This is a genomic window from Ensifer sp. NM-2, from assembly GCF_003024455.1.
Classification (GTDB): Bacteria; Pseudomonadota; Alphaproteobacteria; order Rhizobiales; family Rhizobiaceae; genus Ensifer; species Ensifer canadensis.
The window spans coordinates 230687-274976 of the sequence record NZ_PVZR01000009.1; the positions used below are offsets into that span (position 1 = coordinate 230687).

Below are 44290 nucleotides of genomic sequence, written 5' to 3' on the forward strand. Positions count from 1 at the left end.
TCGGCAAGGCCGAGAGCGAAAAGCGCGCGCGCGGCTGGATCGACCGGGTCGGTCTCCAGGGCTTTGAGAACCACTACCCCAACCAGCTTTCCGGCGGCATGCAGCAACGCGTCGGCCTCGCCCGGGCGCTCACCAACGATGCCGACATCCTGCTGATGGACGAAGCCTATTCGGCACTCGATCCGCTGATCCGCGTCGATATGCAGAGCGTGCTTCTCGACCTACAGAAAGAGCTGAAGAAGACCGTCGTCTTCATCACCCACGATCTCGACGAGGCGCTCAGGCTCGGCGACAAGATCGCCATCCTGCGGGATGGCCGCGTGGTGCAGCAGGGAACGGGCCAGGAAATCGTGCTGTCGCCCGCCGACGACTACATCAGCGCCTTCGTCAAGGAAGTGAACCGCGGACGCGTCATCAATGTCGAGACGATCATGCGGCCGCTTTCCGGCAACCCGGAAGGCATGCCGCTGACGATGGGCACGGTGCTGGAATCGGCGGCCCGCGCCATGACCGGCGCTCATCTCAACGTGGCCCATGTCGTCGACGAAAACGGCCGCCCGATCGGCGCGCTCGATCTGCCGACGATCATCTCGGCCATGGTGACGCCCACCAGTCACGAGGACAAGAGAGCCGCATAGACAGGCCAATCGGCAGCAAGGGCGCTCGGCACCTCCCATCGCGGGAACAGGCCGCAGCGCCCTTCGCATGTCAGGCGGGTCGTATCGTCTGCGGGGTGCAACTCGGAAGACGCACGCTGTCGGCGCTCATGCAGCAATTCAAAGTGCTACAGCGACCTTTGCGCGTCTAATAAGACGCGCGGCGCTGTAGGCCGATGTCAGCCTCGCATTCGCACCAAGTGCTCTACGGCGCTGTTCAGTTGGTCTTCGTCGTTTCGGCTGCAGCCGGCTCGACGGTGCTTGCGGACGAAAGCGTATCGCTGGTCGCCGGGAAATACTTGTCGAGCAGGCCCATCATCTGGGTGTCGCGCTTTTCGGCGGTCTCGCCGCCCATGACGACGCCGACGAGGCGCTTGCCGTCGCGCGTCGCCGACGTCACCACGTTATAGCCAGACGCCGTGGTGTAGCCGGTCTTGATGCCGTCAGCGCCTGCATAGCGGTTCATCACGCCGTTGTGGCCGCGAAGCTTCATGCCCCTGAATTCGATCTTGCGGTTCGAAAACAGCGCAAACTCTTCTGGGAAATCGCGCATCAGCGCAATGCCGAGCGTCGCCATGTCACGCGCCGTCGTCACCTGCTCCGGATCCGGCAGGCCGTTGGCGTTCTTGAACACGGTGCTGGCCATGCCGAGCTGGTGCGCCTTCTCGGTCATCACCTTGGCAAACCCGGTTTCAGTGCCGGCCAGCTGTTCGCCGATGGCAACGGAAGCATCATTGGCCGACAGCACGATCATGCCCATCACGGCTTCGCGGACGGAGACGGTGCGCCCGACGCCGACGGCCAGCTTGAAGGGCTCCTTGCCATTGGCATTTTCCGACATCGTCAGTCGCTGGTCCCACGTCAGCTTGCCGTCGCGAAGCGCTTCGAACGCAAGATAGATCGTCATCATCTTGGTCAAGGACGCGGGATAGTTCAGCTCGTCGGCATTCTCGGCTTCGAGAACGGTGCCGGTCTGCGCGTCCAGAACCAGATGGGCTTTTCCGGCGAACGCGTAGGACGCACCGCCGAGCAACAGACCGAGTGAAACCGCCGCCGACGCGAGTGTCCGGATAGTGAAATGCATGATGTTCTTCTCGTTTGAGGCTATCGATCAGCGCGCGATACCCGCGGGCAAGCTAGCAACTACATAAGTGCCGCCTTTTACAGCGATCACAAGCGAGCCGCAATCGCCTATCGGCTGCGGCTTTTCGTCGTGAGCAATCGCCCCGCTTCCGCCACAATGGCGTCAACGGACAACCTGGCTTCGGCGCCAGATCGAACCTGCCTAACCCTCACGCGCCGCGACAGCCCTCGCCCCAAAAGGCCAGCCTGACAGAAAGGGTTTTTCGATGAAACGGAAGGTCAGAGTAGAGACAACCAGCACCCCACCTATCGCAGCGAGCGTCACCAGCGTCGCGAAGCCCTGGTCGAGCGTCAGAACCGTGTCCCCATCGGGAGCGACGTGGGTCGGAACCTTCAGGCCGAAGCGCAGAATCTGGGTGACCGCCCAGCCGACAATGGAATGGGTCAGGTAGACGCTGTAGCTGACGGTGCCCAACCAGACGAAGGACGGCCACTCGAGAAAGCGGCGAAGACTCGTGTCCTCCTGCAGGTTCGCCACGGCCACAACCGTGACCGCAAAAAGAGGCGGCAGAAGGATTTCCGCGCGGCCGCCGCCGAGGCCCCAGATTGCCAAAACGACGAGCGTCAGCGCCGCTGCAGCCATCGGCGCCGCCGCCTTTCGGGGCAATCGGACGTGGAGCGAAGCGGCCCACGCCCCCAGGAAAAAAGAGAATACGCAGCGGATGATCGCAAAGATCGGATCGGTTTCGAGCCGTCCGCCCTCCAGAGCGAGCAGGATGATGGCCGCTCCACCCGCCAGAACAAGGCACCAGCGCACCGGTAACCGCAGGAGACCCACCGTCAAAGCGAAGATCAGATAGGTCCAGAACTCGACCGAAATGGACCAGCTCGGAATATTGAACCCGAGTTCGCTCAGAACCACGCCCTGCAGCAGAAAAAGATTGGCAAGGAACGCCTTTGCGTCGGACACCACAAAGGCGGGGTTATTGGAGATGATGCCGGTCTTCTGTTCAAAGATGTATTTGAGACACTCTATGCCGAGGAAGATCAGCAGCGTGAACAGATGAAGCGGATAGAGGCGCCAGAACCGCCGGCGCTGGAAGCTTGCGAGCTCTGCGGGGCTCGACAATCTGTTGGCATAGTTGAGAGCAATCACGAAGCCGCTGAGCACGAAGAAGAAGTCGACCATGAGGTAGCCGTGCCGGATGAAGGCATTCTCACTCAGCAGGCTGCCGTAACGGAAATGGTGCAGGACAACCGCAAGGGCCGCGAAACCCCGCAAGGATTCGAGCGCCAGGAGTTTGGGTTTCTTCACCATTGCGGAGAATGCTCCATCGCTGGCGGCAAGCGCCGCCATTTCGTCACGTTGCGCCCGTCGTTTAGACGGTCTGCTTCGAGAAGACAGGTCCCGCAAGGACGATTGGAAGCTACCTTCGCCCGGGAAGCCTTAAAATCCGGTAATGGGCATTCTGCGTTGAGCCAAAGACATTTGGCTTCTGTTGTCGGGGCAAGGCAAAACTGCCCGCTTTGGCAAAAGATGCCCGATTGAACCGAGCCGCCGTTTCATTCGACCTTAACCCGATTGCGCCATGCTTGATGGCAGGTCCCGGCCCTCTGGGGGCAACTGCAGACGGGAACCGCAAACCCGGAGGTGGCGCCGTGTCGGCGACGCCCCAGCAATCTCGGCGCCCTGATGCAAGTACCCCCCGCCACGGCAGACTTACCCACACGTCGGCATCCAGTGCCGGCGCGGGTAGGCTACGACGTTGGGCTCGCACAGCTGACGCGCCATTTGGCTTCGCTGCTATCCGGCCTCGGGCTCTTCCTCATGGTCTTCACGCTGATGCCCTTTCAGGGCGCCATGGAGACGGACCCGAATGCCGCCAACGATGGCAACATCATCAACCAGGTCGGCTACATCGTGCTTGGTGCGGTCTATCTGTTTGCGATGCTGCTCGTGGTCGACAAGCGGGTGCTGGCGCGGCTGGCCTCGCCGGCCTGGGTGGCGATCTTCGCCATCGCCTACTTCTCCTGCCTGCAGTCCTACGATCCGGCCGCCTCCGCCCGTGGTCTGACGCTCAGCCTTGTGGCGATGATCATGGTGGCCGGCGTGCTGGTGCTGCCGCGCAGCGAGGAGGATTTCGTTCATGCCGGGGCAAATGCCATACTGCTCCTCATCCTGATCGACTATGCCGCGCTCATCGTGGCGCCGGACCTGGCCATTCACTCGGCCGCCGGCGGCGAGCCCTGGCATGCCGGCTTCTGGCGCGGCCATCTCCTACACAAGAACGTCTCGGCGCCGGTGTTTTCGATCCTGTGCATGTTCGGGATCTATTGCCTGCGCTCCGGCGCCACGCTTCGCGGCTGGGCCATCACCCTGCTCTCGGTCAACTTCGTGCTGCACACCGGCTCGAAGACCACCATCGGCTTCCTGCCAATCGCCATAACGCTGGTGCTTGCCGGTCGCGCCGTTCGCAGCCCCGGCCTGATGATCGTCGCGCATCTGGTCATGTCGGTCGTCGTCTTCGGCCTGACGCTCGGCACGATCTATTCAGACACCCTGCTTTCGTTCACCAGGGCGATCATCGACGATGCCACCTTCACCGGACGCGACGACATCTGGAAGTTCGCCAGCGCCAGCATCGCCGAGCACCCATGGCTAGGTCAGGGTTACTCCAGCTTCTGGCTCTCGCCCGTCATCATGGGCCTTGAGGCCAACTTCGAGGCGAACTGGGACGTGCGTGGCATCGTTGCCGGCCACAACAGCTATCTCGACGCGGCGCTGACATTTGGCCTGCCCGGCGGTATCCTCATAAGCCTGCTGCTCTTCGTCAAACCGCTCCTCGACTACATCCGCGCCTCGCGCCGGCCGGAGGGTCGGGCCTTTGCCGACTTCTGCGTCATGGTCGTCATTTTCATGACTTACAACGCCATGCTCGAAAGCTTCTTCCTCAACCGCGCCGACCCGATGTGGCTGCTGACGGCGCTGGCCATCTTCGGGCTCGGCCTTGCCGGGCGCTTGGGCCTGCGCCACCAACAATAGTCCCGGCCACCCACGCCGACGCTTGCAAAGACATAAAGATATCTTTATATCTTATTGCATTCATTCTAGCCGGGAAAAGCCGATGACCGCTGCAGCCAACGTTCTCTCCGACCTTATCGCCGAAAAAGGCGTTCTTCTTGCCGATGGCGCCACCGGAACCTCGCTGTTCGCGATGGGCCTCGAAGCCGGCGAAGCGCCGGAAATCTGGAACGAGACCAGGCCCGAGAACATCGCCAAGCTGCACCAGGACTTCGTCGACGCCGGCGCCGACATCATCCTGACCAACTCCTTCGGCGGCACCCGCCACCGCCTGAAGCTGCACCACGCCCAGGATCGCGTGCACGAACTCAACAGGCGCGCGGCCGAAATCGCCCGCGCCGTCGCCGACCAGGCACCGCGCAAGGTCATCACCGCCGGTTCTGTCGGCCCGACCGGCGAACTGCTGATCCCGCTTGGCGCGCTGTCCTATGAGGACGCGGTCTCGGCCTTCGTCGAACAGATCGAAGGCCTGAAGGCCGGCGGCGCCGAAGTCGCCTGGATCGAGACCATGTCGTCGCCGGACGAGATCCGCGCGGCCGCCGAGGCCGCCGCCAAGGTCGGCATGCCCTATGTCTATACCGGCTCCTTCGACACCGCCGGCAAGACCATGATGGGCCTGCACCCCAAGGATATTCACGATGTCGCCAAGGATCTGGGCAATGGCCCGGTCGCCGTCGGGGCCAATTGCGGCGTCGGCGCGTCCGACATCCTGTCCTCGCTGCTCGACATGACCGCGGCAAAGCCCGAGGCGACCGTGATCGTCAAGGGCAATTGCGGCATTCCGGAATTCCGCGGCTCGGAAATCCATTACTCCGGCACGCCGCCGCTGATGGCGGAATATGCTCGGCTCGCGGCCGACGCCGGCGCCAAGATCATCGGCGGCTGCTGCGGCACCACCTGCGGGCACCTCGCCGCCATGCGCGTGGCCCTCGACGAGCATTCGCCGCGCGAACGCCCGACGCTCGATGTGATCATCGAAAGGATCGGCCCGCTGCGCAACAAGTCGGCCAATGAAGCTCCATCGGCCCCGGCCCGGGAACGGCGCAGCCGCCGCGGCTAAAAGCACTTCCAGGGGAAGTGCGAAAAGCACGCAAGATCGACAAAATAACGAAACGCTCCGGCATCATCTGATCCCGGAGCGTTTTCATTTGTAGCGTTCGCTATGGCTCTCGCAACGAGCGGGAATGCCCCCGAAAATCAGGCGCTGCGCTTGATCGCACTGTCCGCCCGAAGATGCTGCCGCCAGGCCTCAAGCCCGATCTCGATGTTCTTGCGACCGAAGCCGACACGGAAGCGATCCTCAGCGACCGGCAGCAGGTCGGACACGAACAGGCTGGATGGCAGCAGCAGCACGCCCGCCTCTTCCACCAGGCGGCGGCAATGGGTCTCGACCCCATCGGCTCCGAGATAGCGGGCAAAACCGACGCAGCCGCCATCCGGCTCCCGCCATTCATAGAGGGCGGGGAATTCGGCAAAGAAGGCTCCGAGCTTTTCGAGGTTCGAGGCGCAAAGCGCCCGATTGCGTGTCAGCAGTTGCTCGCGCGCCTTGAGTGCGATCGTTGCCAGAACCTCGGACGGACGCGAATTGCAGATCGACAGATAGTGCTTCATCTTCTCCATGCGCTCGATCAGCGCATGATCGCGGCAGGCGATCCAGCCGATGCGCAAGCCCGGCAGGCCATAGGCCTTGGACATGACGTTGAGCGAGATGCCGCGCTCGAACAACTCGGCCGCCTGCGACAGCCTCAGCGCCGGGTCGCGCTCGAGCCCACGATAGACCTCGTCGCTGAAGAGATGGATGCCGCGTTCGGCGCAGAGCTCGGCCAGCGCCTTGAAGGTCTGCTGATCGGCGATCGAGCCGGTAGGGTTGTTGGGGAAGTTGACTGCAATCAGCCTGGTGTTCGGCTTCAGCGCCGCACGCACGTCGGCAATATCGAGGCGCCAGTTGTTTTCCGGGCGCAGCGGCACGCCGGTGACCGAAGCGGCGATCGTGACCGGCAGCGTTTCCATCGACTGATAGTTTGGCACGGTGACGATGGCGTGGTCCTGAGGGCCGAGCAGCGCCAGCATGGCGCAGTAAAGCCCCTCCTCCGCCCCGGCAAAGCAGAGAATGTCTTCAGCCGAGAGCCCCTGATAGGTCGACGCAATGGCCGCGCGCAAGGCCGGTGCGCCATAGGTTTCGGTGTAGCCGAGCGTCAGCTTGTCCCAGGCTTCCCGGTCCGCGTCGTCGGCCAGCGCCAGCAGTTCGCCCATGCCGATGGTTTCGCTGTCGCTGGCGGTCATGTGGTGGCGCGCCTTGAACTCCCAGCGGGAGAAATGCGTTTCGAGGCGGAAGTCTGGCAAGGTGGTCATATCGGGTCCTCCAATCGCTGCGTCCGGCGGACGGGCGAAACCATTGTCTTCGTCGTGATCAGGAAGCGTCGCCGCGGGCGGCAGTGAGATAGTTGTAGATCGAGGCGCGCGAGGTGCCGATCAGGCTGGCAAGATGGTCGACGGCGTTGCGGGTCTTGAACAGGCCGCGCTCCTCCAGCGCCGCCACCAGCGCCACCCGGTCCGCCCGTTTCAGCGCTGAAAGCGCGAGCCCCCGCTCCTTCAGCCAGTCATGCAGCGACGCGTTGATCTCTTCGCGCCAGTCACGCGAAAACAGCACCTGCGGCCGCGGCTGCGCAGCACCGGCAAAGGCGGAAAGCAGCTTCACGGCATTGTCGATCATCGAGACATCGAGATTGATGCAGAGCAGGCCTGCCGCGTCGCCCTTGGCGTCGCGCAACACCGCCGAGATGGACTTGATGCGCCGACCGTCGACTCCAGTCTTCTCGTATGGCCCGAGCACGTTTTCCGCGCCCGAAACCACGCCGAACTCTTCCTCGATCAGCGAATCCTCGCCGACCGCCCGGCCGGAGGAGGCATTCCAGATGGCAACGACGGTGCCGCGCTTAAGGTCATGCAGCACCACCTCCGCATGCGGATAGAGCAAGGCGCTGATGGCCGCAGCCGTTGGCGCGTGCATGGCAATGTCGAAGGCAATGGCGGGCTTTATGTTCATGTCACTGGAATGACCGATTCTGGACTTTTTGTCAATTCTAGACGTTTCGTTTAAGTGCATCATTCACCGATGCTTGCGCGCCCTGCCGGCCTGTCCTATCCCGAAGAAAACGAGATTCGCCTGGAGACACTGACATGAATGCCGGACCCGCTTCCTTCCCCGACAGGGACACCGTTGCCGACAAGCTTTCGGCTTTTGGCGAAGCGGATCAGGCCTTTATCCGCCTGCTGGCGGAAAACCCCGAGCAGGACGAGCAACTGATGGAAGGCCTCCATCGCTGCCTCGACATCGCCTCCGAAGCCCGCTTCCTCAACACGTTGAAGCTCGAAAAGCTTGGCCATTGGCTCGGCAGCGAGGCCCCGGCGCGGCTGCAGATGCGCCTGATGGAAGCCGCCCGCTCCAGCCAGCACCCGGCCTACCAGGCGTTCAGAACGGGTTTGACGAAATCAGGCGGCCTGGAGCGCGCGTTTCCGAAGGGTTGAGGTTAGGCGTTTAAAGAGCGCCATGGGGCTCGGCGCGATCACAATGAATCTTTGACCTAGCTGGTTGGTCCGCTGCACCTTGCTGCCCGAGTGGGATTTCTCGCCCTCATTCCTGTGCTTGTCACAGGAATCCAGCAGCGCCGTGTCTACGGCGCGGAAGAGCTTGAGGAAGAAGGGCCACTGGAAGGATCCTTAACTGCGCAGACGCGCCGTTACTGGATTCCTGTGACAAGCACAGGAATGAGGGAAGTGGTACCGTCCGAGGACAAGGAGACGGCACCTTTAGTCAGGACGATGGTTGCCGGGCATCGGACTATCCCTTTCGGCAACGGGGTCCTTGAACTCCCCGACGCCTACCAAACGGACCACGCGCAGAACAGGTTACGTCAGACGAAGGCAGCGCCGTATATCCCTTCTCCCCGCAAGCGGGGAGAAGGTGGCGGCAGCCGGATGATGGGCCACGCCGCGGTAACGGCGCAGCCTCATCCTCCCGCCCGACCCTCAATTGGCCGAGCCGCCGCCCGAAAGCCCCTTGGCGAGCCGCACCAGATTGACGAATTCGCCGCGATAACCGAACGGGTCCGCCCCCTTGGCCGCTGCCGCCAGATCGACGACGGCATCATAGGAATAGTCCGACAGCGCCGTCACACCCGAAAGCTTCTGCCCGAAGGCGGCCACGGCGACCGAGAAGCGCACGTCATTGGGCGCCTCTGCGAGCGATGGCACGGCGTTCGCCTCGGTAACCGGCGTTGTGATCAGTTCGCTTTGGTCGCCATCCGGTTTCTTGTAGCGGATTTTGAGGAAAGCGAGTTCGCCGGTTTTCGTCGTCGCATCGGCTGCCGGCTTCTCCGCCGCCGCGTAGCGCAGGTCGTCGTTCAGCACCGCCGGACTGCCCTTCGGCGTCACCTCGTAGATCGCCGTGACGCTGTGGCCGGAGCCGATGTCGCCGGCATCGACCTTGTCGTTGTTGAAGTCCTCGCGCTTCAGGGCCCGGGTCTCGTAGCCGATCAGGCGGTATTCGGCGATTGCATCCGGGTTGAATTCCACCTGCAGCTTGACGTCCTTGGCGATCGGGAACAGCGATGAGCCCGCCTCTTCCACCAGCGTCTTCTGCGCCTCGGCCAGCGTATCGATATAGGCGGCCGTACCGTTGCCGTTCTGGGCAATCGTCTGCATCAGCGCATCGTTGTAGTTGCCGCGGCCGAAGCCGAGCACCGACAGGAAGATGCCGCTCCTGCGCTTGGCCTCGATCATCTGCTTGAGCTCGTCGTCGCTGGCGGGACCGACATTGAAGTCACCGTCGGTCGCCAGCATGATGCGGTTGACGCCACCCTTGACGAAGGCCTTCTCCGCCAGCCGGTAGGCAGCGTCGATGCCCTCGGCACCGGCGGTCGAGCCGCCGGGCTGCAACGTGTCGATCGCCGACAGGATCTTCGCCTTGTCCTTGACCGCGGTCGGTTCCAGCACCGTGCCGGCATTGCCGGCATAGGTGACGATCGAAACCGTATCCTCGGGCTTCAGTTTCTCGACCAGCAGCCGGAAGGCGCCTTTCAAGAGCGGCAGCTTGTCCGGCTCGTCCATGGAGCCGGAAACGTCGATCAGGAACACCAGGTTCGCCTTCGGTGCCTGCGCCGGCACGACGTCATAGCCCTTGATCGCCACGTGCATCAGCCGTGTGCCGCCATTCCACGGCGTCGGCGTCACCGTCACCGTCGCCTTGAACGGCTCAGTGGCGCTCGCCGGGCGCGGCCAATCATAAGGAAAATAGTTGACCATCTCCTCGACCCGCACCGCATCGCGCTCCGGCATCTGACCCTCCATTAGCGAGCGGCGCACGAAGGCGTAGGAAGCCGTATCGACATCGACCGAGAAGGTGGAGACCGGGTCGGTGGCGACGCTCTTGACCGGATTGCTGTCGGCCTTGTTGAAGCGCTCGCGGTTTTCCTGAGGAGCCGGAGCCATCTCCTCGGCAACAACGGGCGCCGGCATAAAGGTCATCCGTGTCTCAGCGCCCGGAGCTGCAGAAAGCGGTGCTGCGCTATCGCTCATCATCTGGTTGCCCAAAGCATCCGCCTCGGCCTCGGCAGTGGGCGCCGGGTTCTCGGCTCGCGCCGCAGATTGAACCTCGACGGTCTTCTGTTCGCGGGCGCGGGCAAGCGCCTCGGCGGCTGGCTTATCGGCCGGTGGCCGACCCTCAGCATCAACGGCAACCGACCCGCCGACTGCAAAGCCGGAGGTCTCCTGCCTCTTCGCAGCAGCTAGGTTTTCGTCCACCGCCGACGCAGTCGGAGCTGACTTCGGCCGTGGCGCTGCCTTCTGTTTCGGCTCTCCCTTCACCGCGATCTCTGCCCCGGTGTCGCCGGGCAGCACGGAGTTGCGCGTCAGTTCCAGCGTCAGGAACGTGGCGGCGGGGATGACCAGCAGCGTGGCGAGTGCCGATCCGGCAAGCAGTTTCCTGTTCATGATGGGGCTCCATATCCGGTTGAAGATGGAGCTTTGACGAACCGGCAGCATTGATCCTTGGGTGATGGTCGAATTTTCTTCTGCCATGTCGAAAGCCTGCATGGCGGCCGCGAGCGCACGCGCGCGTGCCTCGTTCGAAGCCTTTGGCGGGTTCAGCCCGGAGAGCTTGTCGAAATCGTCGGTCATGATCACACGGCCTCCTTGCCAAGCAATGTCTTCAGCCGCTTGCGCGCCTCGTGCACGTGCCAGGACACGGTCGCCTCGGAACATCCAAGCACATCGGCGGCCGCGGCATGGCTCATCCCCTCGGCATAGACGAGCAGCACTGCGTCGCATTGTTTTTCCGGCAGCGCCCTGACGGCCGTCCAGAGCGCCTCCTGGCGATCGTCTTCGGCCGTCTCGCCGCCGCCAAGAACGGCCTGCTCGTTGGCATAGGCCTGTATCCTGCTGGTGTCGCGCATCTGTCGGCGCTTGTGGTCGCGCGCCGCGTTGAGCGTTAGGGTGTAGAGCCAGGTGCGAAACCGGCTGGTGCCGCGAAAGCCGCGAACGGCGGTACCCAGCCGTACGCAGACGTCCTGGGCGATGTCTTCCGCATCCGCGGCATTGCCCGACCAGCGCCAGGCGACGGCATGGACAAAATCATAGTGCCGCTCGACCAATTGGCCGAACGCCCGTCTGTCTCCAGACACCGCTTTCTCGACGAGTTCAGCGTCCAATGGCGTGCCCGCTCCTAGCTGTTTTGAACCTTAGACGTTGCACGACGACAATTCCTTGGGGCCGCGACGAAAAAAATCGCATCGGCCCCAAAGAAAAAACTAGCGCGGGAATTTTCCGACGACGGCGATCATCGGCCCCATCGGGAACAGCCGGTCGTGCCGGTTGATATCAGGCGCATAGAGGCTGGAGATCGTGCCGTCGAGGAAAAGCGCGTTGGGGCAATCGAGCTCGTCGCGGAAAAGCGTCGCGAAGTCGTGAAACCGCACCGGCCTTTTCGAGACGACGAACACCACCTCGCCCGCAGCCGTCACGCCGACGCCGTTGCGGGTCTTGAGGCTGGTGCTGTCGGGCAGGAAGCGCGGATGCAGCTCGCCATCGATCACCAGCATCGGGCCGGACTGCGTGGCAAACCGGGGCCGGATATTGGCGGCGCGATAGGCGTCCGCCGACATCACCCCCGCCTTGCCGCCATCGACATAGAAGACGCCGTTAGGAAGAAGGTGGAAATTGCCCCAGCCGGTATTGGTGTTGAGCGGCGCCTGCTCGCGCCCCTCCTCGATATGCAGGCCGACCGGCGACAGGTCGTCGTGATACATGCCGCCGTTCATGGCAAAGAGCATGTATTCGTCGCGATGGCGCAGTTCCAGCGACAGCGCCCGGAACGAGCGGAAGGGAACGCCGGCCTGATCTTTGTTGTAAAGACGGATGTCGTTATCGGCGGGGTCGACGGTGCAGGCGATATAGTCCTGCCCGAGATGGCTGACGTCACGGCAGGCGCCGAGCGCCGGGCCGGCAAGGCCGGCCGAGAGAACGGCACCGACGAGAAATGGTTTTGGAAAAAGCGGCATGAAAAACATCCAATGGAATCAGTCGCCCAGCATCATCGAGATTGCGGCGGTTCTGGCGCAGGAGCGAGGAAAATGCTGATGGCAGGCCCGGCCTCGCCGTAGACGGACAGGCCAACCGTGCTCTCCCCCTCACCCCTGTGCTCGTCACAGGGGTCCAGCCACAGCGCGTCTGCGCCGTGAAGGAACCAAAACCTCGCTGTCTGCTGCATGACGCGGTCTTTGCGCGCCGCCGACGCGGGCGGCTGGATCTCTGTGACAAGCACAGAGATGAGGGAGAGGAGAAATCGGCATCCGTAGCCGCAGCCAAACATGGCATCGTCGCGGTGTAGGTAGGTCGCCGTCGCAATTCTGTGCGCACAGGGATGAGGTAAGGAAAGTACAGGGCCTTACGGCCGCGACAGTTCCGCTCAGCCGCCAGCCATAATCCCGGCAATGCCGGCCAGCACAAAACAGCCGGCCGCCGCCGCAAGGCCGAAGATCGCCGCCAGACAGGCAAGGCCGGCAACGCCGCTGCGCAGGTAAGAGTTGGGATTACCGGTGAGGATCTCGCTCGACAGCCTGGTCAGCAATCGCTTTTCCTGCAGCGTGAAGCGCAGGTTGCTGGCGTGCTGGCGCGCCACCCGCTGCACCTCGCCGTAATTGTTGGCGATGGCAAAGAAAGTGAGCAGCAGGCCAATGCAGCCGACGACCAGGGCGGCCTTGCGTAGAAAATCGATCGCCTCCGGCAGCAAGCTCGCGCCCAATATGGAGCTGTCGAACAGACCGTCGAAGCCGGCGATGCAGGCCGCAACCACCGCGGCATGGGCGGCGGCAATCGCCAGCAGGCGCTTGTACGCCTCGTCGAGAAGCTGCGAATTGGCGGCATGAATACTGTCCAGACGCGATACCTGCGCGTCGACTTCCTCCCGCGACAAGCGCGGGGGAAAGTTGCTCACGGATACCACTGGGCTGCGCGTCATGAGATGGTCTCCAATGCCACACCGTCCAAATCGGTATAAATTCGGAAATTTTACGTTTCCAGAACACCTGCAATTTTAGTCATTTTGGAGATTTACACCATCTTTGCGTGCCGGAGCGGAACAGCGAAACAGGCGCTCGGTTTTCCATGCGCACCCAGCTGCGGGGACAGCACCAGTCAATCAGCGCCGGAAGGTGACGGCGCAGGTCGTGTGGATGCCTGTGCCGGCGGTGCCTTGGGATTGTGCGTTACGCACGTCACTTCCTGCTGTGTATGCGGCTGTGGAAAGTATGCCCGAGCGGCCATCGGTGGATGGGCAGGCTGGACCTTGCCGTGTCATTCACGGCCCCGGCCGACGCTTTACCGTCCTCTATTTCATTGGAGGCTTCGGCGCAGGTGAAAACGCCAGCGTCAGCCACACATTCCAGCCTTCCGGGCGGTTTTTGGCCCCGAACTCGTAGTATCCCTTGAGGTTCACATAGCCCGCCGTTTCATCGCCGGCGTCGAACTTGCAACCGAGCTGGGGACCGACCCCGAACACGCGGGACTTGAAATCACCAAGGGTCGCGCCTTCGCCGCTGTCCCCCGTAAGCTGCTGATAGGCGTATCCAACGACGCCGACATGGACATGCTCGTTCAGGAATTGCGATGCGGCCCAGTCGACGTGCCCATCAATGCCGTTCCGATAGTCCGTATCGGGGTTTTTGAAGTTGTAGGTCAGGCCGCCGACAATCGAAAACTCGCGACCCGTGTCCGGATTGAGATAGGTGTATCCGACCCCGCCATCCATGGCACCGTGGCCGAGCCCCAGGTTCGCCAGGCGATCAGGATCGTAGGAACCAACGGGAATGCCGCCGGTCATATAGACGAGATAGTTGTCGACGTCGTCGTTCCATTTAAGTGCCGCATGGGGAAGGACATCGCCAAACGCGGTTAGAGAATCGCATCTTTCGCCGGAGACCGAACCGCCGAGCGGCCCAGTCAAGGTGGCGTCTACGCAGGCGTGGCTTCGTCCCGCAACGCCCAACAGGCTGAGGGCGAGCTGCCCACCCCATACGGGCTGATCGAAGGTGTAGGTCGGTCCGAAGGCAACCAGGTCGCCGCGCCCGCTCATGCCGACATCGACTTGCCCGGCCCCGCCGCGTGGAAAAGCCTCGCTCGCACCCGCGCTGATGGAGGAGTGGTAGTAGATCGAAGCGAAGGACCAGCCGGGTTTACCCGGCACCGCAGCAAAACTGCCGTATAGGCCAGGCAGCCAGAAACTGACGCCAAATTCATCCGCGCTGGCCTGTGACGCGGCAAACGCAACCACGAACACCAGCGAACCGGCGCACATCTTTCGAATCATGCGACCCCCTGCATTAGCCTACACACACTAGGTTACAATCGGGGCAATTCAACCGCATGTTTCCCGCAACGGCGGCATGTGACGGAGGCTTCAAATGCGCAGGTTCGCCATGGCGATTCTGAGCCTGTTGATCGCGGCGGCCCCGGCCAGCGCCGACGACAAGCTGGTCAAAGACCTTGACGCAAGGACAATCGAGAGCCGAGCGATCGAGGCCGTCAACTGGGGCATGCCTGTCGTCAACTTCGACCTGATGCTGCAGGCGATGATCACGGGCGCCAAAGGCAAGCCCAATCAGAACGTCTACTGGTCTCGCCTGCCGGACTGAAAGAACCAGACACTCACCCCCAATCCGGACGTCATGCATGGCAGTTCCCCCTGGAGGATGTCGGCCCGGCCGGGGTCGACAAGGGCAAGGGCGGAAAATACCTCATCCTGCCACCTGACCACTCCGGCGCGATCCCGGACGGATACATCGTGCTGCCGTCATCGACCTATCAGGGTTACGCCCTGCTGCGCTCCATTCTGAACAGCGGCAGCGAAGCCGACGTTGCCAAGGCGTCGATTACGCCAAACGGATCAGGCTCTATCCATTGTCGCAGGCCGTAAATCCGCCGACGACTTTTGTCGATGCCATCGACGTTGTCTACGATTCGACCATTCCCTACGATCTGCGCTTCTTCCAGTCTTTGAACCGCGTGGTCCAGGCTGAGCCCTGGCTCCGCCCATCAGGCCATAGTTTCGGCAGCGGCGACAGATCAAAGGTCCAGTGCGGACATGTGGAAGCGAAGCTGCGCCGGCGGATAGCGATAGTCCTGCCCGACGGGACAGGCGTCGCGGGCCAGGCATCCGTGCTCGAGACAGCCACTCCTGCCCGCCTCCGTCCTCAGATAGCTGCGACAACGGCCGACATCGAATTGCAGGCGCTCGAGCGCGCCGGCCGGACAGGCGGAAATGCATGGTTTATCCACGCAAGTGTCGCAGGGATGGCTGGCCAACCGCTCGCTATCGGCAGCCAAGGGTTCGTCGAAGGCGAGCGCGCCACGATAGCCGTGCCAGAGCCCGTAGCGCGGATGAATGAGAATGCCGAGCGGCGAAGTCTTCAGCCCCTCCGCCCGCATCGCCCATTGCTGGAATGGCTGCCAGGGTGGATCCGACGGGAAGTAGGCCGTCGCCCCACTGCCTCGAGCGATTTCCCCAATCACCGACTTCGACCACGTATCGAGCGGATCGTTGCCGCCATGGTCCGGCGCACTTTCGCGCCAGCGCACGAAGGGCTGCCACAGCGAGCCGCCGACATTGCCGATCAGCGCGACGCTTGCAGCCGGCCGACCATCCGAAAGCAACGGCGCGGCATCGCCGGAAGCAAAGTTCAGCGTGCCGCGCAAAAAAAGTCCGTGCGGCTCAAGAGCCGCACGGACGGTTTCAAGTCGAGTTTCCGCAGATGCGGAAGGCGCCGTCATTTCGGTTTCGGCCCCTGTAGATCGTAATGCGGGCGCCAGACTTCCTTCTGGATCATGTCAGCCACCTGCGCCGCGCCGCCTTGCTCCCTGGCTCGCTCGGGACCCTTTCAGGTGAAAGCGTCGGGCATCGAGTCCTTGCGCTCGGCGATAAAGGCCTTGAGCGCCTCGTCAATATCAGGATCGAGGTAAGGCGCCTCGTAGTGCTCCAGCCAGCTGCGGGCCAGCGCATTGGCGCGCTGCTCGATGCGCTTTTCGCCTTCCACTTCCCACTGTTCGTAGGAATTGTTGTCGGCGAGCGGCGAACGGTAGAAGGCGGTCTGGAAATTGGCCTGGGTGTGGGCGCAGCCGAGGTAGTGACTGCCCGGACCGACTTCGCGGATGGCGTCGAGCGCCTGCGCGTCTTCCGAGAGGTCGATGCCTTCGGCCATCTTCTGCATCATGCCGAGCTGGTCCTGGTCGATCATGAACTTCTCGTAGGACGAGACGAGACCCCCCTCGAGCCAGCCGGCCGCATGCAGCACGAAGTTGGTGCCGGCAAGCAGCGTCATGTTCAGCGTATTGGCCGATTCATGCGCGGCTTGAGCGTCCGGAACCTTCGAGCCGCAGAGTGAACCGCCGGTGCGGAACGGCAGCTTCAAGCGGCGGGCAAGCTGTGCCGCGCCATAGGAAACCAGCGACGGCTCCGGCGTGCCGAAGGTCGGCGCGCCCGACTGCATCGAGATCGAGGCGGCAAAGGTGCCGAACAGCACCGGCGCGCCCTTGCGGATCAGCTGGGTGAACGAGGCACCGGCCAGCACTTCGGCGAGAATCTGCGTCAGCGTGCCGGCAACAGTGACCGGGCTCATGGCGCCCGACAGGATGAACGGCGAAAGCACACAGGCCTGGTTGTGGCGGGCATAAACCTTGAGTGCGCCCACCATGGTCTCGTCGAAGACCATCGGCGAGTTGGCGTTGATCAGGTTGAGCGTGACGCAATTGTTCTCGACGAACTCGTCGCCGAAAACGAGTTTCGCCATGGCGATCGTGTCTTCGGCGCGCTCGGGTGCCGTGACCGAGCCCATGAACGGCTTGTCGGAATATTTGATGTGGCTGTAGACCATGTCGAGGTGACGCTTGTTCACCGGAATGTCCACCGGCTCGCAGACCGTGCCGCCGGACGAATGCATCGACGGCGCCATATAGGCGAGCTTCACGAAGTTGCGGAAATCCTCGATGGTCGCGTAACGGCGGTTACCCTCGAGATCGCGCACGAAGGGCGGGCCATAGACCGGTGCGAAGATCGTCGCCTTGCCGCCGACCTGGGCGCTGCGCGCGGGATTGCGGGCGTGCCAGGTAAATTCGGACGGCGCCGTTTTCAGAAGCTCGCGGCAAAGACCCTTGGGAAAGTGAACGCGCTGGCCGCGCACGTCGGCACCAGCCTGTTTCCACAGTTCGAGTGCTTCGGCGTCGTCGCGGAATTCGATGCCGATTTCCTCGAGGATCGTATCGGCATTGCGCTCGATGAGCTCAAGACCCTCCTCGTCGAGAACCTCGTATTCGCGAATCTTGCGCTGGATATAGGGCAGAGACGGCCCCGGGCCGCCGCCGGTGCGCGAGGCACGCCGCGCCGCTGCTCCCCGTCCCTCGCCACGCGAGCGGCGACCGCCACCCTCAACCGCGTCCTGTTCTGTCACGTCGCTCATTTACTCATTCCTCTCCCGCGCATTTCGTGCGCCTTCAAGCACCATTTGGCCCTAATGCTACCAAGCCGCAGGGACTGTACGGGTCTCAATGCGCCAACAAGTGGCGCAACTCGAACACTGCGACCTGCGTCATCGCCGGCCAAAAACCGCATGGCGCGAATATATTGTTTTTGTTAAGAATATACAGGCCTCGAAAGAAGGTGCCCTGCCGTCGCTTTTTGTCATATGCGACGTCGCTTTCGAAAACAGATTTTTACGCGTCGACCGCTATTGATTGTTGAACGTGTCCGGATTTTAGCCCGGCCGTGCCAGGAACCGAGGAACCCTACTATGGCAGACGATGAAATCATTCTCGAGGACCTTTCCGACGAGGAACTTGTGCAGCAGATGCATGACGACCTCTATGACGGCCTCAAGGAGGAGATCGAGGACGGAACCAACATCCTGCTCAAGCGTGGCTGGACGCCCTACGACGTCCTGACCCAGGCACTGGTCGAAGGCATGCGGATCGTCGGCGTCGATTTCCGCGACGGCATCCTGTTCGTGCCGGAAGTTCTGCTGTCGGCCAATGCGATGAAGGCAGGCATGTTCATCCTGCGGCCGCTGCTCGTCGAAACCGGCGCGCCGAAGCTCGGCAAGATGGTGATCGGCACCGTCAAGGGCGACATTCACGACATCGGCAAGAACCTCGTCGGCATGATGATGGAAGGCGCCGGCTTCGATGTCGTCGACCTCGGCATCAACAACCCGGTCGAAAACTACCTGGAAGCGATCGAGCGCGAGCAGCCCGACATCCTCGGCATGTCGGCGCTTTTGACCACCACCATGCCCTACATGAAGGTCGTCATCGACACGCTGAAGGAAAAGGGACTGCGTGACGACTATGTCGTGCTCGTCGGCGGCGCGCCGCTCAACGAGGAATTCGGCAAGGCCGTCGGCGCCGACGCCTATTGCCGCGACGCGGCAGTCGCGGTCGAAACCGCCAAGGACTTCATGAAGCGCAAGCACAACCTGCTCGCTGCCGGCTGAGCCCGCTTCACGAACACGAAAGCCGGCCGCAGCAATGACGCTTGCGGCCGGCTTTTCATTTGCTGGCATGAAAACGGAGGGCTGCGCAACCGCGGCGTCTGCTGATGTTCCACGTCGCGACCGCCGCGGAACACCAGGCTGGACACCAGGGGATCAAAGCGTCTCTGGCACAGCCGAATTCGACGCGCGGCGCTTCAGGTCACGGCTCAGTTGGCGGCGTTGGCCACCTTCTTGCCGGCCGACTGTGTCGCGTTGACGGTGTTTGCGGTATCCTGACCGATGCCGCGGATTGTGTTGCCGCAGGCGCTCAACGTCATAAGCGCGATGAGCACGGCTCCGACGGTCGCAACAGTTTGTGTTTTCATGGCCAGCTTCCTTCACGTTGATCACTGGGTGGAATCGAGATGGAAAACGTATCGCGCACAATAGAACGCGCACAACCGGAAAAAGTTCACGTCATCGGTTGCGGCGCAATCGCGCGCGAAATTCTGGCCATCTGCCAGGCCAACAGGCTCGACCATGTCGACCTCTCCTGTCTGCCCGCCATCTGGCACAACACGCCGGAAAAGATCACGCCGGGGGTCAAGGAGGCGATTGCCAAGGCACGTGCAGCCGGCTTCGAGCGCATCTTCGTCGCCTATGCCGATTGCGGCACCGGGGGCCACCTCGACCGGCTCTGCGAAGAAGAATGCGTCGAGCGCATTCCCGGCCCGCACTGCTATTCCTTCTTCGCCGGCAACGATGCCTTTGCCAGCCGCTGGGACGACGATCTGACCGCCTTTTTCCTCACCGACTTCCTCGCCCGCCAGTTCGAGGCCTTCGTCATCGAGCCGCTCGGCCTCAAGCGCCATCCGGAACTCCGGGATATGTATTTTGGCCATTACCGCAAGCTCGTCTACCTCTCGCAGCAGGAAGACGAAGCGCTGCAGGCAAAGGCCAAAGAAGCCGCCGATTACCTCGGCCTCGAATACGAATACCGCTTCACCGGCTATGGCGACCTGACGAAATCACTGCTGAGCGCCTGATCCCGCAGAAGGTATGTGGCGCCCAGCTCAGGTAGAAAAGACCGAGGGAAAGCTCAGTTCGCCAACAGGATGAGCTCGGATCTGGCAGCATACACAACCCGCCTCAATTGAAACTCAATCGACGCGCTATGCTGTGGCAAGTTGATTTGGCCGATGTGGCTTTCGCGGTATCAGAACTTCGAACCGCCCCAATCCCCTAAATTCTCGACAGACAGGCAGGCTCGGCGTCAGTGCTTGCGGCCAACGCGTCTCGAAACAGATCTCGAGCCGTCTGTCCGGCCCATCGCAACGAGCATTTGATCCGTCTACGCCAGCGCGAAATGCGGAGCGGCTGTTGCAGCCGAATTACTCTTACCAACGCTTGAGGAGGACTGAGACCACTATGAACGCTCTATCTTTCACGAAACGCATCATCCGCGGCCCGCGCGACACGTTACCGATCCACCGCTTCCATGTTGGCCAACTTGTCCGCTCCAAGGGGGCGCTGACGAGAGAGTCAATATCTGGAGAAACGTATCGCATCGTTGCGACGCTGCCGATCCGCGACAATGCGCTCCAGTATCGCATCCGCAGCAGCCGCGAAACCCATGAGCGTGTAACGGATGAAGGCAATCTCGAATTGATTGTCAGTGCCGGCAAGGATGGGATGGCATTGGCCGAGCGAGCCTTCAGAACGGCACATATCCTATAACGACCATGCCAAACCGGCCAAACAGATCAGCCACGGGAGGCGAACATGAAATACCACATACCGGCTCAGATCTATCTCTTCGACTATCGCGGTCTGTTTGCCTGGATTGCTCTTTCGGTCGCGGTCTTTGTGGTCATCACCACGATCCTCTTCGGCCGGATCTTGTGATGGCGCGGCACGGAGCCAAACGCCCATCCTCACTCGTCCGCCCGGCCGACCGCTGGCCGAGCTGGCTTATCGCTAAAAAGGATCACACGATGCCACTAAGCTTCCCCAACCAAAGCCGAAGCTTCGACGATACCAGGAACGCTGTTCGCTTCCTTGGCCACGATGGCATGTTCGAAGTGCCCTTCTATGTCGAGGCGGAGGCGCTCTCGCGTGGCGCGCCGACCCGGACGACAGAAGCGGCCTGCCTTCTGGCATTCGACGCTGCACGCAACAAGATCTACGAAGTCGCAAAGGCAGCATATGCCCACGGTCGCAAGACGATCTATGTCCTGACCGCCGCGGACTTCCGTTAGACCGGACAAGCCGGCGCCTTATCTGCCACCATCGAACGAACACGCTCGTCGCGACGCGCTCGGGGTCCGATGCCCCAGCCTCGGCCAAACCGTCTCCCGATGCCACTTCTGGCATCTGCTTCCCAAATACCCGCCATTAAGTCGCCGGTAACGCGCCAGCCGCCATATCTGTTGCGACCAACGCTTCAGGGGCCGGCATGGCGGACGCAGACAATGAGACCAACACCGCGGCCAGGCAGCCGAGCCGCGTCGTCGTGGTGACGGCGGGCGGAGAAAATCCCTGGATCATGATCAATGCGCTCGCCGCACGCTTTGACGATATCGTCGTTCTCCAGGAGCAGCCGGAATCCAAGAGCCTCTTCCTGCGCCGGCGGGCGCGAAAGCTCGGGTGGCCGACAGCGATCGGGCAATTGGCGACAATGATCGCCTCGCGCTTCGGCAAGCGCTTTACCCGGAAGAGAGCGGAAGGCATCCTTAGGCACTACGGTGTATCGGGCGCGCCGGATCCGAGCGTACCGGTTTGCCAGATCACGTCCGTGAACGACGCTGAGGCTGTGTCGCAGATCCGGCAGCTCGCGCCAAAAGTCGTCTTTCTCATCAGTTGCCGCCTGTTGAAGGCCCATACCCTGGCGCAGATCCCCTGCCCGGTCGTCAACTTCCATGCCGGCATCAATCCGGGCTATCGCGGGCTGATGGGCGGCTACTGGGCGCAGGTCAACGACGATGTCATCAATTTCGGCGCGACCGTGCATCTCGTCGACGAAGGCGTCGATACCGGCGGCATTCTCTACCAGTCGCGCCAGACGCCCGACCGCCGCGATACGATGCATACCTATCCGCTGCTGCAGACGGCGGCCTCCACCGGCATCGCCATTGCCGCCGTCGACGATGCCCTCAAGGGCAAGCTGCAACCGCTCGATGTCGCAGGCCCGTCGCAACAGTGGTACCACCCGCCGATGACATGGCTCTGGAATGGAATTCGGCGCGGCATCTGGTAGGAAAACCGGGCGCAGATTCGCCGATGAGGACACGCCGCCTGTGGCCGTCAGAAGGCCCTAAGGCCCTGAAATTTCTGACACTCCTCAACCGATGGATATCCCGAAGTGTGGACTTGCCCGCATTGCGGCAACGCGTAGAGTGCCGGGGGTCTTCGACGTTCTGCGCCGGCGTCGTTTTTGGACACATCCAACGTCGTGGCGAGGTGAGCCACAGCGCCCGGACATAAGCATTGTCGCAGGAAGAGGAGAACGACACCCGATGGCAGATCGCATAATCGTCTACTGGCGCGACATCCCGGCCCAGGTCATCATCAAGAAGGGCCGCACGACCGCCAAGCGCGAGCTTTCGCTGCGCTTCACCGAGGCGATCGACATGTGCGCCATGCGCACCGGCGCTGCCGAAACCGACGATTATCTCGCCGAATGGCGCAAGGCCGAGCCAGAACCCGTCTCCGACGAACTGGAAGCGGAAGCAGACCGTGCGGCCGCCGAGCTCGAAGCCGCCTATGACCGCGAGCGCCTGGTTGCCCTCGTCAAAGCAGGAGGCCGCGACAATGGCTGAGCCGAAGCTCGCAGGTGCAGCGGAGGCGAAGATCGTCAAGGGCAATGCCGCGCCTGCCGCCAAGGCCGCGACCGGCGCCTATACCCCCGCCGGCGTTTCGCCGAGCCGCCGCTCGCGCCACAAATATACCGTCCGCCTCTGGGCCGTGCGCCATTCGCGCTTCCTCGAATGGTTCTACAACCGCTTTGCCGATCTCTTCCTGCTGTTGCACCCGCTGTGGAACGCAATTGGCTACGGCCGCGTCGAGCGGCCGGTGACCTTCGTCGAACGCCACGTCAAAGGCTTTCTTTTCGACTGTCGCATGTGCGGCCAGTGCGCGCTGTCGTCGACCGGCATGTCCTGCCCGATGAACTGTCCGAAGCAGCTGCGCAACGGCCCCTGCGGCGGCGTCAGGGCCAACGGCAATTGCGAGGTCGAGCCGGATATGCCCTGCGTCTGGGTGCAGGCGTGGAAAGGTTCGCAGAACATGACGAAGGGCGATGCGATCATGAACGTGCAGAAGCCGGTCAACCAGTCGCTGCGCGAGACCTCGTCGTGGCTGCGGGTGACGGCGGAAGCCGCCGCCCGCCGCGAAGCCCAGGCAAAAGAGAACCAGGCATGAGCCCCGATTACAATCCATACGACCCCGGCGCGCCGCTCGATCCTCTGCCCGGCCACTCCTCGCGCGGACGGCTCGAGCGCGTTTTGCGTCGCGGCGAATTTGCCGTCACCGCCGAACTCAACCCGCCCGACAGCGCCAACCCGCAGGACGTCTACGAGCGCGCCGCAATCTTCGATGGCTGGGTCGACGGCATCAATGCGGTCGATGCCTCCGGCGCCAACTGCCACATGTCATCTGTCGGCATCTGCGCACTGCTGACGCGCATGGGCTATGCCCCGATCATGCAGATCGCCTGCCGCGACAAGAACCGCATCGCCATCCAGGGCGACGTGCTCGGCGCGTCCGCCATGGGCGTGCAGAACGTCATGTGCCTGACCGGCGACGGCGTGCAGGCCGGCGACCAGCCGGGCGCCAAGCCGGTGTTCGACCTCGACTGCATGTCGCTGCTCGAGACCGTGCGCATCATGCGCGACAATTCCAAGTTCCTCTCCGGCCGCAAGCTGACGACGCCGCCACAGGTGTTTCTCGGCGCCGCCATCAACCCCTTTGCGCCTCCCTACGACTTCCGCCCCTATCGGCTGGCCAAGAAGATCGAGGCCGGCGCGCAGTTCGTCCAGAGCCAGTACTGCTTCGACGTGCCGATGTTCCGCGAATACATGAAGAAGGTGCGCGATCTCGGCCTGCACGAAAAATGCTTCATCCTCGTCGGCGTCGGACCGATGGCGTCGGCGAAAACCGCCCGCTGGATCCGCTCCAACGTGCCGGGCATCCACATTCCCGACAGCATCATCACGCGGCTGGAAGGTGCGCAGGATCAGAAAAAGGAAGGTAAGCAGCTCTGCATCGACATCATCAACGAGGTCAAGGAGATCGAAGGCGTCTCCGGCGTCCACGTCATGGCCTATCGCCAGGAAGAATATGTCGCAGAGATCGTGCATGAATCGGGCGTGTTGAAGGGTCGCAAGCCCTGGAAACACGAAACGCTGCCGACCGATGCGCTTGTCGCCTCCCGCATGGAGCACATTCGCGAAGGCAAGGAAGAAAACCAGCAGGAGATGGCCGAGGCCGCGGCCCACCATCCCCACTGAGGCAATCGCAGACAAAACCGGCGCCGGCCCGTCCGGCCGCCTCCATCGCTTAACGGGTGAGATAACGAAACCCGACGCCACAGGATCAAAGGATCTTACATGACCCGTACCATCGTCGCTTCCGCCACCCGCGAAATCATCATCGGCTTCGACCAGCCCTTCTGCGTCATCGGCGAGCGCATCAATCCGACCGGCCGCAAGAAGCTGGCCGCGGAAATGATCGAAGGCAATTTCGACACCGTCATCAAGGACGCGCTGGAGCAGGTCGCCGCCGGTGCGACGATGCTCGACGTCAACGCCGGCGTCACCGCCGTCAACCCGAACGAGACCGAACCGCCGTTGCTGGTCAAGACGCTGGAAATCGTCCAGGGCCTTGTCGACGTGCCGCTGTCGATTGACAGCTCCGTGTCGGCGGCAATCGAGGCGGCGTTGAAGGTCGCCAAGGGCCGGCCGCTCGTCAATTCCGTCACCGGCGAAGAGGAAAAGCTGGAAGCGATCCTGCCGCTCTGCAAGAAATACGACGTGCCGGTTGTCGCCATCTCCAACGACGAAACCGGCATTTCGATGGATCCGGACGTGCGCTTCGCCGTTGCCAAGAAGATCGTCGAGCGCGCCATGGATCATGGCATCAAGCCACACGACATCGTCGTCGATCCGCTGGTCATGCCGATCGGCGCCCTGGGCGACGCCGGCCGGCAGGTGTTTGCGCTTCTGCGCCGTCTGCGCGAAGAGCTGAAGGTCAACACCACCTGCGGCCTCTCCAACATCTCCTTCGGCCTGCCGCATCGCCACGGCATCAATGCCGGCTTCATCCCCATGGTCATCGGCGCCGGTATGACGTCCGCGATCATGAACCCCTGCCGTCCGCAGGAGATGGAGGCCGTTCGCGCTGCAAACGTTCTGAACGGCACCGACGCCAACTGCACCAACTGGATCAGGACCTACCGCGACCACAAGCCGGCAGAAGGCGGCCATGCCGTGGCGGCGGCCGCAGCACCGGCAGCCTCCGGCGGTCGTCGCGGCGGGCGCGCCGCGCGCACCGGCGGAGCTGCGGCGAGCGAATAGGCTTTTGCTCGGCGCCGTACTGCACATCGAAAGGACAACCAGGTCATGAGTTGCCCTGGTTGTCCTTTGGCTCTCCTTGTCAGATATGCGCTCTTTGAGGATGCGGGCGAGTTCAAAAGGCTCTACGGTGCGCTCAGGACCTAAGGCATGTCGCGCAAAAGTGCGCAGCGGTTTTGCGATAACGACATGGGCAAAAACAAGAACTTAAAGCGCAGCAAGCGAATCCTGGAGATCGCGACGCGCTTTAAGTCCTGCCGGTCCTGTTCGCAAACCTCGCATTGCTTGCCGTCACTTTCGTTGCGGTTGTCACGAGGAGGATCAACTTTGGTTCCCAGGAACGGGTCATGAACGTCTGTTTCTGGGGTAGCTCGACGACACTGGCGGCGGCGTTTGTCTGGGCAATAGCAGCTGGGAAACTGACCACGGCTCCATAGTCAAGCATCCGACCGTCGCTGTCGCAGCACAAGAGTAGGGATCATCGATGACAACGCGCCGACTTCACCTCGACACTTTCACGCTCTGGTTCGAAGCCCCTTTCGTCATGGCGCTGCGGCTGCACGAAATGCAACTGGCGGCACTGACCGGGAAAACGCAGGATCCGACCGAGCTTAGCCGCATGGTCTCCGAGAAGATCGCGGCCACCGCGGAAAGTGCCATGGCCGTGAACATGGCGCTGTGGCGCACCGGTTTCGATAATGCGGTGCGGCTGATGACCGGCGGCGGCGCATCGCTTGGCCTGGGTGGAACGGCGATCGCTGCCGCCGCCCTTAAACCCTACGGCAAGCGCGTGCGCGTCAATGCCCGGCGCCTGTCGCGCAAGACGTCATGAACGGATACGCCCCGCGAGCGCAACCCTGACGAAATGATGCTCGCAGATCTTTCCATGTCGGGATCTGACAACTATCAGGCAGCATTCCGGTGCAGTCTGAAGACGTTTACCCATGCCTCGGTCCATCGGGCAGAAGCAGGCTTTAGGAAAGACAGAACAGAATGCGCATCGAAGGCACTTCCGAAATCGAGACCAACATGACCGAAGCCGCGCACAAGGATCCCCTCGTTCTGTTCATGCCATCGGGCAAGCGCGGCCGCTTCCCGGTCGGCACGCCGGTTCTCGATGCCGCCCGCTCGCTCGGGGTCTATGTCGAAAGTGTTTGCGGCGGCCGCGCCACCTGCGGGCGCTGTCAGATCGAGGTGCAGGAAGGCAACTTCGCCAAGCACAAGATCGTCTCCTCCAACGACCATATTTCGCCTGTTGGCCCGAAGGAACAGCGCTACGCCTCCGTGCGCGAACTGCCTGACGGTCGCCGGCTTTCCTGTTCCGCCCAGATTCTCGGCGATCTCGTCATCGACGTGCCGCAGGATACCGTCATCAACGCCCAGGTGGTGCGCAAGGCCGCAAGCGACCGGGTGATCGAGCGCAACGCCGCCATCCAGCTTTGCTATGTCGAGGTCGATGAGCCCGACATGCACAAGCCGCTCGGCGATCTCGACCGGCTGAAGGTGATGCTGGAGAAGGACTGGGGCTGGAAGGACCTGCTGATCGCGCCGCACCTGATTCCGCAGGTCCAGGGCATCCTGCGCAAGGGCAATTGGGCCGTGACCGCCGCCATCCACCGCGACATGGACAGTTCACGCCCCTTCATCGTCGGCCTGTGGCCGGGCCTCAAGAACGAGGCCTATGGCGTTGCCTGCGACATCGGCTCGACGACGATCGCCATGCATCTCGTCTCGCTGCTCTCCGGCCGTATCGTCGGCTCCTCGGGCACCTCGAACCCGCAGATCCGCTTCGGCGAGGATCTGATGAGCCGCGTCTCCTATGTGATGATGAATCCCGATGGCCGCGAGGCGATGACCAAGGCGGTGCGCGAGGCGGTCAACGGCCTGATCGGCAAGGTCTGCGCCGAAGGTGAGGTCGACCGCCACGACATCCTCGACATGGTCTTCGTCGGCAACCCGATCATGCACCACCTGTTCCTTGGCATCGACCCGACCGAGCTCGGCCAGGCGCCGTTTGCGCTCGCTGTCTCCGGCGCGCTGCAATATTGGGCGCACGAGATCGACATCGACGTCAACCGCGGCGCCCGGCTCTACATGCTGCCCTGCATCGCCGGCCATGTCGGCGCCGATGCCGCCGGCGCCACGCTGTCGGAAGGCCCTTACCGGCAGGACAAGATGATGCTGCTCGTCGATGTCGGCACCAATGCCGAGATCGTGCTCGGCAACAAGGATCGCGTCGTTGCCGCCTCCTCGCCCACCGGCCCGGCCTTCGAAGGGGCTGAAATCTCCTCCGGCCAGCGTGCCGCACCGGGCGCGATCGAGCGCGTGCGCATTGATCCCGAGACGCTCGAGCCGCGGTTCCGCGTCATCGGCGTCGACAAATGGTCTGATGAGGACGGCTTTGCCGAGGCGGCCGCCGCCGTTGGCGTCACCGGCATCTGCGGCTCGGCGATCATCGAAATCGTCGCGGAGATGTATCTCTCAGGCATCATCTCGCAGGATGGCGTCGTCGATGGCGCGATGGCGGCGAAAAGCCCGCGCATCATCCCGAACGGCCGCACCTTCTCCTACCTGCTGCACGAGGGCCAGCAGCGCATCACCGTGACGCAGAACGATATCCGCGCCATCCAGCTCGCCAAGGCGGCGCTCTATGCCGGCATCAAGCTGCTGATGGAAAAGCTGGATATCGACCATGTCGACACCATCCGCTTTGCCGGGGCCTTCGGTTCCTTCATCGATCCGAAATACGCCATGGTGCTGGGCCTGATCCCGGACTGCGACCTCGACGAGGTGAAGGCCGTCGGCAACGCCGCCGGCACCGGCGCGCTGATGGCGCTCCTGAACCGCGGCCACCGTCGCGAGATCGAGCAAACCGTCAGCAAAATCGAGAAGATAGAGACCGCTCTTGAATCAAAATTTCAGGAGCATTTCATCAACGCGATGGCAATGCCGAACAAGGTCGACGCCTTCCCGAAACTGTCTGCAGTCGTCACCCTGCCGGAGCGCAAGGTGGCGGCAGATGATGGCGAGGGCGGCGGCAGACGGCGGAGGCGTAGCCGGGAGTAGGGCCGAAAAGAAGCAAGCGGACACACTGCGCCCTTTAGAATGGTCTTCAGCGCATCAACGTATGACGTCCATCAGCGTCCTGCGCAGCGGCCCGCCGCGTTCGTCATGAACCACGAGGGAGACCGTCTCGAACAGAACGTCGATCGTGACGTCGTGGAAGGATATGATCCAAAATCGTGGACTGAGGACTTCCCACCGGGCTGTTTCCTCGCCACCAGAGACTTCATTGAACGCCCACGGAAGGACCGGGTATCTGCATCCTGGCAGGCCATCGACATTCATCGGCGTGACTCGGAAATCGATAACGTCACCGAACCTCAGGACCACGTTGCCACCGCCAACCGGGGGCGAGGTCTCGTAGCAAACCAGGGCGTCAATGCCGTCATAGAACACTACGGGGTTTGCGACTGATCCCAATTCGGGAAAAGCCTCCAATGGCGTTGATACCTGCATAATTGATCGCGCGTTGCTTCGGTTGAACGTCATGGCATGCTTGCGTTCAAGTCACTGCATAGTCAAATGTTTTGGCCCAACGGCAAGTGAGGGCGGTGACAGTGCCAAGCATCCCTCCCCCCGCCTGCGGGGGAAGGTGCCGGCAAGCGGATGAGGGCTGCAACAACGCACCAGGGAGCGCGTTCGAGAAAGGCGGTGACGCTTAGAATCTCACGCGGCCCTCGCCGCAAATGCCCCCAGCAGTCCCGTCCATCCATCTTCTGAATCAAGCGCCACGCGGGCTTCATTCGCCTTCGCACCATAATTGGCGAGATCGCGATGTTCGAGCAGTACGGTGGTGCCGCCATCGACTGCGGGCTCGAAGATGACCTCCACCGCGGTCTCAAACTCCGGATCGAACACCCAGTCGGCATTCAGTTGCCATGCAAGGAGGATGCGCCTCGGCCGCTCGCAGGCAAGCACCCGCCCCCATTCCTTCTCCTCGCCGCCATTGCCGATTTCGTACCAGCGGCCGCCCGCAAACGGCTCGACCACGACGGTCCTCTGTCCGCTTGCCGTCAGGCTATGGCTCTTCAGCCACCATTCGCCCATGCCGGCGACGAAGATGTCGAAGGCGCGCTCCGGCGTCGCGCGGACTGTCACGGTTTTGCGCACAGGGGCAGGCTCGATGTGATGCATTTCACAAACTCCCGTTTGCCTCATGGACCGCACCACAAACCATGCCGATATGTCAGATGGCTTCGTCGCGGTCCGCCACTGCCTTGAAGGCGGCGAGTTGATCACCCCAGAAGCGATCGAGCCATTGCCGCAGCGGACCAAGGCCAGCGGGGTCGATCGAATAGATACGGCGCGCGCCTGAAGGCGTGTCGTGAACAAGGCCCGCCTCTTTCAACACTTTCAGGTGCTGCGATATTGCCGGCTGCGACACCGGCAACGACCGTGCGAGATCGGCAACCGAGCAACGACCGGTACCCAGCCTCTCGAAAATCTGGCGCCGCGTCGGGTCTGCCAACGCCGCAAGCACTCTGCCTTCATAAGTCATTACTTATTATAAGCCTACGCTTATGGAAGGGCAAGCACCGCTTGAGCCCGGCGGCAAGACAGCGGGATTGGCACAATGGAACGGCACAAAGTCATGCTGTTTCATGGCGATAAGCTGCGAACGTGATTCAAAATATCAGCAGCGGGTCGGCGCGCTTCACCATCGGACCGAACGTGCTGCGCCCTCTACCCACCAAGCGCGATCGTCACTGCGACAAGTACGGCACCGATCGCTGCCATGGCGAAGGCCATCGGCCAGGGGCTTCGCCCCATATAGCTGCCGAGCCGTGCTCCGACGATAAAAAGCATGATGAGCGCGATGGCGTTCGAAACGCGCATGGCGACGTCGATCTGCTCGATGAACAGGAAGGGAATGCTCGGCGGCAGCGTCGAGATGACGACGAGCGCGAAGATGGCAAGCGCGGCCTTGAGGTCTCCGCCTGTGACCACGGAATGCTGACCGTTGGACGGCAAGGCCCGTACGCGCAGAAGCAGCGCCTCGATTTCGCTTTGCGCTGACACCAACCTGATATCATCAGGGAGGTTGTCGAGAAAGATCTGGCGGGCGCGATCGAGAGGTTCGCGCTGCAGAGCGTCGACCAGGCCGCGACGTCGCACCCGCTCGACCGCGGTCGTTACCACATGCATGACGCCATCGACGATGCCCCAGGCCAGATTGCAGCCGAAAGCGGCGACAAGCACCGCATTCACTTTCTCGCCGCCACCGACGGCCGCACTCATCGTACCGGTGAAGGACAGCGCCATCAGCAGCCCGAAAATGATCTCCGAGAGGCGATCGATCGGATCCAAAATGCGTCGCGACTGGTCATCTCGCGCCATGGCACGCCTTCCCCTTGCGCCGAGATCAACGCATGACGATCGGGTCGCTTTCGGCCGGTTTGTCAGGCAACCGCTGTTGCAAGCCGCGCCTCTCCCGACTGGATCCTCAGTTCCGCGAATGCGTCGCGAACATGATCTGCGACAGCCAGCACCGGCGCCGGCGCATCGTCGATCACCTGCAAGCCGATGTCGTAATGGCCGAGATCCGGTAGGCCGTCACGCTCGCCGAGCTGCACCATCTCACCCTGGACGAGGTAGCGCGGCAGCGGGGCAATCGCGAGGCCCGCGAGCACGGCGGCACGCTGGCCCGTGGTATAGGCGCTGAGAAAGGCAATGCGGAACCGGCGGCCGGCGCGCGACAGCTTTTCCACCGCATCGGCCCGCCAGACGCAACCGTCCTCCCACATCGACACCGGCAGCGGATCCTTAAGATGCGCATTGCCGCATTTGACGCCGGCCCAGACCAGCTTCTCCTGCATCAGGATCTCGCCGTTCTTCGGCGCGACGTCGGTCAGGCTGTTGAAGATCGCGATGTCGAGACGGTGCTCGTCGACGCGCTTGCGCATGGCGCCGCTCATGCCGATCGAGACGTCGACCGTGACGTTCGGATAGGATTCGGCAAAGCGCTTCAACACTTCCGGCAGAATGCGCTCGCCGACATCCTCGGGCGCGCCGACACGCACGACGCCGTTCATGTCGGGCAGCAGGAAGCGAGACACCGTCTCGTTGTTGAGCGCCAGCAGGCGGCGGGCAAAGCCCAAGAGCATCTCGCCCTTGGGCGTCAGCGACACCGAACGCGCATCGCGCAGGAACAGCGTGCAGCCGAGCTGCTCTTCCAGCTTCTTGATCTGCATCGAGACCGCCGACGGCGTGCGATAGACCGTTTCGGCCGCGGTGGTGAAGTTGCCCGTTTCGGCGATGGCGACGAAGGTTTTCAACACATCCATTTCCAGGAGCGGAAGCGCATGGCGCAGCATCATGTTCATGGCGGCATCCTTGTTCAATAAAACTGACAGAATGGTTCACTTCATTTCGTTTGATTGAACATCAGCAAAGACCGATAGTCAAGTTGCAAGGACGCCAAAGGAAGGAAACCAGTCATGTCCGCGACAACAATGGCCTTCTCTGCCCCGCAGGACATCCGGCACGTGAGCAAGGTGAAGCCCAAGATGAACCGCACTCCGGATCATGCCGTGCAAATGGCAAAGGCCCTGCCTGTGAGACAGGTCAATGCCGACGGCGATCTCGTCCTGTCGTTCCTCTCCCGCGTGCAAACGCTGATCGACGGCATTGCACGAAAACGACAGGCAAAACGCATCGCCCGGAATCGGGTGGAAGCCCACCGCGAATTGGCGAAACTACCCAAGCGGGTCCGCAACGACCTCATCTTCGCCGAGACGCTGATTGATCACCATGTTTGATGGAAAACATCAAACATATTCGTTTGAATGATGATTAGGGTTGCGACATATATAGATCGTGGTCGCGACCTCTGAGGCACTCAGAAGGAGCCATGAAATGTCTACTATCCATCTATCACAGACCTCGGAGCGGGCACCCTCCCTCTCGTCCATCCCGGGTCTCTTCAATCTGCGTGCACGCGCCTGGGCTGCCTGGAAGCGCTATGCCAACGAGCGCGCACTTGAAAACCTGTCCTACGACACGATGAAGGACATCGGCTTCCCATCCGTCGACGACGCGGTGCACAAGACCGAACAATGAATGACCGCCTGACCTGTTCTCGGGGACCCAAGACCCCGAGCGCGAACCGCTGAAGGGCATCGTCGAGAAGGCGATGCCCTTCTTCTTTTGTGGTTTCGCCAGATGCCGTCGGGCGTCGAAACGCCCCAAACCGGCCCTTGCGCGAACTTGTCCGATACCGACACCTGGCCCTTTCACCGCCGGCGCGTCGCAATCGGCAAACACAACCCAAAGGCGTTCTTTCTGAAAATTGCGCATCTCTGGCGTTTCTTGTCAGATTACGTCAACGACGCCGGTAAATCTGTCGCATTCCTTACAAAAGCCGCAAAGCCGGCTCGACAGCGGCTTTCCCGCCCCATGTCGCAATGCGAAATGTCTTTGCGGTCGCTGCTTTCCATGTCAATGTCGCAAACAGACAAGCCGGATGGTATCTTCCAAGCGACGAATATACGGCATCGCCAAGCACGGGAAGCCTCATGAACAAGCCCTTGACCAAAAAGCGTTCTCTCGTCTTCTTCCTGGTACCGAACTTTTCCATGCTGCCGTTTTCGGCCGCCATCGAAACGCTCCGCATCGCCAACCGCATGCTCGGCTACGAGGCCTATACATGGCGCCTCACATCGACCGACGGCGAAAAGGTTCTCTCCTCAAGCGGCATCGCGCTTGAGGTCAACTCGTCTCTCGCCGACGAACGCAAGTTCCTGGGCGGGGAAAACCGTCCGTCGATGGTGCTGGTCTGTTCCGGCATCTATGTCGAGGATTTCAACAACAAGTCGGTCAATGCCTGGCTGCGCGAAGTCTACAACCGCGGCGTCGCCGTCGGCAGCCTCTGTACGGGCGCCCATGTGCTGGCCTCGGCCGGCCTGTTGACGGGCAAGCGCTGCGCCATCCACTGGGAAAACCTGCCCGGCTTCTCCGAGAACTTCCCGCAGGTCGACGTCTATGCCGACCTCTATGAGATCGACAGCAACATCTACACCTGCGCCGGCGGCACCGCCTCGCTCGACATGATGCTGAACCTGATCGACCAGGATTTTGGCGAGAACCTCGTCAACCGCGTCTGCGAACAGGCGCTGACCGACCGCGTGCGCGGCCCTCACGACCGCCAGCGGCTGCCGCTGCGCGCCCGTCTCGGCGTCCAGAACGCCAAGGTGCTGTCGATCATCGAGCTGATGGAAGGCAATCTTGCCGAACCGCTGTCGCTCCTGGAGATCGCCGAGGGCGCCGACCTGTCGCGCCGGCAGATCGAGCGACTATTCCGCCAGGAGATGGGGCGGTCCCCTGCCCGCTACTATCTGGAGATCCGGCTCGACCGCGCTCGACACCTCCTCATCCAGTCGTCGATGCCGGTCGTCGAAGTCGCCGTCGCCTGCGGCTTCGTCTCGGCGTCGCACTTCTCCAAGTGTTATCGCGAACTCTACAACCGCTCGCCGCAGCAGGAGCGCGCCGACCGCAAGCTGACGCTGCAGATGGCGCGATAGGAACTGGTGCGAACACACAAAAAGTGCGGGTCATCCGCCCTTTTTGTTGGCAACAGGCCGTCCCTTCTTAACCTATCCGGCGATGTGAGCCCGCCAGCCGCCAAAACTTCCCTCATTCCTGTGCCTGTCACAGGAATCCAGCCAGCCCAAGTCCTTGGGCTGAAATGCCCCCTAACCCGACAGACGTCGGGTCGCTGGATCCCTGCCACAGGGGCGAGGATGAGGAGAACGGGGTGCAAACCTCGTTGAAGACGGTATCGGTCCGAATTTCAGATGGAACCGTCCGCCCAATTTGCGGTTGCGCTTGCCGCCGCAGCGATACCACAGACCACCTGGCCCGCTTTGTCGCCCCTCATTTCCCGCCATTCTGGAACCCGCTCCACCCACGTTCGCGCTTGCGTCGATCCGCATTTTTCGCTTGAACGGAAAAGGAGAACGCGTGGCCGCGCCGCAGCCGGAACGTGCTGGCACGCCTCCGCCGCTTGAACATCAGGAGCATTTCACCCCATGGCACCCGTGATCATCGATCCGAGCAAGGTCCACGAGTTCGAAGACAAAGAGCGTTTCTATGTCTGGCTCGGCGCCAACCATGCCGGCGAAACCGAGGTCTGGATCAAGATCCACAAGGTAAGCTCCGGCCTCAAATCGATCACGCCGAAGGAGGCGATCGACGTGATCCTGTGCTGGGGCTGGATCGATGGCGTGCGCAAGAGCCACGACGACCAGAGTTACATGCAGCGCTACACCCCGCGCGGCAAGAAAAGCATCTGGAGCCAGATCAACGTCGACAATGTGGCCCGGCTGATCGCCGAAGGCCGGATGACCCCGTATGGGCTGAAAGAGGTCGACAAGGCCAAGGCCGACGGCCGCTGGGATCGCGCCTATGGCAGCGGCAAGGAAATGAAGATCCCCGACGACCTGCAGGCAGCGATCGACGCCGAGCCGCAGGCGCGAGAAATGCTGGCAAAACTCAGCGCGCAGAACCGCTTCGCGCTTGCCTTCCGCACGCACAATATGAAGACCGAGGCCGGCCGCCGGAAAAAGATCGAGACCTTCGTCGAGATGCTGAAGCGCGGCGAGACGATCTACCCGCAGGCGCGGAAATAGCGCAGGCCACACCGTCAACCCTTGTCCATGAGCGCACCTGTTCAGCCGGATCTGGCTCAGGTCCGGGCGTGGAAGGCGCGCTCCAGTTCGGCGATATCGAGCTTGATCATGCCCAGCATGGCCTCGGTCACACGCCGGGCGCGCTCGCGGTCGGTATGGGCAACCATGTCGCCGAGCGCTCTCGGCACGATCTGCCAGCAAAGACCCCAGCGGTCCCGCAGCCAACCGCATTGCTCGGCCTGCCCGCCGTTTTCAAGCAGCGCATTCCACAGGCGATCGATCTCCTCCTGACTGTCGCATTGGATCATGATCGAGAAGGAATGGTTGAACGGGTCCAGCGGTCCGGCTTCGAGCGCGGTGAAGTTCTGGTTTCCCAGGGTGAACTCGATCACCTTGACGCTGCCCGCCGGCCCGCTCGGCGAATCCGCCGGCATCACCGTCGTGCGGACGATCGCCGAATTGGGCACGAGCGAGACGTAGAGTTCGACGGCCCTGAGGGCGTCCTTTTCGAACCAGAGATTTGAGACAACTTTGGTCATATGCGGCTCCTCTTCGCAGGCCCGGATCATGTCCGGCTGCTTGGAAGACGTTTCGCCGATGCCGAAACCGACAATGCTTCGCGATTCATTGCAATCATCGCGGCTAGCGGCACTAGCTCGCCACCATGCAGGAACAGGTCCTTGGCCGGACAGCGTCGCGGATTGCGGCTCGCTACGACGCCAGTGCGTCGAGCAGTGCGAGCTCCGAAATCACCCGGTTTCGCCCGGCGTGCTTGGCCATGTAGAGAAACTGGTCGGCCGCATGCAGGTAGTTCTCGAAGGACTCCGGCGCCTCGATGGTCGCAAGACCGATCGACACTGTAATCGACAGTTCCTCGTCATCCGCAACGATGCGCGATCTCGCAAGCTCGATGCGCAGCTTCTCGCAGAACGTGAAGGCGCGCTGGACGTCGAAGCCGTTGAACAGGATGCCGAACTCCTCGCCGCCGAGGCGGGCAAGCAGGTGTTCGTCGCCGACCAGCGTCGTCAACCGCTTGGCCACATGCTTCAACACGACGTCGCCGATCTCGTGGCCATAGGTGTCGTTGAGGCGTTTGAAGTGGTCGATGTCGAGAATGGCGATGGCCGTGGTCTCGCCGCGGCGCAGGCACTGCTCGACGAGGCGCGGGCCGGTCAGGAAGAAATGGCGGCGATTGTAGATATCGGTGAGATAGTCGCTCGCTGCCTGTCGCTGCAGCGTCTGCAACCGTTTCTGGATGCCGGCGGCATAGGCGATGCGACCGTTGAACTCTGCCTCAAGGAATGGCTTCTGGATGAAGTCCGTCCCGCCGGCCTCAAGGAACCGCGCTCCGATCCGGCGGTCGCCGCTGTCGGAAAGCGCGATCACCGGCAGCGCCTCATCGCCCTGGCGCCGGCGCACCTCGGCAAGCAGCGCTGCCCCAGTCATGTCGGACAAATCAAGATCGGTGACGACGATATCGATCGCCTCGCCGGAATCGAGCACCAGCAGCGCATCGGCGGCGCAAGCGACCTCGCACACCGAAATCCGCTGCCGGCGCAGGATGCCCGCAAGCTCGACCCGCGACGGCGTGTCGGAATCGGCAAGCAGCACCGTCGTCTTGCCATTGGTCAAGGCCCGGTCCACGGCGCCGATCAGGAGATTGATCGATTCCGGCTGGTTCTTGATGACACAATCGAGCGCGCCGCGACCGAGGATCTGGTCGCGCGTGTTGTCGTTGAAGGCCGCGGTGAAGACGACGGCCGGAACGTTGTTGGCGAGGATGAAGTCGAGCGCCTCACAATTGGGCGCGTCGGGAAGATTGAGGTCGAGCACGGCGAGCGAGAAGCTATCCGGCGCTGCGGTCATTTCCTGGCGCAGCGCCTCCAGCGAGGCGCAATGGGTGACACGAATACCATGCACCGTTTCCAGGCCGTATTTCAGCGCGGTGGCAAACATGCGGGAATCTTCGATCAGCAACATGCGCTTGTCGCTGTGCTTCTGCACAGAATTGATCCGACCTGGCGTGCGGCGCAATCTCACGTCCCTGCAAATCCCGATTTCGAGCCGCAGGCGTGCTGTCCCAAAAAGGGCGACGCTGGCTCCCAATATACAATTATACCCGGCACGGATCGCGCCAGACATTTTGTCTTGGCATGACCAGGCGTTACCGGGCTCCCCACTTTTGTTGCGGCCGATTGAAGACGGTCCGGATTGCAATTTCGTTAATGCGGCAACCGTAAGAGGGCTTTTCTCGCGACCCCGGCAATTTTAGGGGTCGCAAGCGCAGGAAAGCGGCAGATGCGCCGGCGTGTGTAGCCGACGGATGAGCGCCACCGCCTCGAAACGGAGGTGGCGGGCGGGATCAAGGCGCCGACAAACGGCGCATCCGGCAGCCAGGTTCGCGGAGTTCGCAGGCGCGTTAAAGCGCGTCGCGATCTTTCAGATTCGCTTGCCGCGCTTCAAGTTCTTGTTTTTACGCATGTCGTTATCGCAAAACCGCAGCACACTTTTGCGCGACATGCTTTAGGCCGGAACTTTCACCTTTTCGCTCAAGGTCTTGATCTTGATCAGCGTGTCGAGGTTCTGGTTGACGCGGCAATAGAACTCTTCGTTGACGAAGGGGCGCACGACGAAATCGTTGCCGCCGGCCTTGAGGAAGCGTGCCGACAAGAGCCGGTTGGTCGAGGACGAGACGCCGATGATGCGCAACTGGTGCGGCCCATAGGTGCCGCGAATGCGCCGCGTCAGCTCGAAGCCGTCGATGTCGGGCATGTTGTAGTCGGTGATGACGAGGCCGATATCCGGATGGTTCTTGAGGATTTCGAGCGCCGTCGCACCGTTTTCTGCCGTGCTGGTGCGGAAATTGTAGCGTTTCAGCTGCGTCGTCAGCAGCGCGCGCGCCGTCGGGCTGTCGTCGACGATGAGCACATGGTGCTTGTGGTTGGTGAGAAACCGGCAAACCGATTCCGCCAGCATGTCGACGGCAAAGACGCTGTCCTTGATGACATAGTCGACGATCTCCTTGGCCAGGATCTTCTCGCGCGTACTTTCCTGGAAGGAGCCGGTGAAGACCACGGTCGGCACGCTCATCTCGATGAGATAATTCAGCGCCTCGCCATTCTCGGCACCGGGCAGGTTGATGTTGGAAATGGCCAGCGACGCCGGGAATGTCGCATTTTCGACGGCAAACTGCAGATCGTCATAATCGCGGCAGACGATGACGTCGATGTCGAACAGCTCTTTCAGCCGCTTCGAGACCATCGACGAAAACAGATTGGAGTCCTCGGCAAGCACGATGCGGTGCTCAGCAAGAGATTCACCGGAATAGTACATTCCGGAAACGCCGAAAAATGACATTGATCGCCTATAAGAAAGAGTGTCCCCGAAGCCATGCTAGAGGAGAAAGACTTTCCCGGCTGTTAATGAGGTAGCCGTGAAATGCTGCTTGGCGCGCTTGCATTCAGGTCTGCGCATACGACCCAATAGCCCTGCGGGGCCGTCAAGCCTTCGGCGTCGCTCCGCGCCGCTCGAGCGCAGTCTTGCGGATGATGTCCGCGATCTCCGGGTTGCTGCTGGACAGCATCTGGAAATCCTCCGAATACAGCGACAACAGCGAGACCTCGGTCGCCGCGCTGACGGTCGCCGAGCGGGGCTCGCCCGTAATCAGCGCCATCTCGCCGAAGAAGCTGCCAGCGTCTAGCTCCACCGGGTTCGGTGTCGCGATACTGACGCGTCCCTCGACGATGAAGAACATCTGGTCGCCGGCCTCGCCCTTGCGGCATATGACAGCGCCCGCCGGCACGACGCGAGGCCTCAGCGCCCGCACGATCTCGACGAGCGCCGACGAGCCAAGCCTCTGAAACAGTGGCACGGTCGCCACCAACTGCCAATTGCGCACGAAGTCCCGGCGACGGACCTCTTCGTAGAAGCCGGTGGCGAGGATGCCGGCCCAGAGCGCAAAGATGCCGATGCCGCACATCATGACCAGCCCGGCAAGGACGCGGCCGGCGAAGCTTTGCGGAATCTCGTCTCCATAGCCGGTGGTCGACAGCGTCACCACCGCCCACCACATCGCCTGGGGGATGCTGCCGAACGTGTTAGGCTGGACGTCGCGCTCGATGAGATAGGCCGTGAGCGCCGCACCAAAAAGAACGATGCCGAAGATCGAGGTGATGCCGATCAGGTTACGTGCCTGTTTGCTCAGGACGCTGCCCATAAGCCGGAAGAAGGGCGATCCGCGCAGAGGCTTCAGCAGCCAGATGGCACAGTAGAGGGTCTGATCGCGCGTGCCGACAAACAGCACCGCGGCGAAAGGAACCAAGACAGCAAGCACATCGATAGCAATCGCCGGCAGCCTGTCCCAAAAGTCTCTCTCGCGCGCGGCGATCAGCGTCACGATCAGTTGCAGGACATAGATGGCCCAGATGAGAGCAAGCAGGACCTCCAAATTGAGCCTGGTTCGTCCGGTCATGTCCGGCGTCGTGAGTGCAGCGACCGCCACGAGCCCAACCACGGCGAGCAGCCCGCCGAGCGGCGCAGAAATCTTCGAGAACGGCCGTGCCGACATTCAACGCTCCCGCGGCCTACCACCCTCTTAGCATAAGATGCTTCAGGCCAAGCGCAATGGGGCCAACGAGACGACCCTGGAGCAGAGTTGACCTTGGCAAAAGCGTCGACGCGGCGCCGGCTCCCATCGGCTGGTCGAAGAGCCGGCTCAGTTTCTCAGCCCGCCAAGACAAGGCGCTGACCGCGCGCCCATTTCAGTATAAGATACCACCATGAGCGAAACCCAGGCCCTCTTCGACGTCCTGCGCCAGTCGGCGGCACCCGCCTTCGCCGATGCCATCGAGCGGCACGTGCGCGACGCGCCGGACCGCAAGCTCGGCCGCATCAATGCGCTCGCCTTTGCCGCCGAGCACGGGCTGGACGAAGAAAAGACGATCGCCGGTTTCCTGCACGCCTCGCGGCTTGGTCTGTTCGAACTGTCCTGGAATGTGCTCTGCCCCGGCTGCGGCGGGGTGCTCGACGCCAACACCTCGCTGAAAACCGTGCAGAGCGAGGCCTATACCTGCGCGCTTTGCGCAGCCGGCTACGAGCCGACGCTGGACGAGATGATCGAGGTGACGTTTACCGTCAGCCCGCGCGTCCGCCATATCGAGGCCCACAATCCGCACGAGCTTCCAGCCGCCGAATATTTCCGCCAGGTCTACTGGGGCTCCGGTGTCGACCTGCCTGAAGACGATTACGAGGCGAAGGCCGAGGAGTTCATTCTCGAGACTCTCGAACTGCCGCCCGGCGAAAAGGCCGTCATCGCGCTGCAGCTTCCGGCCGAGTTCATCATCATCTTCGAGCCGGTGACACACGCAGCGCAGTTCATCGACGTGTCGGGAGAACCGACGAAGGAAAGGCGCAACCTATCCCTGGTGTTCGATCGCACCCATCGGCATAACGAGACCATCAGCATGCAGCCGGGTCCGCTGCGGATCCAGGTGGAGAACCATGCGGAGGTGCGCACGCTGCCCACGGTCTGCGTCGCCGGCGAAGCGCTGCATGCGCTGCTCGGGCGCCGTCGTCCTTTCCTGACGGCCAAGCGGCTGCTGTCCAACCAGACATTCCGCGACATCTACCGCACCGATACGATCGACGTAGACCAGCGCCTGAAGATCACCAGCATGACATTCCTGTTCACGGACCTTCGCGGCTCGACCGAGCTTTACGAGCGTGTCGGTGATCTCGCCGCCTTCGATCTGGTCAAGACCCATTTCACCGTGCTCAACGAGATCGTTGCCGCCGAAGCCGGCGCCGTGGTCAAGACGATCGGCGACGCCGTCATGGCAACCTTCCCGACGCCCGATCGGGCGATCGCCGCGGCCATGCGGATGCGCGACGCCATGCGCGAGCTCAATCACGAGCGCAGCAGCGAGGACCTGCTGTTGAAGATCGGCATCCATGAAGGCCCCTGCATCGCCGTCAGCCTCAACGAGAGGCAGGACTATTTCGGCCAGACGGTCAACATCGCCTCGCGCGTGCAGCACCTCGCCACCGCCCAGGAGATCTTCGCCACCAGCACGGTGCTGCGCAATCCGGCCGCCGCCGACCTGCTCAGCGAGCGCGGCCTCAACCCGATGACACACAACGTCACGCTGCGCGGCATCACCAACGAGATCAGCATCTTCGCCATACCTTGATCGTGATGTCGGCAAGCGCGTTCAGCGCGCGCTCAGGATCCCAACAACTCCAGGAAATCGAAAAACATCGAGGGCGAGTAGGCGAACAAAACGCCGCTGCCGTAACCGATCAGCCCGTACAGGCTCGCCCCGACCCAGCCGTGGCTTTGCCACCCATAGACAATACCTACAGATGTCGCCGCGCTGATGATGGCAAGGACCCAAACACCGTGAATGAAGGACTGGAACGTCCTAGCCATTCTTGCCTCTTCCAAAGCGCCGCCTATTACTTGGCGCAAACGAACGTCGCGGCCACGAGACGGATTTGCGGGCGCCGATTTTCGTCTCTGCATTGTAGGTAGGTACGCCTGCACGCTTTGACCAGAGGTTCGGCGCGTGAGCGTTGCATCGCTGAAGCCGGCCTGACAATTCGTTGAGCCGGCACCGATTTGAAAAGAGACTTCGGCAACTGATGCAAGACGTTACGGCGTCCTTGTCGCGTCAGCGTAGGCACGCGACGCCGCGACGAGGCGACAAGGCGCTCTGCTATTCCTCACGATGCGCGGGACATAGAGAGAGCGTGGATTATTTGCTTCTGGCGCTGCGGTCGGCGGCCTCCGCCCGCTTCGGCCGGCGGATGGCTCTGACCTTGCCGCTTGCGCCTCCGCCGCAGAAGAAACGGTCGCCGCCATCGGCCTCAAGCCCCGACACGCCCATGCCGGCCGGCATGTCGAGCCGCTCCAGCACCTCGCCCGTTTGCGGATCGATGCGCCTGACATCGCTGTCGTCGCCTTCCCAGGTGCCGTGCCACAGGTCGCCATCGACCCAGGTGACGCCGGTAACGACACGGTTTGACTCGATCGTGCGCAGGATGGCCCCCGTCTCGGGATCGATCTGATGGATTTTTCGCCCCCGATGCTGGCCCACCCACAGCGTACCTTCCGCCCATGCAAGGCCGGAGTCGCCACCGTTGCCCGGCGCCGGGATCGTCGAAAGTACGCGGCCGGTCTTCGGATCGATCTTCTGGATGCAATCCTCGGCGATCTGGAACAGGTGCTCCCCGTCGAAGGCCGTGCCCGCATGGGCGGCGACATCGATGGAACGCACCGTCTCACCGCTCTCGGGGTCGAGCGCATTCAATTTGTCGCCGGTGGCAAACCAGACGTGATGGCCGTCGAACGTCACGCCATGCACCTGCTCGGCACCGGGAAAGGGACCATATTCGCGGAGAATTTCGGCTGAGGCTTTTTTCATGGTTTCATCCTAATCGCTCGGCAGCGGCCCGGGGAGTAACAACACTGTCGGGAAACCCGGCACCGGCGGCGTCATCCATCGGCGTGCACGTCCCCGCCCGATCGGCTGCACCTTGCCAGCCGCGCAAAGCGCGTCAAGCGCCCGCTGCACCGTGCGCGGGCTCGCCCCAAGCGCAATCGCCAGCGCCGAACTCGCCCACGCCTCGCCATCAGCGAGCAAGGCAAGCACCGCGCCGTGCTGTCCCTCGACGGGCGGCGCCAGCACGGCGACCTCGCGAGCGTGCCGCGGCACCAGCACAAAGCCGCGCGCTGTCGCGCTTACCTCGGCCACATCCCGTAGCTCAGCGCGAAGCCGTCCGATTTCGACGCGCAGTCGCGCCCGGTGCGATTCGTCTGCGTGCCTCGCCCGGAAGGCGCGGGCGAGAAGCGCGCTCCTCGAAGCATCCCCCGGCCAGGCTTCAGCCAGCGTCCTGGCAAGCGCAAAGAGAACCGGGCGCGTCGAGAGTGATGCTAACCTATCACCTGCCCGCACGACATGCCGGCATGCATCGATGACCAGCGCGCCGGATGCCAGCAGCGCCGCGACCTCTTCGAGCAGCAACGCCCTCTCCTCGCCACGGGCGATCAGGCGCGCAGCCGGCTTGGAGAGCGCTAAAAAGGCGCCGTCGACTTCGGCGGTCAATGCCGGGATACCGGCTTCACGCGCCGCCTCGCGCGCCAGCGCCAGCTGAGCGCGCGCCGTCTTCGTCTGCAGGCGCCTGACGGCGATGCCGGCGACGATGAGAGCGTTGGCGGCGCGTGATGCGGGCGGCAGCGGCATCGGGTCGAAGCCGTCAAGCGCCTGCTCGGCTTCATCGAGGCGGCCGATCAGGACGAGACGTCGGACCTGGAGATTGCGCGCATGGGCGGCGTTGACGCGGTCGCCATGGGCCTCGAGCACAGCCCGCGCCGTCTCAAGCGCCTTCTCCGGCCAGCCAAGGTCGCGTGAAACCAGCGCAATCTCGGCGTCAGCCACGACACATCGCGCCCGTGCCACCGCTTCCCTTGGGCCGAATGCACGCGCGGCACTTTTCAGCAGGGCTTTTGCGCGTGGGAAGTCGCCGAGCTGCGCCATCGCGATCCCGCGCAGCGCCAGCGCCGGCGCGTCGTCGCGCAGTGCGACGCGTTTCAGCGCGCCGAGCGGATCGCCCGCCGCCAGCGCCCGCGCCGCAGCCGTGATCAGCGAGTCCATCGCAATCCCGTCAAACTTGTAACTCCCGCACTCTCAGCTTCGGACGCTAACTGTATTCGCAGACCCGCAACGACCTGCGCAACCGCCGAACAAATGGATAGCCGAAAATGTCGACGCACAGAACCGGAACGATTGAAGGGTCGCGAAGGGCGATAGCTCGTGGCGCGGCCGATCGGCTCCCTCTCCTCGCCAGTCCGACCTTTGCGTTCATGGCGCTTTTGACCGGCGTTCTGAGCATCGGCGAGCCGGACATGCTCTGCACGACCTCAGCCGCGTCCCCGCTGACGGGAATGGTGGCGATGTACGGGCTGATGAGCGCCTTCCATTCCGGGCCGTGGCTGCGGCTGCTCTCCGGACGGCGAAACTCTACCCATCGGCCGTGAGCCCCGATCGTTGCCACCAGACAAACATCTCAACACCAAGGAGGTGGCATGAAAGCAGCCGCGTCCCAGGAGAGAACGGACCATTGAGATGCAGGTGATGATCGAGGGACAGTCACGCTTCCGGCCTTTCGGCTTACCTTATTGGGGTTTCGAAGATCTCAACAA

The 44290-nt window shown here is 62.4% G+C and carries 48 protein-coding genes (1 of these 48 only partly in view); 24 read left to right on the top strand and 24 right to left on the bottom strand.

Going from position 1 to position 44290, the window contains the following annotated elements; all coding sequences use genetic code 11:
- Window positions 1-638, top strand: the 3' portion of a protein-coding gene (locus C6558_RS19650; protein ID WP_025427382.1) for a glycine betaine/L-proline ABC transporter ATP-binding protein. The gene continues 409 nt to the left of window position 1, outside the view; only the last 638 of its 1047 coding nucleotides appear in the window; its start codon lies off the left edge, out of view; the stop codon is at window positions 636-638.
- A 235-nt stretch (window positions 639-873) separates the two neighbouring features.
- On the opposite strand, the gene C6558_RS19655 is transcribed toward C6558_RS19650, so the two are convergent.
- Both C6558_RS19655 and C6558_RS19660 read right to left on the bottom strand, forming a co-directional pair.
- Window positions 874-1740, bottom strand: coding sequence for a D-alanyl-D-alanine carboxypeptidase family protein (locus C6558_RS19655; protein ID WP_025427383.1), 867 nt, complete (start codon window positions 1738-1740; stop codon window positions 874-876).
- Between the two features lie 201 nt (window positions 1741-1941).
- Window positions 1942-3057, bottom strand: a complete 1116-nt coding sequence (locus tag C6558_RS19660; protein ID WP_158071734.1) for an acyltransferase — start codon at window positions 3055-3057, stop codon at window positions 1942-1944.
- Between the two features lie 375 nt (window positions 3058-3432).
- Here C6558_RS19660 and C6558_RS19665 point away from each other — a divergent pair, with 375 nt between their 5' ends.
- Both C6558_RS19665 and bmt read left to right on the top strand, forming a co-directional pair.
- Entirely contained in the window at window positions 3433-4782 is a 1350-nt protein-coding gene (locus C6558_RS19665) for an O-antigen ligase (protein WP_081788862.1), read from the top strand.
- An 82-nt stretch (window positions 4783-4864) separates the two neighbouring features.
- Window positions 4865-5881, top strand: coding sequence for a betaine--homocysteine S-methyltransferase (gene bmt / locus C6558_RS19670; RefSeq protein WP_025427386.1), 1017 nt, complete (start codon window positions 4865-4867; stop codon window positions 5879-5881).
- Window positions 5882-6018: 137 nt separating this feature from the next.
- Here bmt and C6558_RS19675 read toward each other — a convergent pair whose 3' ends face one another.
- On the bottom strand, window positions 6019-7173 hold the full coding sequence (locus tag C6558_RS19675) for an aminotransferase class I/II-fold pyridoxal phosphate-dependent enzyme (RefSeq protein WP_025427387.1): 1155 nt from the start codon (window positions 7171-7173) through the stop codon (window positions 6019-6021).
- 58 nt (window positions 7174-7231) lie between these two features.
- Entirely contained in the window at window positions 7232-7867 is a 636-nt protein-coding gene (locus C6558_RS19680; protein ID WP_025427388.1) for a transcriptional regulator, read from the bottom strand.
- Window positions 7868-8001: 134 nt separating this feature from the next.
- Here C6558_RS19680 and C6558_RS19685 point away from each other — a divergent pair, with 134 nt between their 5' ends.
- Complete coding sequence (locus tag C6558_RS19685; protein ID WP_025427389.1) at window positions 8002-8349, top strand: hypothetical protein; 348 nt, start codon at window positions 8002-8004, stop codon at window positions 8347-8349.
- A gap of 501 nt (window positions 8350-8850) precedes the next feature.
- Here C6558_RS19685 and C6558_RS19690 read toward each other — a convergent pair.
- From C6558_RS19690 to C6558_RS19715, 5 genes are all read right to left on the bottom strand, one after another.
- Window positions 8851-10998, bottom strand: coding sequence for a VWA domain-containing protein (locus C6558_RS19690; protein WP_107027605.1), 2148 nt, complete (start codon window positions 10996-10998; stop codon window positions 8851-8853).
- A gap of 2 nt (window positions 10999-11000) precedes the next feature.
- Window positions 11001-11528 (bottom strand): RNA polymerase sigma factor, encoded by a 528-nt coding sequence (locus tag C6558_RS19695; protein ID WP_025427391.1) that lies wholly within the window; start codon window positions 11526-11528, stop codon window positions 11001-11003.
- Window positions 11529-11627: 99 nt separating this feature from the next.
- Window positions 11628-12377, bottom strand: a complete 750-nt coding sequence (locus tag C6558_RS19700) for a phosphodiester glycosidase family protein (RefSeq protein WP_025427392.1) — start codon at window positions 12375-12377, stop codon at window positions 11628-11630.
- 407 nt (window positions 12378-12784) lie between these two features.
- A complete protein-coding gene (locus C6558_RS19710; protein ID WP_025427394.1) occupies window positions 12785-13336 on the bottom strand; it encodes a hypothetical protein in 552 nt (183 codons plus the stop codon).
- Window positions 13337-13705: 369 nt separating this feature from the next.
- Window positions 13706-14683: a transporter gene (locus C6558_RS19715; protein ID WP_057208746.1), complete on the bottom strand. Its 978-nt coding sequence runs from the start codon at window positions 14681-14683 to the stop codon at window positions 13706-13708.
- Window positions 14684-14777: 94 nt separating this feature from the next.
- Here C6558_RS19715 and C6558_RS41650 point away from each other — a divergent pair, with 94 nt between their 5' ends.
- Window positions 14778-15008: a hypothetical protein gene (locus C6558_RS41650; RefSeq protein WP_348626770.1), complete on the top strand. Its 231-nt coding sequence runs from the start codon at window positions 14778-14780 to the stop codon at window positions 15006-15008.
- 50 nt (window positions 15009-15058) lie between these two features.
- Entirely contained in the window at window positions 15059-15289 is a 231-nt protein-coding gene (locus tag C6558_RS41655) for a DUF1254 domain-containing protein (protein WP_309239172.1), read from the top strand.
- 149 nt (window positions 15290-15438) lie between these two features.
- Here the strand turns inward: C6558_RS41655 and C6558_RS19725 are convergent, their stop codons facing one another.
- Window positions 15439-16143 (bottom strand): 4Fe-4S dicluster domain-containing protein, encoded by a 705-nt coding sequence (locus tag C6558_RS19725; protein WP_025427397.1) that lies wholly within the window; start codon window positions 16141-16143, stop codon window positions 15439-15441.
- A 107-nt stretch (window positions 16144-16250) separates the two neighbouring features.
- A complete protein-coding gene (locus C6558_RS19730; RefSeq protein WP_025427398.1) occupies window positions 16251-17825 on the bottom strand; it encodes a trimethylamine methyltransferase family protein in 1575 nt (524 codons plus the stop codon).
- A 330-nt stretch (window positions 17826-18155) separates the two neighbouring features.
- Here C6558_RS19730 and C6558_RS19735 point away from each other — a divergent pair, with 330 nt between their 5' ends.
- A complete protein-coding gene (locus tag C6558_RS19735; RefSeq protein WP_025427399.1) occupies window positions 18156-18854 on the top strand; it encodes a B12-binding domain-containing protein in 699 nt (232 codons plus the stop codon).
- Window positions 18855-19060: 206 nt separating this feature from the next.
- Here C6558_RS19735 and C6558_RS19740 read toward each other — a convergent pair whose 3' ends face one another.
- On the bottom strand, window positions 19061-19219 hold the full coding sequence (locus C6558_RS19740) for a hypothetical protein (RefSeq protein ID WP_025427400.1): 159 nt from the start codon (window positions 19217-19219) through the stop codon (window positions 19061-19063).
- A 39-nt stretch (window positions 19220-19258) separates the two neighbouring features.
- Here C6558_RS19740 and C6558_RS19745 point away from each other — a divergent pair, with 39 nt between their 5' ends.
- The 11 genes from C6558_RS19745 to C6558_RS19795 all read left to right on the top strand — a co-directional run bounded on the left by C6558_RS19745 (window position 19259) and on the right by C6558_RS19795 (window position 28468).
- Window positions 19259-19879 carry a DUF1638 domain-containing protein gene (locus C6558_RS19745; protein ID WP_025427401.1) on the top strand — a complete coding sequence of 207 codons (621 nt, stop codon included), beginning with the start codon at window positions 19259-19261 and terminating at the stop codon, window positions 19877-19879.
- A 382-nt stretch (window positions 19880-20261) separates the two neighbouring features.
- On the top strand, window positions 20262-20570 hold the full coding sequence (locus C6558_RS19750) for a hypothetical protein (RefSeq protein WP_025427402.1): 309 nt from the start codon (window positions 20262-20264) through the stop codon (window positions 20568-20570).
- A 45-nt stretch (window positions 20571-20615) separates the two neighbouring features.
- A complete protein-coding gene (locus tag C6558_RS41425; protein ID WP_255753466.1) occupies window positions 20616-20738 on the top strand; it encodes a hypothetical protein in 123 nt (40 codons plus the stop codon).
- An 89-nt stretch (window positions 20739-20827) separates the two neighbouring features.
- A complete protein-coding gene (locus C6558_RS19755) occupies window positions 20828-21091 on the top strand; it encodes a DUF1488 domain-containing protein (protein WP_025427403.1) in 264 nt (87 codons plus the stop codon).
- Between the two features lie 197 nt (window positions 21092-21288).
- Entirely contained in the window at window positions 21289-22089 is an 801-nt protein-coding gene (locus C6558_RS19760; RefSeq protein WP_107027606.1) for a formyl transferase, read from the top strand.
- A gap of 259 nt (window positions 22090-22348) precedes the next feature.
- Window positions 22349-22651: a virulence factor gene (locus C6558_RS19765; RefSeq protein ID WP_025427405.1), complete on the top strand. Its 303-nt coding sequence runs from the start codon at window positions 22349-22351 to the stop codon at window positions 22649-22651.
- Window positions 22644-23252, top strand: coding sequence for a methylenetetrahydrofolate reductase C-terminal domain-containing protein (locus C6558_RS19770; RefSeq protein ID WP_057210906.1), 609 nt, complete (start codon window positions 22644-22646; stop codon window positions 23250-23252). The genes C6558_RS19765 and C6558_RS19770 overlap by 8 nt, the downstream gene beginning before the upstream one ends.
- Window positions 23249-24340 carry a methylenetetrahydrofolate reductase gene (locus tag C6558_RS19775; protein WP_025427407.1) on the top strand — a complete coding sequence of 364 codons (1092 nt, stop codon included), beginning with the start codon at window positions 23249-23251 and terminating at the stop codon, window positions 24338-24340. The genes C6558_RS19770 and C6558_RS19775 overlap by 4 nt, the downstream gene beginning before the upstream one ends.
- A gap of 99 nt (window positions 24341-24439) precedes the next feature.
- On the top strand, window positions 24440-25405 hold the full coding sequence (locus C6558_RS19780) for a methyltetrahydrofolate cobalamin methyltransferase (protein WP_025427408.1): 966 nt from the start codon (window positions 24440-24442) through the stop codon (window positions 25403-25405).
- A 481-nt stretch (window positions 25406-25886) separates the two neighbouring features.
- Window positions 25887-26234, top strand: coding sequence for a hypothetical protein (locus C6558_RS19790; RefSeq protein WP_025427410.1), 348 nt, complete (start codon window positions 25887-25889; stop codon window positions 26232-26234).
- A 161-nt stretch (window positions 26235-26395) separates the two neighbouring features.
- Window positions 26396-28468 (top strand): ASKHA domain-containing protein, encoded by a 2073-nt coding sequence (locus tag C6558_RS19795; RefSeq protein ID WP_025427411.1) that lies wholly within the window; start codon window positions 26396-26398, stop codon window positions 28466-28468.
- Between the two features lie 54 nt (window positions 28469-28522).
- Here the strand turns inward: C6558_RS19795 and C6558_RS19800 are convergent, their stop codons facing one another.
- The 5 genes from C6558_RS19800 to C6558_RS19820 form a co-directional block, all read right to left on the bottom strand.
- Window positions 28523-28885 (bottom strand): hypothetical protein, encoded by a 363-nt coding sequence (locus C6558_RS19800; protein ID WP_234907740.1) that lies wholly within the window; start codon window positions 28883-28885, stop codon window positions 28523-28525.
- A 246-nt stretch (window positions 28886-29131) separates the two neighbouring features.
- Window positions 29132-29599 carry an SRPBCC family protein gene (locus C6558_RS19805; protein ID WP_025427413.1) on the bottom strand — a complete coding sequence of 156 codons (468 nt, stop codon included), beginning with the start codon at window positions 29597-29599 and terminating at the stop codon, window positions 29132-29134.
- 52 nt (window positions 29600-29651) lie between these two features.
- Complete coding sequence (locus C6558_RS19810; RefSeq protein WP_084815268.1) at window positions 29652-29963, bottom strand: helix-turn-helix transcriptional regulator; 312 nt, start codon at window positions 29961-29963, stop codon at window positions 29652-29654.
- 185 nt (window positions 29964-30148) lie between these two features.
- The gene (locus tag C6558_RS19815) at window positions 30149-30802 is read right to left on the bottom strand and encodes a VIT1/CCC1 transporter family protein (RefSeq protein ID WP_025427415.1); all 654 of its coding nucleotides are present in this window, start codon (window positions 30800-30802) and stop codon (window positions 30149-30151) included.
- A 62-nt stretch (window positions 30803-30864) separates the two neighbouring features.
- Window positions 30865-31788, bottom strand: a complete 924-nt coding sequence (locus C6558_RS19820) for a LysR family transcriptional regulator (protein ID WP_025427416.1) — start codon at window positions 31786-31788, stop codon at window positions 30865-30867.
- Between the two features lie 114 nt (window positions 31789-31902).
- Here C6558_RS19820 and C6558_RS19825 point away from each other — a divergent pair, with 114 nt between their 5' ends.
- The 4 genes from C6558_RS19825 (at window position 31903) to C6558_RS19845 (ending at window position 35091) form a co-directional block, all read left to right on the top strand.
- Window positions 31903-32223, top strand: a complete 321-nt coding sequence (locus C6558_RS19825) for a hypothetical protein (RefSeq protein ID WP_025427417.1) — start codon at window positions 31903-31905, stop codon at window positions 32221-32223.
- A 97-nt stretch (window positions 32224-32320) separates the two neighbouring features.
- Window positions 32321-32524, top strand: coding sequence for a hypothetical protein (locus C6558_RS19830; protein ID WP_025427418.1), 204 nt, complete (start codon window positions 32321-32323; stop codon window positions 32522-32524).
- Between the two features lie 455 nt (window positions 32525-32979).
- Window positions 32980-33984, top strand: a complete 1005-nt coding sequence (locus C6558_RS19840; protein ID WP_057210910.1) for a GlxA family transcriptional regulator — start codon at window positions 32980-32982, stop codon at window positions 33982-33984.
- Between the two features lie 507 nt (window positions 33985-34491).
- Window positions 34492-35091 (top strand): YdeI family protein, encoded by a 600-nt coding sequence (locus tag C6558_RS19845; RefSeq protein WP_025427422.1) that lies wholly within the window; start codon window positions 34492-34494, stop codon window positions 35089-35091.
- 56 nt (window positions 35092-35147) lie between these two features.
- Here C6558_RS19845 and C6558_RS19850 read toward each other — a convergent pair whose 3' ends face one another.
- The 4 genes from C6558_RS19850 to C6558_RS19865 form a co-directional block, all read right to left on the bottom strand.
- Window positions 35148-35630 (bottom strand): VOC family protein, encoded by a 483-nt coding sequence (locus C6558_RS19850; protein ID WP_025427423.1) that lies wholly within the window; start codon window positions 35628-35630, stop codon window positions 35148-35150.
- Window positions 35631-35802: 172 nt separating this feature from the next.
- Window positions 35803-37095 carry a diguanylate cyclase gene (locus C6558_RS19855; RefSeq protein ID WP_244445410.1) on the bottom strand — a complete coding sequence of 431 codons (1293 nt, stop codon included), beginning with the start codon at window positions 37093-37095 and terminating at the stop codon, window positions 35803-35805.
- 519 nt (window positions 37096-37614) lie between these two features.
- Window positions 37615-38448, bottom strand: a complete 834-nt coding sequence (locus C6558_RS19860) for a response regulator (RefSeq protein WP_025427426.1) — start codon at window positions 38446-38448, stop codon at window positions 37615-37617.
- Between the two features lie 142 nt (window positions 38449-38590).
- Window positions 38591-39658: a cyclic nucleotide-gated ion channel gene (locus C6558_RS19865; protein WP_057210912.1), complete on the bottom strand. Its 1068-nt coding sequence runs from the start codon at window positions 39656-39658 to the stop codon at window positions 38591-38593.
- A 211-nt stretch (window positions 39659-39869) separates the two neighbouring features.
- Between C6558_RS19865 and C6558_RS19870 the strand changes: the two genes are divergently transcribed.
- Window positions 39870-41279, top strand: coding sequence for an adenylate/guanylate cyclase domain-containing protein (locus C6558_RS19870; RefSeq protein WP_025427428.1), 1410 nt, complete (start codon window positions 39870-39872; stop codon window positions 41277-41279).
- A gap of 32 nt (window positions 41280-41311) precedes the next feature.
- On the opposite strand, the gene C6558_RS19875 is transcribed toward C6558_RS19870, so the two are convergent.
- The 3 genes from C6558_RS19875 to C6558_RS19885 all read right to left on the bottom strand — a co-directional run bounded on the left by C6558_RS19875 (window position 41312) and on the right by C6558_RS19885 (window position 43742).
- Window positions 41312-41518 carry a hypothetical protein gene (locus C6558_RS19875; RefSeq protein WP_025427429.1) on the bottom strand — a complete coding sequence of 69 codons (207 nt, stop codon included), beginning with the start codon at window positions 41516-41518 and terminating at the stop codon, window positions 41312-41314.
- 325 nt (window positions 41519-41843) lie between these two features.
- Window positions 41844-42512, bottom strand: a complete 669-nt coding sequence (locus C6558_RS19880) for a DUF5074 domain-containing protein (protein ID WP_025427430.1) — start codon at window positions 42510-42512, stop codon at window positions 41844-41846.
- Window positions 42513-42521: 9 nt separating this feature from the next.
- Window positions 42522-43742, bottom strand: a complete 1221-nt coding sequence (locus C6558_RS19885) for a hypothetical protein (RefSeq protein WP_025427431.1) — start codon at window positions 43740-43742, stop codon at window positions 42522-42524.
- A 107-nt stretch (window positions 43743-43849) separates the two neighbouring features.
- On the opposite strand from C6558_RS19885, the gene C6558_RS19890 reads away from it, so the two are divergent.
- A complete protein-coding gene (locus tag C6558_RS19890; RefSeq protein ID WP_025427432.1) occupies window positions 43850-44125 on the top strand; it encodes a hypothetical protein in 276 nt (91 codons plus the stop codon).
- Window positions 44126-44290: the final 165 nt, after the last annotated feature.

Excerpts from the sequence above, each read along its gene's own strand:
- C6558_RS19655 (WP_025427383.1), bottom strand. The coding sequence starts at position 1,740 with ATGCATTTCACTATCCGGACACTCGCGTCGGCGGCGGTTTCACTCGGT.
- C6558_RS19660 (WP_158071734.1), bottom strand. The coding sequence starts at position 3,057 with ATGGTGAAGAAACCCAAACTCCTGGCGCTCGAATCCTTGCGGGGTTTC.
- C6558_RS19665 (WP_081788862.1), top strand. The coding sequence starts at position 3,433 with ATGCAAGTACCCCCCGCCACGGCAGACTTACCCACACGTCGGCATCCA.
- bmt (WP_025427386.1), top strand. The coding sequence starts at position 4,865 with ATGACCGCTGCAGCCAACGTTCTCTCCGACCTTATCGCCGAAAAAGGC.
- C6558_RS19675 (WP_025427387.1), bottom strand. The coding sequence starts at position 7,173 with ATGACCACCTTGCCAGACTTCCGCCTCGAAACGCATTTCTCCCGCTGG.
- C6558_RS19680 (WP_025427388.1), bottom strand. The coding sequence starts at position 7,867 with ATGAACATAAAGCCCGCCATTGCCTTCGACATTGCCATGCACGCGCCA.
- C6558_RS19685 (WP_025427389.1), top strand. The coding sequence starts at position 8,002 with ATGAATGCCGGACCCGCTTCCTTCCCCGACAGGGACACCGTTGCCGAC.
- C6558_RS19690 (WP_107027605.1), bottom strand. The coding sequence starts at position 10,998 with ATGACCGACGATTTCGACAAGCTCTCCGGGCTGAACCCGCCAAAGGCT.
- C6558_RS19700 (WP_025427392.1), bottom strand. The coding sequence starts at position 12,377 with ATGCCGCTTTTTCCAAAACCATTTCTCGTCGGTGCCGTTCTCTCGGCC.
- C6558_RS19710 (WP_025427394.1), bottom strand. The coding sequence starts at position 13,336 with ATGACGCGCAGCCCAGTGGTATCCGTGAGCAACTTTCCCCCGCGCTTG.
- C6558_RS19715 (WP_057208746.1), bottom strand. The coding sequence starts at position 14,683 with ATGATTCGAAAGATGTGCGCCGGTTCGCTGGTGTTCGTGGTTGCGTTT.
- C6558_RS41650 (WP_348626770.1), top strand. The coding sequence starts at position 14,778 with ATGCGCAGGTTCGCCATGGCGATTCTGAGCCTGTTGATCGCGGCGGCC.
- C6558_RS19725 (WP_025427397.1), bottom strand. The coding sequence starts at position 16,143 with ATGACGGCGCCTTCCGCATCTGCGGAAACTCGACTTGAAACCGTCCGT.
- C6558_RS19730 (WP_025427398.1), bottom strand. The coding sequence starts at position 17,825 with ATGAGCGACGTGACAGAACAGGACGCGGTTGAGGGTGGCGGTCGCCGC.
- C6558_RS19735 (WP_025427399.1), top strand. The coding sequence starts at position 18,156 with ATGGCAGACGATGAAATCATTCTCGAGGACCTTTCCGACGAGGAACTT.
- C6558_RS19740 (WP_025427400.1), bottom strand. The coding sequence starts at position 19,219 with ATGAAAACACAAACTGTTGCGACCGTCGGAGCCGTGCTCATCGCGCTT.
- C6558_RS19745 (WP_025427401.1), top strand. The coding sequence starts at position 19,259 with ATGGAAAACGTATCGCGCACAATAGAACGCGCACAACCGGAAAAAGTT.
- C6558_RS19750 (WP_025427402.1), top strand. The coding sequence starts at position 20,262 with ATGAACGCTCTATCTTTCACGAAACGCATCATCCGCGGCCCGCGCGAC.
- C6558_RS41425 (WP_255753466.1), top strand. The coding sequence starts at position 20,616 with ATGAAATACCACATACCGGCTCAGATCTATCTCTTCGACTATCGCGGT.
- C6558_RS19755 (WP_025427403.1), top strand. The coding sequence starts at position 20,828 with ATGCCACTAAGCTTCCCCAACCAAAGCCGAAGCTTCGACGATACCAGG.
- C6558_RS19760 (WP_107027606.1), top strand. The coding sequence starts at position 21,289 with ATGGCGGACGCAGACAATGAGACCAACACCGCGGCCAGGCAGCCGAGC.
- C6558_RS19765 (WP_025427405.1), top strand. The coding sequence starts at position 22,349 with ATGGCAGATCGCATAATCGTCTACTGGCGCGACATCCCGGCCCAGGTC.
- C6558_RS19770 (WP_057210906.1), top strand. The coding sequence starts at position 22,644 with ATGGCTGAGCCGAAGCTCGCAGGTGCAGCGGAGGCGAAGATCGTCAAG.
- C6558_RS19775 (WP_025427407.1), top strand. The coding sequence starts at position 23,249 with ATGAGCCCCGATTACAATCCATACGACCCCGGCGCGCCGCTCGATCCT.
- C6558_RS19780 (WP_025427408.1), top strand. The coding sequence starts at position 24,440 with ATGACCCGTACCATCGTCGCTTCCGCCACCCGCGAAATCATCATCGGC.
- C6558_RS19790 (WP_025427410.1), top strand. The coding sequence starts at position 25,887 with ATGACAACGCGCCGACTTCACCTCGACACTTTCACGCTCTGGTTCGAA.
- C6558_RS19795 (WP_025427411.1), top strand. The coding sequence starts at position 26,396 with ATGCGCATCGAAGGCACTTCCGAAATCGAGACCAACATGACCGAAGCC.
- C6558_RS19805 (WP_025427413.1), bottom strand. The coding sequence starts at position 29,599 with ATGCATCACATCGAGCCTGCCCCTGTGCGCAAAACCGTGACAGTCCGC.
- C6558_RS19810 (WP_084815268.1), bottom strand. The coding sequence starts at position 29,963 with ATGACTTATGAAGGCAGAGTGCTTGCGGCGTTGGCAGACCCGACGCGG.
- C6558_RS19815 (WP_025427415.1), bottom strand. The coding sequence starts at position 30,802 with ATGGCGCGAGATGACCAGTCGCGACGCATTTTGGATCCGATCGATCGC.
- C6558_RS19820 (WP_025427416.1), bottom strand. The coding sequence starts at position 31,788 with ATGAACATGATGCTGCGCCATGCGCTTCCGCTCCTGGAAATGGATGTG.
- C6558_RS19825 (WP_025427417.1), top strand. The coding sequence starts at position 31,903 with ATGTCCGCGACAACAATGGCCTTCTCTGCCCCGCAGGACATCCGGCAC.
- C6558_RS19830 (WP_025427418.1), top strand. The coding sequence starts at position 32,321 with ATGTCTACTATCCATCTATCACAGACCTCGGAGCGGGCACCCTCCCTC.
- C6558_RS19840 (WP_057210910.1), top strand. The coding sequence starts at position 32,980 with ATGAACAAGCCCTTGACCAAAAAGCGTTCTCTCGTCTTCTTCCTGGTA.
- C6558_RS19845 (WP_025427422.1), top strand. The coding sequence starts at position 34,492 with ATGGCACCCGTGATCATCGATCCGAGCAAGGTCCACGAGTTCGAAGAC.
- C6558_RS19850 (WP_025427423.1), bottom strand. The coding sequence starts at position 35,630 with ATGACCAAAGTTGTCTCAAATCTCTGGTTCGAAAAGGACGCCCTCAGG.
- C6558_RS19860 (WP_025427426.1), bottom strand. The coding sequence starts at position 38,448 with ATGTCATTTTTCGGCGTTTCCGGAATGTACTATTCCGGTGAATCTCTT.
- C6558_RS19865 (WP_057210912.1), bottom strand. The coding sequence starts at position 39,658 with ATGTCGGCACGGCCGTTCTCGAAGATTTCTGCGCCGCTCGGCGGGCTG.
- C6558_RS19870 (WP_025427428.1), top strand. The coding sequence starts at position 39,870 with ATGAGCGAAACCCAGGCCCTCTTCGACGTCCTGCGCCAGTCGGCGGCA.
- C6558_RS19875 (WP_025427429.1), bottom strand. The coding sequence starts at position 41,518 with ATGGCTAGGACGTTCCAGTCCTTCATTCACGGTGTTTGGGTCCTTGCC.
- C6558_RS19880 (WP_025427430.1), bottom strand. The coding sequence starts at position 42,512 with ATGAAAAAAGCCTCAGCCGAAATTCTCCGCGAATATGGTCCCTTTCCC.
- C6558_RS19885 (WP_025427431.1), bottom strand. The coding sequence starts at position 43,742 with ATGGACTCGCTGATCACGGCTGCGGCGCGGGCGCTGGCGGCGGGCGAT.
- C6558_RS19890 (WP_025427432.1), top strand. The coding sequence starts at position 43,850 with ATGTCGACGCACAGAACCGGAACGATTGAAGGGTCGCGAAGGGCGATA.